Source organism: Mycobacteriales bacterium (assembly GCA_030697205.1).
Classification (GTDB): Bacteria; Actinomycetota; Actinomycetes; order Mycobacteriales; family SCTD01; genus JAUYQP01.
In genome coordinates this window covers 54,987-110,033 of sequence record JAUYQP010000059.1, presented here as the reverse complement: position 1 = coordinate 110,033, position 55,047 = coordinate 54,987, and the positions used below count along the sequence as shown (strand labels likewise).

Here is a 55,047-nt window from a genome sequence, read left to right as displayed (position 1 = left end):
GACCCGCTCAACTACGCCGTGCAGCGGCTGTGGAAGCAGGGCATCGTCGTCGTCGTCGCGGCCGGCAACTCCGGCCCCAACGCTGGGACGATCATGAAGCCGGGCGACGACCCGATGGTGCTCACCGTCGGCGCCTACGACGACAAGGGCACCCTCTCGGCAGACGACGACACCCTGGCCGCCTGGTCCTCCCGCGGCCCGACCGCGCAGGGGGTCGTCAAGCCCGACGTCGTGGCGCCCGGACGCTCGCTCGTCCTGCCGCGCTCCTACGGCTCCTACGTCGAGCAGAACAACCCCAAGGCCCTGGTGCCTCCGAGCTACATCCGCGGGTCGGGCACCTCGCAGGCCGCGGCGGTCACCTCCGGCCTCGCGGCGCTGCTCATCGCGGCCCGCCCGGAGCTCACCCCCGACCAGGTCAAGGCGCTGCTCATGGGCACCGCGGTGCCGCTCGGGACCAGGGCGGTCAACGACCAGGGTTCCGGCCGGGTCGACCTCGCCGCGGCCCTCTCGGCGCCCGCGGGTGCGGCTCAGTGGCAGACCGGCTCCGGTTCAGGGCTCGGCTCGATCGAGGCCAGCCGTGGCGGTCGTCACGTGGAGACGCCCTGTGGCGTCATCGTGGGCGAGATCGACGTCCGGTGCGAGGCCTGGAACGGCTCCTCGTGGACCGGTAGCTCGTGGACCGGATCGTCCTGGACCGGCTCCTCGTGGACCGGGTCGTCCTGGACCGGCTCCTCGTGGACGGGCAGCTCCTGGACCGGCTCGTCGTGGACCGGGTCGTCGTGGACCGGCGGCACCTGGACCGGCTCCTCGTGGACGGGCAGCTCGTGGACCGGCAGCTCGTGGACCGGGTCCTCGTGGACCGGCAGCTCGTGGACGGGCAGCTCCTGGACCGGGTCGTCGTGGACGGGCAGTTCGTGGACGGGCAGCTCGTGGACTACGGCCGAGTACGACGAGTTCCTCACCGCCTTCTGGGGTCAGCGCCCGCCGCGCTGGAAGACGCTCCCCGGTGAGGTCAGCGACTCCGCCTCGACCCTGCTCGTCTGATCACCGATGACCCACGCCAGCCTCGTCGCGCCCGACCCCTCGCGGGTCGGGCCGGCGAGGGCTGCCGTGGGTCGGGTCGCTTCGTGGCTCTCCGCCCACCGGCTGCTCGCCTACGTCCGGCTCGTCTGCGTGCTCGGTCTCGTGGTCGTCGGCTGGCGCGCTGTGGAGGGGCTGGGCACGGCCACGACAGGTGCGCACCTCGCGATCGTGGCGCTGCTGTGCCTCGGCGCGGACCGCTCGCTGCTCGTGATCCGGTTCGGGCACAACCACGAGTCCTTCACCTGGGCCGAGATGTGCGTCGTGATCGGGCTGTGGCTGCTCCCGGTGCCGGTGCTCGTGCCGCTGGCGGGTGCCTGTGTCCTGCTCTACCACCTGATTCTGCGCACCGAGCTGCTCAAGGCCGCGTTCAACGCGGCGTCCTTCGCGATCGGCATCTCTGTCGCCGGGGCAGTCGCGGCCGTCGTGTCGGGCCATCCCACAGGGGCTGACATCGGGGTGCGCGAGGGCGCCGCACTGGCCCTGGGGGCACTGGTGTTCTCGCTGTGGAACGGCGCGGCCATCACGCAGGCCGTGGCCCTGTCCGAGGGCCTCGCCTTCCGCGAGGTCTACGGCAAGGGCCTGCTGCTGCGGTGGGCGGTGGCCGTCGGCAACACGGCCGCGGGTGTGCTGGTCGTCGCGATGGCCCAGTGGAACCGCCCGTCGGTGCTGGTCCTGCCGCCCCTGCTGCTGCTCATGTATGCGGCCTACCGCGGCTACCTGCAGGCCATGCAGGAGCGCGACACCTGGCGCCAGCTCGAGACGGCGTCTCGCGAGCTCAGCGCGCTCGACGAGCGGCACGTCGCCGCGGCGGCGCTGCGACACGCTCGCGCGATGTTCCGCGCCGAGACCGTGGAGCTGCTCGTCGCCCACGAGGACGGCAGCGCCCGGACCTTCTGCTTCGACGCCGAGGGCGCGCTGCAGGTCCAGGCCACGGCCCACCTGCCCGCGGACACCGAGCTGACGGTCGTCCAGCTGGACCCGGCGCACACCGCGCGGGCGGTCACCTGCATCGTCGTACCCCTCGAGGGGCCGCAGGGGCGCTTCGGTGTGCTGCGCCTGGTCTTCGGCGGTCCGGTCCGGTTGACCCAGCGCGAGCGGCAGGTCCTGTCGACCTTCGCCCGCACCGTCGCCACGACGCTGCTCAACGCCACCTTGCACAGCGACGTGCTCGGACAGGCGGCCGAGCACGCCTACGAGGCCAGCCACGACGCTCTGACGGGCCTCGCCAACCGGACGCTGCTCGCCGAGCGGGCCGCGGCGGCGCTATCCGAGGACCGCGGCTGCACGGCGATGCTGCTCCTGGACCTCGACCACTTCAAGGAGATCAACGACACCCTCGGCCATGCGGCGGGCGACCGGCTGCTGGAAGAGGTGGCACGTCGGCTGAACGCCGTCGTCCGCGACGCCGACACCGTGGCACGCCTCGGCGGGGACGAGTTCGCCGTGCTGCTCACCGGGCTGGGGTCGCCCGAGGAGGCCTCCCCCTTCGCCGAGGAGCTGCTGCGGCTGCTCTCCGAGCCGGTCGAGTTCGAGGGACTGCGGCTGTCGATCGAAGGCAGCCTCGGTGTGGCCTGCCACCCGCAGGACGCGGGTTCGCCGGCGGAGCTGCTGCGCCGCGCGGACGTCGCGATGTACCAGGCGAAGACCGAGCGCGGCTCCTGGGTGCGCTACTCCAGCAGCCGTGACGAGTCCAGCGTCCACCGCCTCGCCCTCGTCGCCGAGCTGCGGCGGGCCCTCGAGCAGGACGAGCTCGTCGTGCACTACCAGCCGCAGCTCGACCTCGCGACCGGCCTCATCGTCGGCGCCGAGGCGCTGTGCCGCTGGCAGCACCCCGTGCGGGGGCTGCTCGCTCCCGTGGAGTTCGTCGGTGTCGCCGAGCAGTCCGGGCTCGTGCGGCCCTTCACCATGCGGGTCCTCGACCAGGCAGTAGGGGAGTGCGCGCGCTGGCAGCACGAGGGCCGGCCGATCTCGGTCGCGGTCAACCTCGCGGCGCGCTCGCTGCTCGACCGGGAGCTCCCCGACGACGTCGCCGCCGTGCTCGCGCGGCACGGCCTGCCGCCGGACCGCCTCGTCCTCGAGATCACCGAGACCAACGCCGCCAGCGAGCTCGAGGTGGTCGAGGACGTCCTGTCGCGGTTGCGCCGCCTCGGCGTCGAGATCAGCGTCGACGACTTCGGGACCGGCTACTCCTCGCTGGCCTTCCTCCAGCGCACAGCCGTCAACGAGCTCAAGGTCGACCGCTCCTTCGTCACCCACATGCTCGAGAGCGACAACGACGTGGCGCTCGTGCGCGCGACCATCTCCCTGGCCCACTCGCTCGGCGCCCGCGCCGTCGCCGAGGGCGTGGAGACCGAGGAGATCGCCGAGGCCCTGCGGGCGCTCGACTGCGACCAGGCGCAGGGGTACTGGCTGTCGCGGCCCGTCCCGGCGGCCGACCTGCGGGCGATGCTGGGCCTCCGCGACGCCGAGCCCCGTCCGGCGCCGGCCCCCGTCGTGCCCTTCCCGCGCGACGAGGCACCCGTCCGCCACCTCAGGGCGGTCGGCCAGGACTAGCCGCTTGACCCCAGGCGTTACTGTGGTCGTGTCTCACAGAAGGGGATGACAGGTCTCGACTCCGGATGTCGAGGCAGGGGAAGCGGGCCGAGGAAGCCGACGATCATCTCGTTAACGACCCGTCGGAAAACACACAAGCGCCGACTCCAGTCCGCGCGCGTACGACCTCGCTGCCTAGCAGCTAGTTCGTCGCTGTCAGCCTGAGGACGCCCTCGACTCAGGACCTGGCATCGCTAGAGGGACCACCACCCGCTTTGGCCGCGGGGGCGGGTGGTGAGCTACCGCGGCTGAGCTCGTTCCCGGCCTGCTGGCAGGACCGGGAGAGCCGAGAAACTCAACGCCAGCTGCGCCCGGAGAAGCCCTGTCTATGCACCGGAGGACGCGGGTTCGATTCCCGCCATCTCCACGAGAGCACGCACGAAGGAGCCCGGCCCTGACACTCAGGCGCCGGGCTCCTTCATGTGCGAATCGCGATGGTGAAGCCGTCGTGGCCTTTGGAGCCGACTGTCTGCATGGCGGTGGCGTCGGCTCGCGGGTCGTCCCGCAGTAGGTCGTGCAGCTCGCGAACCCCGCGGACCGCGTCGTCGACGGGGCCGAGTGCCACGGCGCCCCCGCGCACCGTGTTGTCGACGACGAGCAGCCCGCCGGGGCGGAGCAGGCGCAGGGCGTGGTCGGCGTAGACCGGGTTGCTGGGCTTGTCGGCGTCGACGAAGACGAGGTCGACCTCGTCGCCCACCGCGGACAAGGCGTCCGCGGCGGGCCCGACGACGACCGTGACGCGTTCGGCCACGCCGGCGCGGGAGAGGTTGGCCCGCGCGACGGAGGCGTGGTGCTCCGACACCTCGAGGGTGGTGACGTGACCGCCGGCCGGCAGGCCGCGCGCGAGCCACACCGTGGAGTAGCCGCCGAGCGTGCCCACCTCGATGACCCTTCGGGCTCCGGTGGCCCGGACGAGCAGGTGCAGCAGCTTGCCCTGCAGCGGACTGACGTCGATCGCGGGGAGTCCGGCGGCGGCGTTGGCGGCGAGCAGCTCGTCGAGCGCAGGGTCGGGCTTGAGCAGGGCTCCGACCAGGTGGGCGTCGACAGCGGCATGGATGTCAGCACGGTCGGTCACGCGACCTAGTCTGCGCGCATGGGCAAGGTCTACGAGGGCGGCGTCGACGACCTGCTCGCGGAGTGGATCTCCGAGCAGCCGGTCTTCTTCGTCGCGACCGCGCCGCTGGCCGCGGACGGCCGGGTCAACCTCTCGCCGCGCGGTCACGACTGCCTGTCGGTGCTCGACCCGTGGCGGCTCGCCTGGGTCGACTACACCGGCAGCGGCGTCGAGACGATCGCGCACCTCCGCGAGAACGGCCGGATCACCCTCATGTGGTGCGCCTTCTCCGGACCGCCGAAGATCCTGCGCGTCCACGGTCGTGGCCGGGTCTGCCTCCCGGGCACGCCGGAGTACGCCGAGGTCGTCGCCCGTCACCCGGAGCACCCGTCGACGCGGGCCGTCGTCGTGGTCGACGTCGAGCTCGTCAGCGACTCGTGCGGCTACGGCGTGCCGCTGATGGACCTCGTGGGCGAGCGCGACCTGCTCCGGCGCGGGGCGGAGCGGCGCGGCCCGGCAGGCCTCGCGGCCTACCGGGCCGAGCGCAACGCGGAGTCGCTCGACGGGCTGCCGGGACTGGACCCGTCTAGAGCCTGACGCCGGCCTTGCGGGCAGCCTTCTCCGTGAGGTTCACGACCTTCGAGCCGGTCGTGAGGTTGCCTGGCGGCTCGTCCGGCGCCTTCGGCTGTGGCGTCGTCGGGGCTGCCGGCTTGGCCTCGAGCAGCTTGTCACCGAGCTCGCGCAAGGCCTTGCGACCCATGGCCTCGCGGACGAGCGGGAACATCTCCGACTCCTCCTCCTCGACGTGGTGGCGGACGCTCTCGATGAGGACCGTCACCTTGGCGTCGAAGCGCTCGTGGTCGGCGGGCAGGTCGACCAGCTCCGAGAGCGTCCACTTCACGATGTGGTGCTCCTCGAGGCCCTCGAGCACGGTGTCGTCGAGGTCCTCGCAGCGGTCGCGCACGCTGGGGTAGAAGTGCTGCTCCTCGATGGCGGCGTGGACCGAGAGCTCCTCGATGATCTCGTCGACGACCGTGCGCTTGCGCGACGGTGCCGCGTCGTCCTTGACGAGCTTCTCGAACTGCTTGAAGAGGCGCTCCACGGTCTTGTGGTCGTCCTTGAGGAGCACGATCGCGTCGGGCACGGGGGCCTCCGGGGGCGTGTCGCGCGGGGTCGGCGCGCGGGGCGGGGCTGCCGGTCGGCAGTGGAGCGTGGCCTACCCCGCCGCGCGTCGGCCACGCCCGAGCAGGGCACGATGGAGGGGTGTTCGACCTGACCGGCGCGAAGGTGCTCCTCGATGCGGGGCTGCTGCGCCCCACCCGACCCGACCGCCTGCTCGGCATGGGTCTCGCGCTCGCGCGGTGGGGGGTCTCGCCGGCGACCGGCTACGCCGCGCAGGCCGCTCGCCAGCCGCCCGCCGTGGCGCTCGTCGACGACGACGGCCCGCTGACGTTCCGCGAGGTCGACGCCGCGACCCACCGCGCGGCCGCGGCGCTCAGCGAGCGCGGGGTGATGAGCGGTGACCCGGTCGGCCTGCTCGCCCGCAACGGCCGCGGCTTCGTCATCAGCACCGTCGCTCTCGCGAAGCTCGGCGCCGACGTCTACTACCTCAACACCGGCGCCGCCCCCGAGCAGATGGGCGCGGTGCTCGCGCGCGAGGGCGCGCGCCTCGTCGTCCACGACGCCGACCTCGTGCCGCCGCCTGGAGTCACGGCGGTCACGACCGACGACCTGCTGACCGCGCAGCCCACCGCTCGCGGACCGCTGCGGGCAACCCGGTCGTCGCGGCAGGTGATCCTCACCAGCGGTACGACGGGAGCTCCCCGCGGTGCCGCCCGGTCGGGCGCGGGCGTCGAGGAGCTGGTCTCCGCCCTGTCGCGGATCCCGCTGCGGGCGGGGGAGACCACGGTGGTCGCCGCACCGGTCTTCCACGCCTGGGGCCTCGGCCACCTCACCCTCGCGATGGTGCTCGGCTCGACCGTCGTCCTGCCCCGCCGCTTCGACGCCGAGCAGGTCCTGCGCCTGCTCGAGCAGCACCGGGCGAGCACGCTGGTCGTCGTACCCGTGATGCTCGACAAGCTCCTGGCCGCCGACCCGTCGCGCTTCGACCTCTCCAGCCTGCGGGTCATCGCGAGCTCCGGCTCGGCCCTGCCCGGCGACCTCGCGACCCGTGTGGAGGCAGCCTTCGGGCCGGTCCTGTACAGCCTCTACGGCTCCACCGAGGTCGCCTACGCCGCGGTCGCGACCCCCGAGGACCTGCGCGCCGACCCGCACACGGCCGGCCGTGCACCCCACGGCGTGACGCTGCGGGTCGTCGACGGCGAGGGTCGCGACTGCCCGCCCGGCGCCGAGGGGCGCATCTTCGTGGGCAGCGGGCTGACCTTCGGCGGCTACACCGACGGCTCCGACAAGGACCGCCTCGACGGTCTCGTCGCCACGGGTGACCTGGGGGTCCTCGACGGCAGCGGACGGCTCACCGTCCTCGGCCGCACCGACGACATGGTCGTGGTCGGGGGCGAGAACGTGCACCTGGGGCAGGTCGAGGAGGCGCTGCTCGCGCACCCGCACGTCACCGAGGTGAGCGTCTCGGGACGGCCCGACCCGTCGTACGGCGTGGTGCTCGTCGCCCACGTCGTCCTCTCGGCCGAGGTGCCGACCGAGGAGCTGCAGGAGCAGGTGCGCGGGCGGCTCGCGCGCTTCGCCGTGCCACGGGAGGTGCGCGTCGTCGACGCGCTGCCACGCAACGCGACCGGCAAGGTCGTCAAGAGCGAGCTCGCGTGACGGCCCCCGCCGAGCTCGACCTGCCCGACCTCGACGAGACCGTCGACACCCCGTGGGTCACGATTGTCTGGAACGACCCGGTCAACCTCATGAGCTACGTGACCTTCTGCCTGATGGAGCTGTTCGGCTACAGCAAGGAGAAGGCCACCACGCTCATGCTCGACGTGCACCACCGCGGCAAGGCCGTCGTCTCGACCGGGACGCGCGAGCAGATGGAGGTCGACGTGGCGAAGTGCCACGGCAAGGGCCTGTGGGCCACGCTCCAGCAGTCATGAGGTTCAAGAAGACGCGCAAGGGCGTCGAGGCGCGCTTCGAGCCGGTCGAGGCCGAGGTGCTGGCGCAGTGCACGAGTGAGCTGCTCGAGCTGCTCGGACCCGGGCCGGACGCCCACGCCGACCCGCTCGCCGCGATGGTCGGCCTGTCCGACGCGACCCGCCCCGACGACCCCGCGGTGCTGCGGCTGTTCCCCGACGCCTACGCCCCCGATCACCCCGACGACGCCGCGGCGGGCGACTTCCGGCGCTACACCGAGTCCGACCTGCGGTCGGGCAAGCGCGCGGCCGCCGCGGCTGTGCTCGCCGCCGTCCCGGAGGGCGGGGGAGCGGTGCTGCTCGACCGCGACGACTGCGACCGCTGGCTGGGCTGCCTCAACGACCTGCGGCTCGTGCTCGGCACCCGGCTCGAGGTCGCCGAGGACACCGAGATCGACGACGTCGCCGAGGACGACCAGCGGCTCTACGCCGTCTACGGCTGGCTGGGCTGGGCGCAGGAGTCGCTGCTGTCGTGCCTCACCCCGCGCTCACTAGGCTGAGCAGGTGCTCACCCTGTCCCGCGAGATGCTCGACCGGGTCCTCGCCCACGCCCGCCGCGACCACCCCGACGAGGCGTGCGGCGTCATCGCGGGCCGCGACGGCGTCGCCACCCGGGTCTTCGAGATGGCCAACGCCGACCGCTCCCCGACCGGCTTCACCTTCGACAGCGCCGAGTGGCTCGCGGTCTACCGCGACGTCGACGACGCCGACGAGGAACTGCTCGCCGTCTACCACTCCCACACCATGACGGAGGCCTACCCGAGCCGCACCGACGTGCTGTGGTCGCGCACCACGGAGTTCGCCCACTGGCTGCTCGTGTCGACCCGCACCGACGACGACGAGGTGTGCAGCTACGTCATCACCGACGGCGAGGTCGTGGAGGAGCCGGTCGTCGTCGTCTGACGTGGCATCCGCCACACCCGGAGCCTGAGGGCACCCGGAACAAGCCCGTCGTACCCCCCTGTTGGACGATGAAGGCACCACCCCGAGCGGAAGGCACCACCCACGATGTCTGTCGAGGTCCGGATCCCCACGATCCTGCGCACGTACACCGGCGGCGAGAAGGCGGTCACCGGCTCCGGTGCCACCCTCGCGGCCCTGCTCGAGGACCTCGACAGCCGCCACAGCGGCCTGCGCGGGCGCCTCGTCACCGATGAGGGCGCGCTGCACCGTTTCGTCAACGTCTACGTCAACGACGAGGACGTGCGCTTCCTGGGCGGGCTCGAGACCACGATCGCCGACGGCGACAGCGTCACGGTGCTCCCCGCGGTCGCTGGAGGCTGACATCCGGTTCGACTCGCTCGTCGAGTCCGTCGGGCGCACGCCGCTCGTCGGGCTCCCGACGCTGTCCCCGTCGCCGGACGTGCGGCTGTGGGCCAAGCTCGAGACGAACAACCCGACCGGGTCGGTGAAGGACCGGGCGGCGCTCTACATGGTCGCGGAGGCTGAGAAGGAAGGCCTGCTGCGGCCGGGCGTCACCGTGCTCGAGCCGACCAGCGGCAACACCGGCATCTCGCTGGCGATGGTGTGCCGGATGCGTGGCTACCGGCTGGTCTGCGTCATGCCGGAGAACACCTCGATCGAGCGGCGTCAGCTGCTCACGATGTACGGCGCGGAGATCGTCACCTCGCCAGCCGCCGGCGGGTCGAACCAGGCCGTCGCGGTCGCCAAGCAGCTGGCCGCGGAGAACCCCGACTGGGTGATGCTCTACCAGTACGGCAACCCGGCCAACGCGCTCGCGCACTACGAGACGACCGGCCCGGAGATCCTCGAGGACCTGCCGACGATCACCCACTTCATCGCGGGCCTCGGCACCACGGGCACCCTCATGGGCACCGGCCGCTACCTGCGCGAGCACGTCCCGGGAGTGCGGATCATCGCCGCCGAGCCGCGCTACGGCGAGCTGGTCTACGGCCTGCGCAACATCGACGAGGGCTTCGTCCCGGAGCTGTACGACGCCTCCGTGCTGACGTCGCGCTTCTCGGTCGGCCCGCGCGAGGCCCTGCGCCGGACCCGCCAGCTGGTCGAGGAGGAGGGCGTCTTCGCGGGCATCTCCACGGGCGCGATCCTGCACGCCGCGCTCGGCGAGGCGATGAAGTGCGTCAAGGCCGGGCAGTCCGCCGACATCGCCTTCGTGGTCTGTGACGGCGGCTGGAAGTACCTCTCGACCGGCGCCTACGCCGGCACCCTCGAGGAGGCCGAGGCGGCCCTCGAGGGCCAGCTCTGGGCCTGACAGGTCACCCGCGCGCCAACCGCCACCCAGCCAGGCGCTACTCCGGGAAGTGGCGATCACGCCCGCGGGGGCGCGCTCCCGTGATCGCCACATCCGGTACGACGCCACAGGGCTGCCGGGCGGCCTTCCCGGGAAGTGGCGATCACGCCCGCCGGGGCACGCTCCCGTGATCGCCACATCCGGTACGGGTCCTGGGACCCCCGGAAGGCGGGACGGCTGTCCACAGCTGCGCGGGCCGTCCACAGCTTCGCCGCGAGGGGTGTGGCGGACGCCCGGAAGGGCTCAGCGTGTTCAGCCATGGGCGCACGAGCACTGGACCCGGACGCGGCGGCGAGCGATCTCGGGTACCTCGAGCCTGACGACCGGCTCGCGGCGGCTGTCGGGGTGCTCTCCGCTCGGCGGGCGGGCGCGGACGCGCGGACGCGGCGTGCCGTCCGGGCCGGCCTGTGGCGGCGGTACGGCGCGGTCGTCGTCATGCACAACGGACCACTTACACAGGAGCAGGTCCTGTGGGTGGCCCTACTGCGCAGCCCGCGCGGGGTGGTCCTGAGCGGGACCAGCGCCGCGATCGCCCGCGGTCTGCGGCGCGATGCACCGGTGCGCCCGCAACTGCTGGTGCCCGCAGCCGGTCCGTTGCCGCACCTGGCCGACGTCGACGTGACGAGGACCAGGCTGCTGGACGCGAAGGACGTGCACCCCACGGCGCAGCCACCGCAGCTGAGGCTTTCCCGCGCTGTCGTCGACGCGGCATCGCGGGTCCGGGATGCCGACGACGTCCGCGCGCTGCTCTGCGCGCCTGTACAGCAGCGCCTGCTGCGGCCAGACCACCTGCGGGAGGTGGTCGTGCGACTGGGGCCCGTGCGTCACCGCGCGCTCATGCTCAGCACCCTCGCCGACCTCGCTGGCGGTGCCCACAGTGTGCGTGAGCTGGCGTTCACCCGCCTGTTGCGCCGCGGGAAGGTGCCGCAACCCGACCGACAGGGCGTCCGTCAGCGTCCGTCGGGCCGCTACTTCCTCGACGCGGAGTGGGAGAAGTACGCCCTGCGTGCCGAGGTCGACGGGCTCGGTCACCTCGGGGTCGTCCAGTGGGGGCAGGACTGCGACCGCGACAACGAGCTCGAGCTCGACAAGGTCCAGCAGCGGCGCCTCCGCATCCCCGGCTTCTGGCTCGACGAGCGGCCGGATCACGTCCTCGACCAGGTCCGCCGCGGCCTCCGCCGAGGTGGGTGGCAGGACGGACGGTGACGGGCATGCCGGATGTGGCGATCACGCGAGCGTGGCCCAGCGTGCGTGATCGCCACATCCCACGGTGTGCATGTGATCGGATTCCCGAGCGGAGCGGATGTGGCGATCAAAGCGGCGAGCCGAGCGTGCGTGATCGCCACATCCTTCGGCCGGGCTGACGGCTCGGCATGGGGCGCCGCGGAGGTGGCGATCACCGGAGCGTGGCCGAGCGTGTGTGATCGCCACATCCCGCACGGGGGGCTGCCCGCACTCCCCGTGACAGGTAACCGCGGGGTGTCGGCGAGGTGACACACGATCGGCGCCGCGGCCCTAGGCTGACGGCGTGGGCAGGTCCGGTGTCGATGACGCGCCGATCGGTGTCTTCGACTCCGGTGCCGGTGGGCTGACGGTCGCCCGCGCGCTGATCGATCAGCTCCCGCACGAGCCGCTTCTCTACGTCGGCGACACCGCCCACGGCCCCTACGGCCCGCTCCCGCTCGCCGAGGTCCGCCGCCACGCCCTCGCGGGCATGGACGCGCTGGTCGCCCGCGGGGTGAAGGCCCTCGTCATCGCCTGCAACAGCGCGAGCAGCGCCTGCCTGCGCGACGCGCGCGAGCGCTACGACGTCCCCGTCGTCGAGGTCATCCAGCCCGCGGTCCGCCGCGCGGTCACGGCCACCCGCTCCGGCAAGGTGGGCCTGCTCGCCACGGCGGTGACCGTGAGCAGCCGGGCCTACGACGACGCCTTCGCGGCCGCACCGCAGGTCGCGCTCACCAGCGCGGCCTGCCCGCGCTTCGTCGACTTCGTCGAGCGAGGCGTCACCACGGGTCGCCAGCTGCTGCAGCTCGCCACCCACTACCTCGACCCGCTGCTGCGCGCCGATGTCGACACGGTGGTGCTCGGGTGCACCCACTACCCCCTGCTGACCGGCATGATCTCGCTCGTGGTCGGTGACGGCGTGACCCTGGTGAGCAGCGCGGAGGAGACGGCCAAGGACGTCTACCGCCTGCTCGCGCAGGAGGGCCTCGACCGCGACGCGGAGCGGCCCGCGCCGGTCCACCGCTTCCTGGCCACGGGCGACCCCGAGGCCTTCGCCCGGCTGGGTCGGCGGTTCCTCGGCCCCGAGGTCGGGCAGGTAGGCCGTGTGGACGAGACAGGGGTGGCGGCGTGCAGCTGACGGTGCTGGGCTGCGCCGGGACCTTCCCCGGCCCTGACTCGCCCTGCTCGGGCTACCTCGTGGAGCACGACGGCTTCCGGCTCGTCCTCGACCTCGGCGCGGGCGCGCTCGGCCAGTTGCAGCGCCACTGCGGCCTGCTCGACGTCGACGCGGTCTACATCACCCACCTGCACGCCGACCACTGCATCGACCTCGTCGCCTACTCCTACGCCCGCCGCTACCACCCCGACGGCGTCCCCCCGGTGCTCCCCGTCTACGGCCCGATGGGCACCCGGGCCCGCATCTCCGGCAGCTTCGAGGCCCCCCCGGTCGACGGCCTGCTCGACGTCTTCGACTTCCGCACCGTGACGGCCGGCACCGTGGCGATCGGGCCGTTCGAGGTGACGACCGCGATCATGAACCACCCCGTCGAGTGCCACGGCCTGCGCATCAGCGCCGGTGGCCGCACCCTGGCCTACTCCGCCGACACCGGCGAGACCGATGCGCTCGTCGAGATCGCCCGTGACGCCGACCTGCTGCTGTGCGAGGCGTCGTGGCTGTCGGACCGCGAGCACCCCCCGGGCGTCCACCTCACCGGTCGCGAGGCCGGCGAGCACGCCCACCGTGCCGCCGCCCGTCGCCTCGTCCTCACCCACGTCGTCGCCTTCGTCGACGGGGAGATGGTGATGGCGGAGGCCAAGGAGGCCTTCGACGGCCCGATCGAGCTGGCCCGGATGGGCAGCGTCTACGAGGTCTGAGGCCGCTCGCGAGGCAGGAACCCCCCGTCGTACGACGAAAGCCTGTGCGTGCGCCGTCTTTTGCTCGCTGCCCTCGTCGTCTGCTCCGCCTTCGTGGTGCCCGGCTCCAGCTCTGGTTCGAGCCCTGGATCGAGCTCAGCGGTCTACCCGACGCCGGGGTTCGCGAGCGCCAACGTCGAGTGGATGGGCAACCTGCCGATCCACGCCGACAGCGCCGGCGCCAGGTTGCTCGGCGACCACCTCTACATCACGAGCAGCCACGAGCTGTCGATCTACGACGTGAAGACCGACCCCCTGCTGCCGCGCCTGCTGTCGACGCTGCCGATCCCCAACACGCCCTACTTCGCGGAGGAGGACGTCGACACCAACGGCAAGGTGCTGCTCGTCGGCACAGCGACCGCCCTGGTCGTCGTCGACGTGCGCAACAAGGCGCTGCCGGTGGTGAGCGCGGTCCTGCAGGGCGCGGACGAGCACACGATCAGCTGCGTGCTCGACTGCACCTGGGCTTACGGCTCGGAGGGCGTCATCGTCGACCTGCGCGACCCGGCGGCCCCGAAGATCGCCGGAGACTGGACGAAGGCGCTGCCCGCCGGCGTCGGGCAGACCCACGACGTCACCGAGGTCTCGCCCGGCCTGGTCGTCACGAGCACGAAGACGCTGTGGATGCTCGACGCCCGCAAGGACCCGTCGAAGCCCAAGGTCGTCGCGAGCGGCGCCAGCCCCGACGGCCGCTTCATCCACGCCAACCTGTGGCCGCGGGGCGGCAAGGACACGATGCTGCTCGTCGGCGGCGAGACCTCCGGGGCCGGCTGCTCCGACCCCGAGGGCGGCGCCTTCATGACGTGGGACGCCACCCAGGTGTCAGGGCGGACGGCGAAGACCAAGCGCTTCCGGTTGCTCGACTCCTACCGCGTGCCCGAGGCGACGCTCCAGCAGGGCGGCGCGGCCGTCACCGAGACCTACTGCTCGCACTGGTTCACCACGCGGCCGGGGTGGAAGGACGGCGGCGACGTCGCGATCGGCTGGTACGAGAACGGCACCCGCTTCGTCGACGTGTCCCCGAAGGGCAAGATCACCCAGACCGGCTACTTCACGCCCGCCGGCACGAGCGCGTCCGCGGCGTACTGGGTGAGCAAGGACCTCCTCTACGTCCTCGACTACCAGCGCGGCCTCGACATCCTGCGCTTCAGCGACACCCCCGTGACCCGCTCCGTGCGACCCGGTGCGCCCGGCCTCAAGCCGTGGGAGGCGCCGGCGACGCCGCGGGTCTTCTTGCCCGGCCTGCTCAACGGCACCGCCTGGACCTGCGCCGCACCCGTGCCCGCTGTTGCCTGACTAGCCTTGCTCACGTGACCCGCCATGACGGCCGCTCGGCCGATGCCCTCCGTCCCGTCGTCCTCACCAGGGGGTGGCTCGACCACGCCGAGGGCTCCTGCCTCGTCGAGTTCGGCCGCACCCGGGTCCTCGTCGCGGCCTCGGCGAGCGAGGGCGTCCCGCGGTGGCGCAAGGGCAGCGGCCTGGGCTGGGTGACGGCGGAGTACTCCATGCTGCCGCGCGCCACCCACACCCGCTCCGACCGCGAGTCGGTCAAGGGCCGCATCGGCGGCCGCACCCACGAGATCAGCCGGCTCATCGGCCGCTCGCTGCGGGCCTCGATCGACCTGTCGAAGCTCGGCGAGTCCTCGATCTCGATCGACTGCGACGTCCTGCAGGCCGACGGCGGCACCCGCACCGCGGCCATCACCGGCGCCTACGTCGCGCTCGTCGACGCCTGCCGCCACCTCGGCCGCGAGGCGGCCCTTGTGCGGTCTGTCGCGGCGATCTCGGTCGGCGTCGTCGACGGCACCCCGGTGCTCGACCTCGACTACCCCGAGGACGTCTCGGCCGGCACCGACATGAACGTCGTCGGCACCGGTGACGGCGCGCTCGTCGAGGTGCAGGGCACCGCTGAGGGGGAGCCCTTCTCGCGGGCCGAGCTGACCGCGCTGCTCGACCTCGCGCAGGGCGGCATCGCCGACCTCACCCGGCTGCAGGCCGAGGCGCTCGACCAGCCGCTGCGCCGGCGCCACGAGGGCGTCCCGACCTCGCTGTGAGCGCACCCCAGGTGGTGCTCGCCACCCGCAACGCCGGCAAGGTCGCCGAGCTCTCGCGCATCCTCGCGCCCTACGGCGTCGCGCTCGTCGCGCTGCCCGACGACGTCGAGCCGGGGCCGGAGACCGGCGCGACCTTCGAGGCCAACGCGCTCGCCAAGGCCGTCGAGGCCTGCGCCGCCACCGGCCTGCCCGCGGTCGCCGACGACAGCGGGCTGGTCGTCGACGCGCTCAACGGCATGCCCGGGGTGCTGTCGGCCCGCTGGGCGGGCGCGCACGGCGACGACGCCGCCAACCTCGCGCTGGTGCTCGGCCAGGTCGGCGACGTGCCCGACGAGCGGCGCGGCGCGGGCTTCGTCTGCGCGGCGGCCTACGCCCTGCCCGACGGTCGCACCGGCGTCGTCGAGGGCGTGCTGCGGGGCAGGCTGGTCCACGAGCCGCGGGGCACCGGGGGGTTCGGCTACGACCCGGCCTTCGTGCCCGATGGGCACGACCGCACCACCGCCGAGATGGCGCCCGCGGACAAGGACGCGATCAGCCACCGCGGCCAGGCCTTCCGCGCCCTCGCTCCGCAGCTCGCCGCCGCCCTGGGGGAGCCGGCGTGACGCGGGTGACGGGTGACAGCGGGCTGCAGAGCGAGGTCCTCGAGGACCTCGTCGAGGCCCGCAACTACCGCCGCTGGCTGGTCGACCTCATCGGGCCGCACCTCGGCGACGACCCGCTCGAGGTCGGAGGCGGGCTCGGTCACTACGCCGCCGACTGGGTCGCGGTCCGCGCCGCGCAGGGGCTGACCCGCTTCACCACGTCCGAAGCCGACCCGTCGCGGCTCGCGGCGCTGCGGGAGCGCTTCGCAGCGGACCCGACCGTGACGGTCCGCGAGCTGGCGGTGCCGATCGAGGAGGTCGCGGCGTACTCCTCCGTCGTCGCCTGCAACGTGCTCGAGCACATCCCCGACGACGTCGCCGCGCTGCGGGCCTTCGCCGGGCTGGTGCGTGACGAGGGAGCGGTCGTCGTGGTCGTGCCGGCCTTCCCGTCGGCGATGTCGCGCTTCGACCGGGCGATCGGCCACGAGCGCCGCTACCGGCGGGCGTCGCTGCGGCGTGCCGCCGAGGCCGCGGGTCTCACCGTCGAGGTCCTCCACCACGTCAACCTGCCGGGCCTGCTCGCGTGGCTCGTCACGGTGAAGCTGCTGCGCACGCGGCCGAGGGCGGGGCTGCTGCTCACCGTCTACGACCGCGGGGTAGTGCCGTGGCTGCGCCGCCTCGAGGGTCGCCGGCCACCGCCGTTCGGGCAGTCGCTGCTGCTCGTCGCGCGGGTCCCTCAGCGCGACGCGCGGTAGACCCCGAGGCAGCGCATCGGGTTGCGGTAGGTCGTCGGCTGGACGGCCTGCGGCCCGGCGACCGGGTCGAAGAGGAACGCCTGCGAGCCCGGTGCCTGGATGGTGCGTGCGATCGACGACACCGTCTGGATGCGGGCGATGAGGTCGGCGGTGCTGCCCAGCCGCCCGGTGTCGACGAGCTCGTGGCTGAAGACGACCCAGACCCGCTCGGTCGCGAAGCGGCCGGTGCGCAGTGCGATGCGGTCGTCGCAGCCCTGCGCGGGGGTGTCGATGAGCAGGATCACGCCGTCGCGCCGGATCGGGACGAAGCGCTCGTAGTAGTCGTAGCCGCCACGGGCCGCGATGTGGACCAGGACATGGTCACCGGGCTGGCGCTCCGCGGCGACCTGGCGCAGCACCGGCTCGAGCTCCTCGACGTACTGCGCCTCGATCAGCCGCGGTGGGGTCTCGCGCAGCGCGGGCACGAGGGTGAGGGACAGCGCGACGGTGACGGCGAGCAGCCAGGCCGCCCGCGGCAGGTCCATCCGGTCGGGGACGAGGGCGCCGATCGCGAGGGCGGCGAGGGGCACCAGCCACAGCGACAGCCGACCGGCAAAGGGGTACGCCGACAGCGAGGCCGCGAGGGTCGCCATCGCGACGATCGCGAGCGCGGCCGCCCCGCGGGCCCGGGCGACCCACAGCAGCCGGGCAGCGCCGAGGGCCAGCAGCGCGAGCGCGAGCTCGGGCAGCCGCAGACCCAGCGGAGTCTCGGTGAGGTCGAGCCAGCGGCGGCCGATCCACCGGGCCAGCCCGTCGTCGGTGGGGAAGGTGTAGGCCCAGTAGTCCTCGAGGACCCGGTTGTCGCGCAGGTCGTCGAGCACGAGCACGAAGGCCACGCCGAGCGAGACGAGCCAGCCCGACAGCACCCCAGCGGTCAGGACTGCCTCGCGCCAGCGGCGACCGACGGCGTGCCGGAGGACCAGCACCAGGCTGATGCCGGCGAGGGCCAGGACGGCGGCGTGCGACAGCCAGAGCAGGACGGCGCCGGCGGCGGCGAGCACCGCGACGTCGCGCGTGCCACGCATCGCGCGCAGAGCGAGCAGCACGAGGACGAGCACGACGGCGACGTCGCTGGAGTACTGCTTGACCTCGTTGGCGTAGTAGGTCAGCGACGGGCTGAGCGCGACGATCGCGACGGGCACCGGCACGACGACGGCAGGCAGCAGCCGACGGGCCAGCGCCCAGGTGAGGCCGAGCACGGCGAAGCCGGCGAGCATCGGCACGATGCGCAGCACTCGCTCGTCGGTGCCGAACAGGTCGATCGCGAGCCGCTCGGCCCACAGCCACAGGACCGGGGCTGCCTGGTTGTGGAGCAGTGGCTCGGTGACCAGCGCGGTGTAACCGCGCGACACCAGTGACTCGCCGATGAGCGCCTCGTCGAGCCACAGCGACCGGCCGACCGCCCACTGCCGGATGCGGACCGCGGCGCCGAGCAGGACGAGCAGCAGCGGCACGCCCACGGTCCAGAGCCGCACGGCGAGGGCGGAGGACTCCTCGGGGGCGGCGTGTCGGGCGGCAGGTCGGGCGGCAGGTCGGGCGGCATGTCGGGCGGTGCTGCGGGCGGTGCTGCGGGCGGTGCTGCGGGGGGTGGTGCGGGCCGGTCGTGGCGGCAGCGACCCCGACGGCGGCAGGTCGCCCTCGTGCACGACCACGGCCGGGACGCCGACCGGGTGGGTCTCGTGGAGCGGGTCGAGGGGGAGCGGCGGGCCGGCCGCCGGGTCGCTCGTCAGCGCAGTGCGCGCCGGCGGCTCTGGCCTGCGCGGACGCGCTCGCGCGACAGGATCCAGAGCGCCTCGACGCCGTCCTTCCAGGTGAGCTTCTTGCCCTCCTCGCGGCTGCGGGCCTTGTAGGTGATCGGCACCTCGAAGGGACGCAGGCCGCGCGCCAGCAGCTTGGCGGTCACCTCGGCCTCCATGCCGAAGCCGGCCGCCTCGACGGCGAGCTCGCGGTAGAGGTCGAGCGGCAGCAGCTTGAAGCAGGTCTCGAGGTCGCTGATCCAGCAGTCGAACAGCACGTTGGCGGCCATCGTCACGCTCTTGTTGCCGAGGACGTACCAGAAGCTGTACGCCGTGTGGCTGCCGAACGTGCGGGTGCCGTAGACGACCACGGCCTCGCCGGCGAGCACGGGCGCGAGCAGGGTCGGGATCTCCTCGGGGGCGTACTCCAGGTCGGCGTCGCAGATGATCATGTAGTCGCCGGTGGCGTGCTTCGCCGCCGTGCGGATCGCCGCGCCCTTGCCCTGGTTGACAGCGTGGTGGTGGACCGACAGCCGGGGGTCCTCGACCTGCGCGAGGACCCCGCGCGTGCCGTCGGTGGAGCCGTCGTCGACGACGACGACCTCGAGCTCGCACGGGTAGTCGACGTCGAGGATGCGCTTGAGCGCGGCCTGGGCGGTGCCAGCCTCGTTGAACACGGGCACCAGGACCGAGAGCTTCACCCGCTCAGGCTAGCGGTCGGAGGGCCTCCAGCCCGGCAGGTCCGCGGCTAGGGTCTGTCGGCATGACACGCGTGGTGGTGACCGGCGGGGCCGGCTTCCTCGGGTCGCACCTGTGCACCCGGCTGCTCGACGACGGCGCGGAGGTGGTCGCGCTCGACAACTTCGTCACCGGCACCCCGGAGAACGTCGCGCACCTCACCGAGCGCGACGGCTTCCGGCTCGTCAAAGCCGACATCACCGACTACGTCCATGTGCCCGGACCGGTCGACCAGATCCTGCACTTCGCCTCGCCCGCCTCGCCGATCGACTACCTGCAGCTGCCCATCGAGACCCTCAAGGTCGGCTCGATCGGGACCCTGCACGCCCTCGGCCTGGCCAAGGAGAAGGGCGCGCGCTTCATCCTCGCCTCGACCTCGGAGACCTACGGCGACCCGCAGGTCCACCCGCAGCCCGAGACCTACTGGGGCCACGTCAACCCGGTCGGCCCGCGCGGGGTCTACGACGAGGCCAAGCGCTACGCCGAGGCCCTGACGATGGCCTACCGCCGCACCCACGGCGTCGACACCGGCATCCTGCGCATCTTCAACACCCATGGTCCGCGGATGCGACCCAACGACGGTCGGGCGATCCCGGCCTTCACGTCGCAGGCGCTCACCGGCAAGCCGATCACGGTCGCCGGCGACGGCTCGCAGACCCGCTCGATCATCTACGTCGACGACCTCGTCGAGGGCATCATGCGGCTGCTGCGCTCCGACCTCGCCGGGCCCGTCAACGTCGGCAACCCGCACGAGGTGTCGGTGCTCTACCTCGCCGAGACCATCAAGCGGCTGGTCGGCTCGGACTCGCCGATCACCTTCATCGAGCGGCCCGTCGACGACCCGTCGATCCGCCAGCCCGACATCACCCTCGCCCGCCGCGAGCTCGGCTGGGAGCCCAAGGTCGACTTCGAGGACGGCCTGTCGCGCACCATCGAGTGGTTCCGCACCCACCCCGAGCTCATCCAGGTCTGACCCGTGGTGAGGTGACCTCGTCAGGACGGTCATGCAGGGCCTCATGGTCGCTGGCCGCGGACGTGAGGCCGGCGGCGCCCTCGCGTCGCCTCAGGCGCCCAGACCGTGCTCCCTGCCGATGGCGACGGCGTGGACACGGTCCCTGGCCCGCAGCTTCACCAGGATCGACGAGACCTGGTTGCGGACGGTCTTGAGACTGACGACGAAGTGGTCGGCGATCTCCGCCGTGCTCCGCCCCTCCACCATGAGGGACAGCACCTCCCTCTCCCGCGGCGTCAGCTGCGGGAGGACGCTCGACGCGCTCGCCCGACCACCGCTCGCGAAGTGCCGGGTGATGCGCTCCATGACCTGCGAGCCGAACAGCCCGTCTCCGGCGGCCACGGCGAGCACCGCCCGCGTGAGCTCCTCCGGCCCGGTCGACTTGTGGAGGTAGCCGTGCGCCCCGGCTCGCAGCGCGGCGTAGACCGACGCGTCGTCGTCGTGGCTGGTCAGGACGAGCACCGAGACCCCCTGGCCGACGAGGTCGCGGATCGCGTCCAGCCCGCTCCCGCCGGGCATCTCCAGGTCGAGCAGGACGAGGTCGGCATCGCCCGCCGCCGCGAGCGCCGCGGCGGCGGAGTCGACAGCGCCGGTCACCTGCACCCCGGGCACGGTGGCGAGGAGCGCGCACAGGCCGTCGCGGTACAGCGGGTGGTCCTCCGCCACCAGGACTCGGGTCATCGGTCGGCGCCCCCGCTCACCGGCAGCACGGCCTCGAGCCGGGTGCCTCCGCCGTCCTCGAGCGGGGTGAGGGCGAGGTGTCCGCCCAGCTCGCGCACGCGGCTCCGGCAGCCCCGGATCCCGTTGCCCTCCTGGTCGGGGGCGGGCGGTCCGCAGCCGTCGTCCGCCACCTCCACGCTGAGCCGGGTCTCGTCCTGGCGGACCCGGACCTGCACGGCGCCGGCGCCGCTGTGGCGAAGCGCGTTGGCCACGCCCTCGACGGCCACGCGGTAGGCGACGACCTCCACGTCCGGCGGCACGGCGGGCACCCCCTCCACGACGAGCGTGACGCGGCACTGACCGGCGTGCGACAGCTCGTCGACGCGCCGCTCGAGGGCCGCGACCAGTCCCAGCTCGGCCAGCCCCGGCGGCGCGAGACCGGCGAGCACGCGCCGGACGACGCCGGTCGTCGCTCGGGACTCGTCAGCCACGCGGGCCAGCAGCTGCTCGGCGCCGTCCGGGTCGTCGTGGACCCGGGCACGGGCCGCGCCGACGGACAGGGCAATGCCCGCGAGCGAGGGGCTGAGCTCGTCGTGGAGGTCGCGACGGAGACGGGCCCGCTCCTCCTCTCGGCTGGCCACGAGCCGCTCGCGCGAGGCGGCGAGGTCGTCGGCGAGCCGTCCGGCGTAGAGCGCGACCGCGGCCTGCCGCGCGAGGTCGTGCAGCAGCGCCGTGTCGTGGGCCGACAGCGCCTGCTCCCCGACCCGTGGCGCTACCCGCAGCACGCCGAGCCGGTGCCCGGCGTGCTCGAGGACGAAGTCCCCCGGCCGCCCCAGGTCGTCGGTCAGCAGCTCGACGGAGGGGCTTCGGATCGCCGCGCGCACCGCGTCCACCACGCGGTCGGCGACCTCCTCGGGGGCCACGGCGCCGGCCAGCTGCTGACCAAGGCGCTGCAGCGCGCGCCCCGGCTCGTCGCGGTCGCCGTAGAGCGCCCGGTCGACGAGGCGCTGCGCCGCCTGGCGGACGGTCCCGAAGGCCAGGGCGGTCGCGACCGCGAGCACTGCCGACACTGCCGGGCGGCCGGGTGACGCTCCCGTGGCGCCCGCCGCGGCCGCGAGGGTCACGTACGCCAGGAGCAGGACCACCGACGTCGTGCTCAGCACGAGCGCCCGGTTCACCACGATGTCGAGCTCGTACAGCCGTCCGCGCACGATCGCGAGACCCAGGGAGGCCGGGAGCACCCCGAGGACGTACGCCGTGGCCGGACCGTCCAGGGCGGTGATGTCCAGCGCGCTGAGGACGGCACCCGTCGCGTACAGCGGGAGGAGGCTGGCCGCTCCGACCACGAACCAGGTGTAGGGCGTGCGCTCCTCCCCGCTGGCCCGCCGCCACGTCCGCACCAGTTCGCCGATGCGGACGACCCCGGCGAGGACGACGACGACGACAGCACCGCGGGCCGCGGCCGAGGCGACCCCGTCGCGTCCTGCGACGACCACCAGCAGCGCTGCAGCCGACAGCAGCGCGACCTGGCCCCGCTGCACTGCGCGCCACCGTCCGCGCGCCCGGTCCGGGAAGGCCACGACGAGGAGGGCGAGCACCGGCAGGGTCCCGACGAAGAGCACGTCGCCGAGGCGATCGGAGACCCAGCTCGAGCGCTGCCAGTCCTGGCTCAGCACCCTCGCCGTGACGCTCAGGAGCTGAGCGCTCGCGAGCACGGCGAGGCACCGCCCGACCGTCGTCCCAGGACGGCGGTCGGCCAGCAGCGCAGCCACGAGCGAGGCCGGCACGGCGCCCGCCAGCAGCCACCAGGAGTCCGACCCGCCCGTCCGGTTGTGACCACCCAGGGCCAGGACCAGGAGCGCGACGCACAGGAGCACGGTGTGGAGCAGCAGGAGCGCCAGGGCGCGGCGCCGCGGCAGCCCCATGTCACCCACCCCCTCAGGCCCCGACGGCTGAGCGGCCCCCCCGCTGCCGCGCGACCAGCAACGTACCGCCGACGGTCAGCAGCAGCAGGACGATCTGCGCCGCCCAGAAGCCTGCTGTGAGTGAGTGGTCGGAGCCTGTCGAGTCGTCCTCGAACAGGCGCACCCCGACGGTGAGGTACAGGGTGACGAGCGCCCACACCGCGAGGCCGGCGACGAGCCCAGGGCGGGCGCGCCGGGTGGTGAAGGCGACGACCGCGCCGACGATGACCGCGAGAACTGCCACAGCTGACTCCCTTGCACAGTGCCGGCCGAGTTGCCGACGGACCGAGGCTGCCGCCGGCAGAGGTCCCGCGTCATGAGGCAGCCGACCTCGCCCCGCGGGACGTCGAGCCGGGCACCCGTCCGGGCAGGAGCCAGATGCTCCGGAGGAGAGCCTCCACAGCTGCGGGGGAACCTCTTGCAGTCAAGGACCAGACGCTCGCGGTGTCCTCGTGGTGGGGCCGACGGGAGTCGAACCCGCACTGGAACGGACCTAAACCGTTTGCCTCCTGCCGTTGGGCTACGGCCCCGCGCGCAGCCTACGAGGGCGACGGGTCGACAGCACATGGGCACGCGTCAGGACGACCTCTGAGCGGGAGCCCCCGACACGGTGTGCTGGTGATCTTTGGGGTCTCGCGTCAGGCCAGGCCGAGGTCGCGGGTGAGCTTGGCGACGTGGCCGGTGGCCTTGACGGCGTAGCCCGCGTGGGTCAGGACGCCCTTCTCGTCGATGACGAAGGTCGAGCGGATGACGCCGGTCACCGTCTTGCCGTAGAGCTGCTTCTCGCCGTAGGCGCCGTAGGCCGTCAGGACCTCCTTCGACGGGTCGGACAGCAGCGGGAAGGACAGGCCCTCGGCGTCGCGGAAGCGCGCGAGCTTCTCCGGCGCGTCCGGCGACAGGCCGATCACGTCGTACCCCTGGCTCTGCAGGAAGGACAGCGAGTCGCGGAAGTCGCAGGCCTGCTTGGTGCAGCCCGGGGTGGAGGCGGCGGGGTAGGCGTAGAGGACGACCTTGCGACCGAGGTACGACGACAGCGTCACCGGCACGCCGTCGGCGTCCGGCAGGGTGAAGTCGGGGGCCGTGTCGCCAGGGGCGAGGCGGGGGGTGACGGGCATCGAGCGGCCTCTCGGGTCAGGGTCGGCGCGAGGCTAGCGGACCGCGACGGGCGCGACGGCGGGCTCGTGGGCGTGGTCGTCGAGGCCGGCGGCGCGGCGCAGGCCTCGGCGTCCGGTGACGAGCAGGACGACGGTGAAGGCGAGCGCCTCGACGAGGACGATCGTGGTGCCCGAGGGGATCTCGAGGTGGTAGCTGGCGTACATCCCGATCGCGCCGCCGAGGGCCCCGAGGGTGCTCGACAACCACAGCATCCGGGAAAAGGAGTCGGTCAGCATCCGGGCGACGACGGCCGGGATGACGAGGGTGGCCGCGACGAGCGTCACGCCGATGATCTGCAGCGTCGCGAGGATCGACATCGACAGCACGACCATGAGCAGCGCGTCCATGCGCTTGACGCTGACACCGCTCACGTCGGCGACCTCGGGGTCGAAGGTGGTGAAGAGGAACGACCGGTAGAGCAGCGTGAACGTCGCGGCGGTGAGGACGAGCGTCGCCAGCAGCAGCCACAGGTCGCCGTTGTCGACCCCGAGGATGCTGCCGAACAGCAGCGCGTCGAAGGCCGGGCCCTTGGTGCCGAAGCGGGTGAGCAGGGCGACGCCAAGGGCGAAGGACGCGGTCGTCACGACGCCGATCGCCGCGTCGGCGCCGATCTTGCGACTGCGCGCCACGGCGTTGATGAGCAGCGCGGAGCCGAGCCCCCAGGCCCCGGCGCCGAGGATGATCGGGACGCCGAGCAATGGAGCCGCGGCGTAGCCACCGAAGATGGCGTGCGACAGGCCGTGGCCGATGTAGCTCATGCCGCGCAGCGTGATGAAGACGCCGATCAAGCCGCACAGCGCGCCGGCGAGGACCGCGGCGTAGAGGCCGCGGACGAGGAAGTCGAACTGCAGCGGCTCGAGCAGGTAGTCGATCACCCGGCCGCTCCGAGGACGGAGCCGTCGACGACGACGGGGATGCCGAGGTGCTGCAGGACGTCCATGCGGGCTCCGAAGGTGCGCTCCAGGACGTCGGGAACGATCACCTCCGACGGCGGGCCGGAGGCGAGGACGCGACCGTTGAGCGCGACGAGATGGGGCAGGTGCGCGGCCATGCCGTTGAGGTCGTGAGTGGTGAGCAGGATTGACAGGCCGTCGCGGTTGAGGTCGTCAAGCAGGTGCAGCACCTCGTGGCGGGTGGCGATGTCGACGCCGGACGTCGGCTCGTCCATGAGCAGCAGCTGCGGTCGGCGCAGCAGCGCCCGGGCGATGAACATCCGCTGCTGCTGGCCGCCGGAGAGCTCGCGGATGTGCCGGCGCGAGAGGTCGCCGATGCCGAGCTGCTCCAGCACCCGGGCGACGTCGGCCTTCTCGGCGGCGGTCGCCCAGGGCAGCTGGCGTCGCGACTGGCGGGCCATGAGGACGCACTCGCCGACCGTGACCGGGAAGTTCCAGTCGACGGTGTCGAGCTGTGGGACGTAGCTGACGGCGGTGCCCTTGGCGCGGGTCACGGTGCCGTGCGTCGGGGAGACGGTCCCCAGAAGCAGCCGCAGCAACGAGGTCTTGCCCGAGCCCGACGGGCCGACGACCCCGGTGAAGTCACCGGGCATGACGCGGTAGTCGACGTCGCGCAGCACCGGCGTACCGCCGTAGCCGAAGGTGACGTGGTCGAGGGCGATCAGCGGCGTCACTGCGGGTAGTCCGCCGTGTCCGGGGCGACGTCCGCGACGTCGAGGGCGTCGAGGGCGGTCGACGTGCCGCCGAGGCCGGTGATCATCGTGCGGTAGTCGTAGCGCATCAGCCCGAGCCATGAGTGCTCGCTCTCGCCGGGCTTCCCGGGCAGGTCGTCGTCGAGCAGCGACGCCTCGTAGCGCGCGCCGGTCTCCTTGCCGATCTGCTCGAGCACCTTCGACGGGAAGACCTCGGAGCCGAAGATGACCGGGACCTTGCGCTCCCGGATCTGCCTGATGATGCGGGCGACCTCCTTGGGCTGCGGGTCCTCGAAGTTCGACGGCTGGACGGCACCGATGACGTTCCAGCCGTAGGTCTTGGCGAAGTAGGCGTAGGCGTCGTGGTAGGTCAGCAGCTCCTTCTTGCCGCCCGGGATCGTCGCCTGGTCCTTCTTCAGCGCGGTGGAGAGCGCGGTGGCCTTGCCGACGAAGGCGGTGTGGTTGGCGCGGTAGTAGTCGGCGTTGGCCGGGTCCTTCTCGACGAGGGTGTCCTTGATGACGTCGGCGTACTTCGCGGCCCAGGTCGGGTCGGTCCACAGGTGCGGGTTGGGCTTGCCGTCCTTCTTGGGGAAGGAGAAGTCGTAGATGTAGTCCGACTCGGGCAGGACCTCGTCGCCGAGCTTGACGATCGTGGCGGCGTCGGGGGTGTTGGCCTCGGCGAGGTCGAAGGTCGGCTCCTCGAGCTGCAGCCCGTTGACGAAGACGACGTCGGCCTTCTCCATGACCGCGGCGGCTTGGGGAGGAGGCTCGAAGGTGTGGCTGTTGGTGCCCTCCGGCACGATGCCGGTGATCTGCACGCGGTCGCCGCCGATGTTGGCGGCGATCGAGGTGAGGGGGGCCACCGTCGTGACGACGCGCAGCCGCCCGGAGTCGCTCGTCGGGGCGTCAGAGGGGTCTGGGGTGCCCGTCGCGCAGGCGGAGAGCAGGAGCGGGAGGGTCGCGCAGAGCAGGGCGCGACGGTGCAGGGTCACGTCCTGCACGTTAGTCGCTGTTGCGAATGGTTCGCAACAGGAGTCGCGCCTCTCGGGGTGGGCATGATCAGTCGGTGACCCGTGCCCCGGAACCCGGCCTGCTCATCGAGGACTACGCGGTCGTGGGCGACACCCACACGATGGCACTGATCGGCCGCAACGGCTCGGTGGACTGGTTGTGCCTGCCGGCCTTCGACAGCGCGGCCGCCTTCGCGTCGCTGCTCGGTGACGAGCAGAACGGCCGCTGGCAGGTCTGCCCGGCCGGCCTCGCTGACGGAGCGGTCCTCGAGACGACCCGTCGCTACCGCGGCGACTCGCTCGTGCTGGAGACCGAGTGGCGCACCGCGACGGGGCTCGTGCGGCTCACCGACGCGATGCCACCGAGGGACGCCTCCGCCGACCTCATACGTCGGGTCGAGTGCCTCGAGGGCGAGGTGCAGATGGCGATGCGCTGGGTCATCCGCTTCGCCTACGGCGGGGCGACCCCCTGGGTGCGACGGATCACCGACGCCCATGGGCGGCCGGCGCTGTGGGCCGTGGCCGGCCCGGACGCCGTCCTGCTCCGCGGCGACGTGCTGCCCGAGGCGGACCACCGTGGCGTCGACCGCGCGCACCACGCGCGCTTCACGGTGGCCGAGGGCGACGTCCTCGACTGGTCACTCGTGTGGGCACCGTCGCACGAGCCGCTGCCGGCGCCCCCCGATGTCGGAGCGGGTCTCCAGCAGACCGAGCGGTTCTGGTCGGAGTGGTCCGCGCGCACGTCGTACGACGGTCCGCGGGCCGACCTCGTGCGCCGCTCGCTCGTCACGCTGAAGGCGATGACCTACCACCCGACGGGCGGCATCGTGGCCGCGCCGACGACCTCGCTGCCTGAGCTGATGGGCGGCAGTCGCAACTGGGACTACCGCTACTGCTGGCTGCGCGACGCCACCCTCGTCGTCGACGCGCTGCTCTCGTGCGGCCACACCGAGGAGGCCCAGCAGTGGCAGGCCTGGCTGCTGCGCGCGGTGGCCGGCTCGCCCGACGAGCTGCAGATCGTCTACGGCCTCAAGGGCGAGCGCATGCTGCCCGAGCTCGAGCTCGAGCACCTCGCGGGTTACGAGGGCAGCCGGCCGGTGCGGATCGGCAACGCCGCGGCCGAGCAGTTCCAGCTCGACGTTTACGGCGAGGTGATGGCGGCGCTGGCGACAGCGCGTGACGCCGGGATCGACGGCGACGCCTTCGCATGGGCGGTGCAGCGCTCGGGACTCAGGCGGCTCGAGCAGGTCATGGACGAGCCGGACTTCGGGATCTGGGAGGTGCGCGGCGAGAAGCGGCACTTCACGCACTCCAAGCTCATGGTCTGGGTCGCCTTCGACCGGGCGGTGCGGGCCGTCGAGGAGCACGGTCTCGAGGGGCCGGTCGAGCACTGGCGGGCCCTGCGCGACCGGGTGCACGCGGAGGTCTGCGACAAGGGCTGGAGCGAGACCTGCCAGGCCTTCACCCAGTCCTACGGCAGCGACGCCCTCGACGCGAGCCTGCTCGTCATGCCGCTCGTCGGCTTCCTGCCCGGCGACGACCCTCGGGTGCTGTCGACGATCGACGCCATCTGCTCGACGCTGCGGACAGGCCCGCTCGTCGCGCGCTACGAGACCATCGAGGAGCTCGACGGGCTGCCGCCGGGGGAGGGCTCGTTCCTCGCCTGCTCGTTCTGGCTGGTGAGCGCCCTCGCGCTCGCCGGCCGGGTCGGCGAGGCGACGTCGCTGTTCGAGGAGCTGTGCGACCTCGCCAACGACGTCGGGCTGCTCGCCGAGGAGCACGACGGGACCCGCATGACGGGCAACTTCCCGCAGGCCTTCAGCCACCTGGCGCTGGTGTCGGCCGCGACGACCCTGGCCACGGTCGCGGGTGGTTCCTCCGCCGCAGGGCAGGGCAGGGCAGGATCATGAGCGCAGCACCCGAGTCATGGAGGAGAGCCGCGTGAGCAGCGACAGCCAGGGGACACCGCCGGTACGACGGGCCCGCACCGCCGCGGAGGCCCGCGAGGCCGCGCCGACGCCGGAGTCGCTCGCCGCGGAGATCGCCGAGACCCGGGAGGAGCTGGCCGCCACCGTCGACGCGATCGCCGACAAGGTCAGCCCGAAGCGGGTCGCCAAGCGCACGACGAAGAAGGCCGGCGACGCGGTCAAGGACGGCGCGTCCGCGGCCAAGGACAAGGTCACCGACGCCGCGGACAGCGTATCGGAGACCGTGACCGAGGCGGCCAAGGACGCCGGCAGCGCGGTCAAGGCCGTCAAGGCGGCGGCGAAGCGGGCGCCGAGGAAGGCCACTCCGAAGCCCGCCTCGGTCGCACCCGCCGCGGAACCGGTCACTGAGCCAGCGGCAGCGTCCGCCCCCCAGGCTGCGGTCGTCCCCGACGCCGTCACCCACCCGCAGGTCACGCCGTCGACCCTCCTGCGCTCACCGGTCGCGCCCCCGCCCGCCCCGCCGCAGGTCCCCGGCATGAACAAGCGGGCCGTCGGCGTCGGGGGCGGCGCGGTCATCGCCCTGCTGCTCTGGCGCTGGTGGCGCCGGCGCCACTAGCGCGCACACGCCGACGGCCGGCCCCGTGGGGGACCGGCCTTCGTCGTACCTGGGGTCAGGCGGTGCTGCTGGAGGTCGTTGCAGGAGTCTCGGCGGGGGCCTCCTGCATGTGGTGACCGCGCGCGGGGCGGACCTTGTCGACGGACTCGGTGATGCGGGCGGTCAGGGTCGCCTTGCGCTCGTCGGCCTGCGCCTGCGTGATCTTGCCGTCGGTGACGGCCTGGGCGAGCTTGGCCTCGGCGGCCTTGACGAGCGCGGCGATGAGGTCCGCCTTGCTGACGTCGTTGGCCTCGGCCACCTGGGCGAGGGCCTTGCCGGCAGCGAGCTGGGCCTTGAGCTCGGCCTCGGTGATGCCGATCGCGGTGGCGGCGGCGTCGAGGCCGGCGCCGAAGCCGCGCCCGCCAGGGCCGTGCCCGCGCCCGTCCGGGCCGTGCCCGCGCCCGCGCCCGCCGGGGCCACCGGGCGGGAGGCTCTCGGCGAGGGTGGTGGCGACCTTGTCGGCCTGCGCCTGGGTGAGGGTCTTGTCGGTGACGAGGCCCTTGAGGGCGTCCTTGATCCTGGTGACGCGGTCGCCCACGGCGGTGGCCGTGGAGGTCTCGCTGGTGGCCGCGGTCGCCATCGCCGGGGCCAGTACGACGCCGGTCGCGAGACCGCCGAGCCCGAGGGACGTGGCCAGGACCAGGGTGCCTGCCTTCTTGCGCATGACGTGCTCCTCATCGAGGGGTGGACGGGTGGTTCCCGTCCTGGTGCTCACCAGGGTCGGCCGCCCACCTGCAACCGCCCTGTCACCAACCTGGCAGGTGACTGGCAGCCGCACCAGGGGTGCGGCGCGACTCCCAGGACACTCCCAGGAAGGGCGAGAGGCGGTACGCCGAAGGGCCGGACCGATGGCGCGGTCCGGCCCTGACCGAGCGGTCGGGCTACAGCAGGCGCGGTGACCAGACGAGGGTCGCCGCGCAGGCCCCGAGGGCGGCCACGAGGGCGAGGCCGGCGAGGCGGGCGCTGACGTCACGCCGCTCCTGCGTGGTGCCGACCTGCGCACCGATGTCGGCGTAGACGCCCGAGAGCTCCTCGCCGCTCTCCGCGGAGTAGGCCTGGCCACCAGTCCCCTCGGCGAGCCCGGCGAGGGCAGGGCCGTCGACCGGGACGGGGATGAGCCGGCCCTGGACCGTGACGACGCCGTCCGGCGTGCCGTAGGCGATGGTGCTCACCGGGACTCCCGCAGCCGTGGCCTGCTCGACCGCGGTCGACAGCGGTCGGCCCGCGGTGTTGGCGCCGTCGGACAGCAGCACGATGCGGGCGGGTGCCGGCACGCCGCTGTCGGCATTGGCTGTGGCGACGGCCTGCAGCGAGGCGAGCACCGCCTCGCCGATGGCGGTCGACGGGCCGAGCTGCAGCGCGGCGATGGCGGTCTTGACCGACTCGTGGTCGGTCGTCGGCGGCACCACGATCGAGGCGCTGCCGGAGAAGCTGACCAGCCCGACGTCGAAGGTGTCGGGCAGCCGCTCGACGAAGGCCTGCGCGGACTCCTTCGCGGCGCTGATGCGGTCGGGGCTGACGTCGGTCGCCATCATCGACGCGGAGACGTCGAGGGTGACGATGACGGTGGCCCGCTCGCGTGGCACGGAGACCTCGGCGGTCGGCTCGGCCCAGGCTGCCGTGGTGCCGGTGAGGGCGAGCAGCAGCAGGGCTGCTGGCAGGTGCCGCAACCACCGGGAGCGCTTCGGCACGACCGACAGCAGCAGCTCGAGCTCGGGGAAGCGCACGGCGTAGCGGCTGCGCCGGCGCTGCCGCCAGAGGTGCACAGCGGCGAGGACCGGGACGAGCAGGAGCAGCCAGAGCCGGCCAGGAGCGGCGAAGTCGATGCCTCCCACGGTCATCTCCTCCTGGCGCGCGAGGCGGTGCCGCGGGTGCGCGTGCGGTGCTGCAGGAACGACGCGAAGTCCACCAGCCAGTCGGAGTCCGTGCGCAGCACGACGTGGGACGCACCGGCGGTCCGCACGGCTGCGGCGTTGCCTGCGCGGCGCGCGGCCGCGGCCGCGGCGTAGCGCTCTCGCACGGCCCTGGTCGTCGCGACGTCGACCTCGCGGCCGCTCTCGGGCTCCACCAGGCGCAGCGTGCCGACGTCGGGCAGGGTCAGCTCGCGGGGGTCGAGCACCTCGACGACCATCGTGTCGTGGCGCTGCCCGACCAGGGCCAGCGGGCGCTGCCACGTCTCGGCCGGCTCGAGCAGGTCGCTGATGACGACGACGAGCCCGCGGCGGCGGGGTGGCACGAGCAGTCCCTGCAGTGCCAGCGACAGTGGTGGGCCGGCCCCGTCGGCGCGGGGTTCCTGGAGCACCGTGTGCAACGTCGCGAGGACCGCGTCGCGGCCGGCCCTCGGTGCGATCCGCTTGGTGCCGGCCGGGGTGAGCAGCACGGCGCCGGTGCGGTCACCGGCGCCCCGGGCCAGGTGCAGCAGGGCCGCGCACACCGAGATGGCGAGGTCGCGCTTCTCCGTCGTCCGCGTCCCGAAGGCCATCGACCCGGTGAGGTCGAGCAGGATCGTCGTCTCGAGCTCGCGCTCCGACACCGTGGTGCGCACGTGCGTCTCGCCGGTGCGGGCCGTCACCGACCAGTCGATGCGGCGTACGTCGTCACCGAGGCCGTAGGGACGCGCCTCCGCGGGCTCGCTGCCCGGACCGGGCAGGAAGCCCAGGTGCTCGCCCTGCAGGAGGCCGTCGAGCCGGCGCGCGACCTGCAGCGACAGCCGGCGTACGACGGACTCCGACGGCAGCGGTGGTGGTGGCAGTGACGTCACCCTGCGCATGTCAGGCCACCCCGGACTGCGGCGGAGCGGGGAGGTAGTGGCCGGCGTCCTGCGACGGCGCGACGTGAGGGGGCGTGACGACGGCGAGGACCTGCGCGACGACGTCGGCGCCGGTCTTCTCCTCGGCCAGCGCCTCGTAGGTGAGCACGATGCGGTGGGCGAGCACGTCGACGGCGAGGTCGCGGATGTCGTCGGGCATGACGTAGTCGCGACCGCGCATGAGGGCCAGGGCGCGGGCCGCCTGGACCAGGCCGATCGACCCGCGCGGCGACGCGCCGTGCGCGATCCAGCGGGCGCCGTCGGCGACCTTCCAGGCCTCGGGGTCGCGGGTGGCCATGACGAGGCGGACGGCGTACTCCGCGACGGCGTGGTGCACGAACACCTCGTCGGCCGCGGTCTGCAGGGCCACCAGGTCCTCGAGGGAGAGCACCTGGGTGGCGTGCGGCCGCGAGGCCGACATCCGCCGCACGATCTCCATCTCCTCGTTCATCGTCGGGTGACCGACGACGACCTTCATGAGGAAGCGGTCGCGCTGCGCCTCGGGCAGCGGGTAGACGCCCTCGCTCTCGATGGGGTTCTGCGTCGCGAGCACCAGGAACGGGTTGGGCAGCTTGTGGGTGACGCCACCGAGCGAGACCTGCCGCTCGGCCATCACCTCGAGCAGGGCGGACTGCACCTTGGCGGGTGCACGGTTGACCTCGTCGGCGAGCACCAGGTTGGCGAAGACCGGGCCGAGCTCGACGCTGAAGGTCTCGCTCGACGCGCGGTAGATCCGGGTGCCGACGATGTCGCTGGGCACGAGGTCGGGAGTGAACTGCAGGCGGACCGAGCTGCCGCCCACGACGGTGGCCAGCGTCTCGACGGCCAGCGACTTCGCGACGCCGGGCACGCCCTCGAGCAGGCAGTGGCCGCGGGCGAGCAGCGCCACGACGATGCGCTCGACCATGCGGTCCTGTCCCACGATGACCTTCTTGACCTCCATCAGGGCCTGCTCGAGCTGGTCCTGCGGGGCTCGGCGGGAGGAGCGGGACGTGGTCATGGGGAGGTCCTTCACAGGAGTCGGCTGCTGAAGAGCAGGGAGGGCACGGCGGTGAGCACGAGCAGGAGTCCGGCGACGCCGGCGAAGCGGGAGGCGAGGTCCTCTGTGACGCGCTCCTGGACGACGTCGGTGCCGATGTCGGCGTAGACCTCGGTGAGCTGGTCGCCGGTGGCGGCCTGGTAGGCCTTGCCGCCGGTGGCGTCGGCGATCTGCTGGAGCACGACGGGGTCGACGGGCACGGCCACCTGACGGCCCTGTGACTCCACGACGCCGTCGGCGGTGCCGTAGGCGATCGTCGTCACAGGGACGCCGGCGTCCACCGCGGCCTGGATGCCGATCTCGACCGGTGAGCCCTCGGTCGAGCCCCCGTCGGCGATCAGCACGATGCGGGCGGCGTTGGCGTCCTCGTTGCCCGTGCGGGACATCGCGGCGAGCGAGGTGAGGATCGCGTCGCCGAGGGCTGTGCCACCGAAGAGGTTGAGGTCGTCGAGCTCGGCGGCGACGGAGGCGTGGTCGTCCGTGGGAGCGGCGACGAGCCGGGTGCCCTTGTTGAAGATGACCAAGCCGACCTCGATGTCCTCGGGCAGCGCCTCGATGAACTCCTTGGCTGCGGCCGTCGCGACGCTGAAGCGGTCGGGGCTGACGTCGGTCGCGAGCATGGAGGACGACGTGTCGAGAGCGATCACGATCGTCGCCCGCTCGCGCTCCTCGGTGGCATCCCGCTGCGGCTGCGCCCAGGCCACGGACAGCGAGGTCGTCGCGAGCAGCAGCGCGGCGGGGACGAGCAGCCGCAGCCGACCCGCTCGCCGGGGGGCGACGCTGGGGAGCAGCGCCGCGTCGGCGAAGGGCTCCCTGCCGCGTCGCAGGCCGCGCACCACGAGCACACCCGCGAGGGCTGCCACGACGACGAGCACCCACAGCCGGCCCGGGTGGGCCAGGGTGATGCCGGTGTCGATCTCGGTCACGGGCCCTGCCTCTCGTCGGGTGGTGCCCAGACCGTCGCGCTCGGGTCTGTGCGCCGCCTTGCCTGCTGCTGCGTGCCTGTTGTGAGCCTCCGCGACGCGGTGTGAAGGGCGGGTGAGGCCTCGCGGACGCGCCTTCTCAGGGCAACGTCTCCGGGAGGGTCCTGCGTGCCCGCGAGGGGGTCTCGCGTCCTACGTCGTGGCAGGTGCCGTGGCACCGCTGGTCGCGGGGAGCATCAGCTGCGCGGCCGGTCGATGAGCCGAGAGAGCACGATGGTGCTCTCGGTGTGGTCGACGTTGGGTTCGGCGCGGACCCGTTCGATCGCTCGCTCGAGCTGCTGCATGTCAGCGGCCAGCATGTGGACCAGGGCGTCGGCCTTGCCGGAGACCGTGCAGGCCCCGACGACCTCGGGGACCTTCTCGAGTGCCCGGCGCAGGTCGGGCGGTGCGACGGTGCCCTTGCAGTAGACGTGGACGTAGGCCTCGGTCGACCAGCCCAGGGCCGCGGGGTCGACGACGGCGGTGAAGCCGCGCAGCGCGCCGGACGCGAGCAGCTTGTCGACCCGGCGCTTGACGGCGGGCGCGGACAGGCCGACCTCCGCGCCGATCTCGGCGAAGGTCGCCCGGCCGTCCCGGAGCAGGCAGCTGATCACCTGGGCGTCGAGCGCGTCCACGCTGCCTCCGCAACAGATCGTCGAATGTGGCTGAGAGACGCAACAGAACCACATCTGATGCGCAACGGACAGCGATTGCTTGCGTAGACTGCCTCTCCTACGGTCATCACATGACCCTGCTGGACACCCGCCCCGCCGCCGACACCACCCGCATTGCGCGCCCGCGCCGCTACCTGATGTGCGCCCCCGAGCACTTCGAGGTCAGCTACGCGATCAACCCGTGGATGGACCCGACGGCCACCGTCGACCGGGCGCTCGCGCTGTCGCAGTGGGACGCGCTGCGCCGCACCTACCTCGGGATCGGCCACGACGTCGAGACGATCGCGCCGGTGCCTGGGCTGCCGGACATGGTCTTCGCGGCCAACGGCGGCCTCGTCGTCGAGGGTCGGGCCCTGGGCGCCCGCTTCACCTTCCCCGAGCGCGCGGCCGAGGGTCCGGCGTACCTCTCCTGGCTCGCTGCCGCCGGGCTCGACGCGGCCGTCGAGCCGGTCCACGTCAACGAGGGCGAGGGCGACTTCCTCGTCGTCGGCGAGCTCGTCCTCGCCGGCACGGGCTTTCGCACCCACCCGGGTGCGCACGCCGAGGTGCAGGAGCACTTCGGGGTGCCGGTCGTGTCGCTTCAGCTGGTCGACCCGCGCTACTACCACCTCGACACGGCCCTCGCGGTGCTCGACGACACCACCGTCGCCTACTACCCCGGTGCCTTCAGCGCGGGCAGCCTCTCGGTGCTGCGGCGGCTCTTCCCGGACGCGATCCTCGCGAGCGCCGAGGACGCCGCGGTGCTCGGTCTCAACGCCGTGTCCGACGGTCGCCACGTCGTGCTGCCGACGGTCGCGACCCGGCTCGCCGCGCAGCTGGCCGACCGCGGCTTCGTGCCCGTCGGGGTCGATCTGTCGGAGCTGCTCAAGGCCGGCGGCGGCGCGAAGTGCTGCACCCTGGAGCTGCGCGGGTAGAACACGTTACGGTCGGCACATGCCGATCGAGGGTGAGTACGAGCCGTCCGCCTGGGAGCCCGTCGCCGAGCAGGTCCGCCTCTACGAGGAGACCGGCGGCGTCGAGGGGCGCGAGTGGAGGGGCGGGATCTGCATCGTCCTGACCACGCTCGGTGCGAAGAGCGGGAAGGTCCGCAAGACGCCACTCATGCGGGTCGAGCACGAGGGCAGCTACGCCGTCGTCGCCTCGCTCGGCGGCGCCCCGCAGCACCCGGTCTGGTACCACAACGTCGTCGCCCACCCGCTCGTCGAGCTCCAGGACGAGGCGGTCAAGCGCGACTACGTCGCCCGCGAGGCGACCGGTGAGGAGAAGGCGACCTGGTGGGTGCGGGCCGTCGAGGCCTGGCCCGACTACGACACGTACCAGGCCTCGACCGAGCGGGTCATCCCGCTGTTCGTCCTCGACCCGGTGACCTCCTGATGGGCGTCAACCAGCGCGCCGCCATCACGATGGACGACGCCGAGGTCGCGGGGTTCCTGGAGGAGCAGCGCGTCGCGACGCTGGCCACCGTCGGTCCCGAGGGGCTGCCCCACCTCGTCGCCATGTGGTACGCCGTGATCGACGGCCAGCTGTGGTTCGAGACCAAGGCCAAGTCGCAGAAGGCCGCCAACCTGCGTCGCGACCCGCGCTGCACGGTGATGGTCGAGGCCGGCCACACCTACGACGCGCTGCGCGGCGTCGCGCTCGAGGGCCGGGCCGTCGTCGTCGACGACCCCGACGCGCTGTGGGCCGTCGGCGTCTCGGTGTGGGAGCGCTACACCGGCCCCTACACCGAGGAGATGCGGCCCTTCGTCGAGGTGATGCTCGCCAAGCGCGTGGCCGTGCGCCTCGACGTCGACCGGACCCGCACCTGGGACCACCGCAAGCTCGGCATGGCCCCGATGGACCTCGGCGGCACCACCGCCCCCTCCATCACGGCGTCGTAGCCGTGGGTGAGGCGTCCCAGGTCGTCGGCGACCTCTTCGCCCGGCTCGCGGCACGCGACCTGGAGGGCGCGCGCGGGCTGTGGGCCGACGGCGCGGTCTACCACGTCACCGGCAGCCACGCCGGAGCGGGGGACCGCGGCCCCGACGACTACCTGGCCTTGCTCGCCGAGTGGTTCCACCACTACCCCGACTACGCCGTCGACGGGTTCCGGATGACGGCGTACGACGACGAGGTCGTCGTGGCGCACCTGGTCACCCGGGGAGGCCCGGCCCCGGGAAAGGCCTCCGGGTTGATGGTCTTCCGGGTCGAGCGCGGGCTGGTGACCGAGGGCTGGGGGATCCCCACCTTCGCCGGCGGCGCGCTGCCGTTCTGAGACGTCGGGCGGGTCAGAGGTCGCCGGCGTCGCGGCGGAGGTCGGTGAGGACGTCGACCAGCTCACGGGTGCGGTCGGGGGACAGGCCGGGGCGGGCGAAGACCTCGGCGTTGAGGGCCTCGGTGGCCTTCAGGGCCGTACGACGGCCCTCGTCGGTGAGCGAGACCAGGGTCGCGCGCCCGTCGGTGGGGTGCGGCAGCCGCTCGACGAGGCCGGCGGCCTCGAGGCGGTCGACCGCGTTGGTGACCGACGTGGGATGGACCTGCAGCCGCTCGCTGGCCTTCTTCAGCGGCATCGAGCCGCGGCCGCTGAAAGACAGCAGCGTGAGCAGTTCGTAGCGGGCGAAGGTCAGCCCGAGCGGCCGCAGCACCTCGTCGACGCGGGCCTGCAGCAGCTGTTGCGCGCGCATGACCGACGTGACGGCAGCCATGCCGTCGGCGGCGTCGGCCCAGCCCTGCGCCACCCACTGGCGGCGGGCCTCGGCGATCAGGTCCACGACTGGACCGGACTAGACATTGCGGCGGTACTGCCCGCCTACCTCGAAGAAGGCCTCGCTGACCTGGCCGAGCGAGCAGTGCCGCACGGCCTCCATGAGTGCCGCGAAGACGTTGTCACCGGTGGTGGCAGCCTGCTGCAACGCGGCCAGGGCGGCCGGGGCCTCCGCGGCGTGGCGGCGCTGGAAGTCGGCGAGGCGGACCAGCTGCGACTCCTTCTCCGACTCCGTCGCGCGGGCGAGCTCGACCGTCGCGGGCGCCTCATCGCGCTGCGGCGCGAGGAAGGTGTTGACGCCGACGATGGGCAGCGACCCGTCGTGCTTCTTGTGCTCGTAGAGCATCGACTCGTCCTGGATGCGGCCGCGCTGGTAGCCGGTCTCCATCGCGCCGAGGACGCCGCCGCGCTCGGCGATCCGGTCGAACTCCGCGAGCACGGCCTCCTCGACGAGATCGGTGAGCTCGTCGACGACGAAGGAGCCCTGCAGCGGGTTCTCGTTGGCCGACAGGCCCCACTCCTTGTCGATGACCATCTGGATCGCCAGCGCCCGGCGCACCGACTCCTCGGTCGGGGTGGTCACGGCTTCGTCGTAGGCGTTGGTGTGCAGGGAGTTGGCGTTGTCGTAGAGCGCGCACAGGGCCTGCAGGGTCGTGCGGATGTCGTTGAACGCCATCTCCTGCGCGTGCAGTGACCGGCCTGAGGTCTGCACGTGGTACTTCAGCTTCTGCGAGCGCTCCGACGCGCCGTAGCGCTCCTTCATCGCGACCGCCCAGATCCTTCGGGCGACGCGACCGATCACGGTGTACTCGGCGTCCATGCCGTTGCTGAAGAAGAACGACAGGTTGGGGGCGAAGTCGTCGATCGACATGCCGCGCTCGAGGTAGGCCTCGACGTAGGTGAAGCCGTTGGCGAGGGTGAAGGCAAGCTGGCTGATGGGGTTCGCCCCGGCCTCGGCGATGTGGTAGCCGGAGATGCTCACGGAGTAGAAGTTGCGGACCTCGTGCGCGACGAACCACTCGGCGATGTCGGCCATGCACCGCAGCGCGAACTCCGTGGAGAAGATGCAGGTGTTCTGGCCCTGGTCCTCCTTGAGGATGTCGGCCTGCACGGTGCCGCGGACGTTCTGCAGCACCCATGCACGCAGTTCGTCGAGCTCGGCGGAGTCGGGCTCGCGGCCCTCCTCGTCGCGGAAGCGGTCGAGCCGCTGGTCGATCGCGGTGTTGAGGAACATCGCGAGGATCGTCGGCGCCGGGCCGTTGATGGTCATCGACACCGACGTCGTCGGCGAGCACAGGTCGAAGCCGGCGTAGAGCTCCTTCATGTCGTCGAGGGTCGCGATCGAGACGCCCGACGTGCCGACCTTGCCGTAGACGTCGGGGCGCAGCTCGGGGTCGCGGCCGTAGAGCGTCACCGAGTCGAAGGCCGTCGACAGCCGGGTCGCGGGCTGGCCCTTCGACAGCACCTGGAAGCGGCGGTTGGTGCGGAAGGCGTCGCCTTCGCCGGCGAACATCCGCGCGGGCGCCTCGCCCTCGCGCTTGAACGGGAAGACCCCTGCGGTGTAGGGGAAGTGACCGGGGAGGTTCTCGCGGCGCAGGAACGACAGCAGCTCCGCGTCGTCCGTCGTCGTGGGCAACGAGACCCGTCGGACCTTGTTGCCGGACAGGGTGGTGCGGGTCAGCGCGGTGCGGATCTCCTGGCCGCGCACGGTGTAGACGAGCTCGTCACCGCGGTGCTCCTCGAGGGTCGCCGGCCAGCTGTCCAGCAGCGCCTGCGCGTCGGTCGCGACCGTGGTCGCGGCGAGCAGGCCGTTGAGCTCGGTGGGGTCCGTCACCAGGTCGCGGGCGGTGGTGAGGTGCTGGCGTCGACGGGCGAGCGCGGCCTGGCGCATGGTCTCGGCGTGGTAGCCGCGCACGACCGCGCTGATCTCGGCGAGGTAGCGCTCGCGGGCCGCGGGCAGCACCGACGTGAGGCCGGTCGAGGTCTTCGTCGCGACTCGTGGCAGCACGCCGGCGCCGGCTTCCAGGCCCTTGTCCACCAGCAGGTCGCGCACGTGGTGGTAGAGCGCGGTGACGCCGTCGTCGTGGAAGCGCGCCGCCGAGGTCCCGAAGACCGGCATGTCCTCCCATGACTGCCCGAAGGCCTCGCGGTTGCGCACCATCTGGCGAGCCACGTCGCGCCGCGCGTCCTCCGCGCCGCGGCGCTCGTACTTGTTGATGGCCACCACGTCGGCGTGGTCGAGCATGTCGATCTTCTCGAGCTGGGACGCCGCGCCGTACTCCGGGGTCATGACGTAGAGCGAGGCGTCGCAGAAGTCGGTGATCGTCGCGTCGCCCTGGCCCACGCCGGGGGTCTCGACGACGACGAGGTCGAAGCCCGCGGCCCGGCAGGTGGCGATGACATCGGCGAGGTGCTCGGGCACGGGCGAGCCGCTGGTGCGGGTGGCGAGCGAGCGGAAGAAGACGCTCGCCCCGGTCAGGCTGTTCATCCGGATCCGGTCGCCGAGCAGCGCCCCGCCGCCCTTGCGCCGGGTCGGGTCGATCGCGAGGACCGCGATCCGCAGCTTGTCCTCCTGGTCGAGCCGGAAGCGGCGCAGCAGCTCGTCGGTGAGGCTCGACTTGCCCGAGCCGCCGGTGCCGGTGATGCCGAGGACCGGCGTCGCGCCGGCCCGCTCGCGCAGGGCCGCCGCGAGCTCGGGGGAGCGGCCCTGCTCGACGACGGTGATCGCCCGGGCGAGGGCGGCGACGTCGCCGGACAGCACGGCGTCGAGGGTCGGCGGGGTCCCGGCGAGGTCGACGTCGCAGTCGCGGACCAGGGTGTTGATCATGCCGGCGAGGCCGAGCCGCTGGCCGTCCTCCGGGGCGAAGATGGTGACGCCACGGCTCCTCAGCAGCGCGATCTCCTCCGGGACGATGACGCCGCCGCCGCCGCCGAAGACCTGCACGTGACCGGCGCCGGCCTCGGCGAGGCGCTCCTTGAGGTAGCTGAAGTACTCGACGTGGCCGCCCTGGTAGGAGCTGACCGCGACGCCCTGCACGTCCTCCTGCAGCGCTGCGGTGACGACGGCCTCGACGCTGCGGTCGTGGCCCAGGTGGACCACCTCGGCGCCCTGCGATTGCAGCACCCGCCGCATGATGTTGATCGCGGCGTCGTGGCCGTCGAACAGGCTCGCCGCGGTGACGAAGCGGACCGGGTGGGCGGGCACGTGCAGGTCGACAGTGGCCATCCGCCGAGAATACGTGGATGTCCTAGTAGTTGTCACGCCCCTCGCTCAGAGGTCCCCCGGCAGGGCGCTCGGCGAGCTGTGGTGGGCATCGGGGACGACGATGCGCAGCAGCGGGCGCGGTGCCCTGCGCCGCGGTCGCGGCGGGTCGCTGCGGCGCACCGGGGGAGCGAACTCCAGCTCTGCGGGTGTCGTCGTGCGCGCCGCCACCAGCTTGGGGTCGCGCCGGTCGATGCGGTTCTGCACGAGCACGAAGACCACGACCGCCAGCAGGACGCCGAGCGGGAGCTGCGGGTCGCGGGCCGCGACGGAGAGCGACTCGCCGACCTGGGCGAAGGTCCGCCGGGCGGTCGAGTCGTCCTCGCGGCCGGCAGGGGTGGGTGGGGTGACGGACGCGTTCGGGCCGGCGGGCGTCGGGGTGGCCGAGGTCGTCAGGCGTACGACGGGAGCCGGTCGGAGGGCGGGCCTCGTCGTGGCTGCTGTCCTGGCTGCTCTGGTCGCGGGTCTGGTCGCGGCTGTGGTGGCGGCGGCCCGGGTCGGCGCGGCCGAGGCGGCCGTCGTGGGCGCCGTCATCGGTGCGGTCGTGGAGCTCGCCGTGGGCTGTGCGGTGGCGGCGGGGGTCGGCTTGCCGCCGCCCTTCCCAGGCGGGCTGGGCTTGGGCGAGGGCGAGGGTGACTTCGGCGCGGCCTGCGCGCCGGCGGGGGCGGGCGCTGCGGCGGCTGCCGGGCTGCTGACGAGGGTGGTGGCGGTCAGCAGGAGCGGGAGCGCGACGAGGCTCACCGCTGCGGCCCGGCGCGAGCGGCGCGGGGGCTGGGACCGGCGCACGTCTCCGACGTCGGCATGTCACAGGTCGGCCAGCAGGGCCAAACGGGTGACAGAGCGGACGAACCGGACAGGGTCAGCCGTCGTAGCTGACCTTCACGGTGTCGCTCACAGGGCGGGACTGGCAGGCGAGGCGCCAGCCCTCGTCGAGGTCCTGCTGCTCGAGCACGGAGTTGCTGTCCATCGCGACCTCGCCGTCGAGCAGCTTGAGCCCGCAGGCGGAGCAGGCGCCCTCGCGGCAGGAGTAGGGGGCGTCGAGGCCCTCGTCGAGCAGGAAGTCCAGCAGCTTCTGGCTGACCGGCCAGGCGAGCTCGTGGGTCGTGCCGTCGAGCTCGACGACGAGGTCGACGGTGGCCTCGCCGGCGGTGCGCGCGGCCGGTGCCTCCTCCGTCCACGGGTCGCCGAGCAGGCTGGTGAAGCGCTCCACGTGGATGCGGTCCCGGCTGACGCCGAGCTCCCGGAGCGCCTCGGCGGCGCAGTCCATGAAGGGCGCGGGCCCGCAGACGAAGGCCTCGGCGTGGGCCCAGGGGCGCACGATCTCCTGCAGCGGGGCCTTGCTCGGCAGGCCCTGCACGGTCTCGAGCCAGTGCAGGACGACGAGCCGGTCGGGGTGCGCGGCGACGAGCCCGCGCAGCTCGCGGTGGAAGATGACCGAGGCCTCGTCGCGGTTGGCGTAGACGAGCAGCATCCGGCCCGACCCGTGGGCGAGCGAGCTCTTCACGATGCTCATCACGGGGGTGATGCCCGAGCCGCCGGCGAGCAGCAGCAGGTCGGTGTCGAGGCTCTTCGGCGTGAAGGTGCCGCTGGGGGCGAGGACGTCGAGCTCGTGCCCGGCGAGCACCTCGTCGCAGACCCAGTTGCTGCCGCGCCCGTCCCGCACCCGCTTGACGGTGACCTGCAGGTGCTCGTCGACGTCGGGCGCGCTCGACAGGGAGTAGCAGCGGGCCACGACGCCGTCGGCGTGGGGGAGCCGCAGGGTGAGGAACTGGCCCGGGCGGTAGGTCAGCCCGGCGGGGCGCTCGAAGACGATGGAGTGCGCGTCGCCCGTCTCGTGGACGACCTCGAGGACCTTCAGCCGCAGCTTCTCAGAGCTCATCCGTGGTCACCTCCAGCCGCCCGTCGAGCACGGCGTCTCGGATCGAGTCGGACAGGTGCGGGCAGGTGTCGCCGACCGCGAGCCGGGCCCGCTCGGGGCAGACCGCGCTGTCGACCTCCCACTGGATCGAGGTCTGCGCGGCGCTGACCTTCGAGACCAGCACGGTCGTGCCGCAGCGGGCGCAGTCGACGGGCTGCATCAGGCAGGCGACGGCTCGACGGCCTGAGCGGCGGCCTGCGCAGCGGCGGCCTTCTCGACGAGCTCCTTCTGCCAGAAGTCGACCGCCTTGGTGGTGTCGATCTCGAACTCGAAGCGCTGCGTCATCTCCGGCGTGACGTCGGCGATGTCGACGTAGAACTGCTCGTACCACCGGCGCAGCTGGTAGACGGGCCCGTCCTCCTCGCACAGCAGAGGGTTGTCGATGCGGGTCTTGCTCTTCCAGATCTTGACGTCCTCGAGGAAGCCCTCACCGATCATCGCGAGCATCTTGCCGGCGATCATCTCGTTGGTGGCGTCGTCGAACTCCGGCTTCTTCTTCATGACCATGCCGTAGTTGAGGACGAAGCTGCTCGACGTCACGGGGTAGTGGCAGGTGATGAGCACGGTCTCGAAGACCATGTCGCCATACTTCGTCCAGAGCTTGTCGACGAGGTAGCTCGGCCCCCAGTAGGTGGCGTCGCTGACGGTCTGCTGGTCCTCGTAGACCCCGATGTCGATCGGCAGGCCCTGGGCCGCGATCTCGTGGGTCGTGCCGGAGTAGTACTGCGTGCAGACGTGACCCTCGAAGACGTTCTTGAAGTAGGTCGGCAGGCCCTTGTGGATGTAGTAGAAGTGGGCCATGTCGACCATGTTGTCGATGATCTCGCGGCAGTGGGAGTCGACGGTCGTGGAGTCCCAGACCCAGGAGGTCCACTCGCCGTCGGCGTAGCCGGGGATGGCGGGGATGACGACGTCCTCAGGGGGCGGGTTGCCTTCCGGGTCGTGCCAGACGAAGAGCTGGTCGTCGACGACCGACGTGGTCCAGGCTCGGGTGCGGGCGCGCGGAGGCACCCGCCGGGCGTAGGGGATCTCCTGGCACTTGCCGTCACCGCCCCACCGCCAGGAGTGGAACGGGCAGGCGACGACGTCGCCCTCGACGGTGCCCTGCGACAGGTCACCGCCCATGTGGCGGCAGTAGGCGTCGAGGACCTTGAACTCGCCGCCGCCCGTCTGCCAGACGACGAGCTTGGTGCCGAAGGCCTCGATGCCGTGCGGCGTGCCGTCGGCGAGGTCGCGGGTGAGGCCCAGCAGGTGCCAGCCGCGGGCGAAGCGCTCCGGTGGGGTGCCCGCCTCGATGGTCCGGACGGCCGTGTCGGGGCTGGTCATGCGCTCCTCCTGGCGGTGCCGGGGCGTCCCTCGGCGGTGGTGTGGAACCGGGTGACGAGCTCCGCGACGACGTCGACCATCTCGCGCCGGCGGTCGTCGTCGACGTCGGCGAGGGACTGCGCGAGGCGCTCGACGTGGTAGCGGTGGACCTTGGCCAGGGCGCGCTTGCCGGCAGCCGTCGCGACGTAGTGGGACAGCCGGCCGTCGCTCGGGCTGGCGTGGCGCACCACCAGGCCGTCGGCCTCGAGGGTCTGCAGGACCCGGCTCGCGGTGGGCTGGCTGACGTCGGCACTGGCGGCCAGGTCGGTGGCGGAGATGCGCGGGGAGTCGGCCACCAGGCTGAGGAACCGCAGCCCCGTCTGGGTCACCGCCACCCCCGTGACCCGGACGGTGTCAGCGTGCACGCGCGCCGAGCCCGACAACCGGTAGAGGTCGTTGAGCAGTCGCACCAGGTCGTCGAGAGCCACGGGTCAGCCTGACACGGATGCATTCGCTACGCAAGTAGTTGTAGGGTGCGCACCTCGACCGACAGGGGGTGGCCCGTGCGCCACGGCGTCGTGCTCTTCACGTCCGACCGCGGGATCCGCCCTGCCGACGCGGCGGTCGCCGCGGAGCGCCTCGGCTTCGACACCTTCTACGTGCCCGAGCACACCCACATCCCCGTCCGGCGCGAGGCGGTGCACCCCGGCACCGGGACGGCCGAGCTCCCCGACGACCGCTACGCCCGCACCCTCGACCCGTGGGTGTCGCTCGCGACCGCGGCGGCCGTGACGACGCGCATCCGCCTCGCGACGGCGGTCGCGCTGCCGGTCGAGTCCGACCCGATCACCCTCGCGAAGACGATCGCCTCGCTCGACCACCTCAGCGACGGCAGGGTCACCCTGGGGGTCGGCTTCGGCTGGAACACCGACGAGCTCGCCGACCACGGCGTCCCCGCAGGCCTGCGACGGACCGTCCTCGCGGAGACCCTCGCTGCGATGCGGGCGCTGTGGGAGCAGGACGAGGCGTCGTACGACGGGGAGCACGTGCGCTTCGGTCCCAGCTGGGCGTGGCCAAAGCCGGTGCAGCCCCGGGTCCCCGTGCTCGTCGGCGCGGGCGGCACGGAGAAGACCTTCGCCTGGGTCTGCGCCCACGCCGACGGCTGGATCACCACGCCGCGGGAGACCGATCCGACCGAGCAGGTCGCCCTGCTCCGCCGGATGTGGGCCGATGCCGGCCGCGACGGCGAGCCGGCGGTCGTGGCGCTGGGTGGCAAGCCCGACCCGGCGCGGCTCGCGCACCTGGCCGAGATCGGCGTGACCGAGTGCGCCTTCGGGATGCCCGACAAAGAACCGGCCGAGGTCGTCGCCCACCTCGAGCGGCTACTCGACCGCCTGACCTGACCGGGCAGCCGCGTGCCGGCCGGCCCGGCGCCCGAAGTAGGAGCCCTCGCCGAGCTGGGTCCCGCTGCTGTAGCCCTTGCCGTCCTGCGCGATGTTGGCCGCGCACGCACCGGCCGCGTAGAGCCCGTCGACGACGCTGCCGTCGGGTCGCTGCACCGCGCCGTCCACCGTGCACCGCAGGCCGCCGAGGGTGAAGCCGGCGTACATCGCCGTGCCGAGGGTCAGGTCGAACGCCCCCCACGGCCCCACGTCCTGGGGCTCGAGCCAGTCAGGGTGCTTGTGGAAGGCCGGGTCCTCCTTGCGCGCGGCATGCTCGTTGTACGACGAGAGCGTGGCGGTGAGGCGCCCTACCGGGATGCCGAGGGCCTGCTCCATCTCCGCCACCGTCTCCCACCCGTCGATGAAGGGCGCGAGCGGGAAGACCGGGTGCTCGACGTGCTCGCTGTCGACGACGAGGAAGGCGGCGTGACCGGGCTGGTCCATGACGAAGCCCGACGTGCGGGAGTGGTAGCTGTCCTCCGCGACGAAGCGGTCGCCCTCGCGGTTGACGATGATCCCGGTGAGCAGCCGCGACGGCGGGTAGACCGGCGCGGTGATGAAGGCCTGGTCCATGTGGAGGGCCTCGGCGCCGACGCTCAGGCCGAGCCGGATGCCGAGCCCGTCGTCGTAGGTGCTGCCCAGCACGAAGGGCTTCTCGCCCAGCTGCGGCACGTGCTCCGCGACCATGGCGGGGTTCATGACGAAGCCACCTGCAGCGAGTACGACGCTGCGCGCCCGTACCGCACCGGTCTTCTCGAAGGACCGCCACCGGACGCCGGCCACTCGGTCGCCGTCGACGACGAGCTGCGTCGCGCCGGTCTCGTAGCGGACCTCGACCCCGAGCTCTGCGGCCCGCTCGACGAGCAGCCCGGTGACGAGCGACGCACCCTGGGTGTCGCCGGGCACCGGCACCTTGTGGCCGCGAGGTGCCGGGCGGGCCAGCTCGCGGAAGGGCCACACCTTCTCGTTGCCGGTCCACATCAGACCCTCGGTGCCGGGCTGGATGACCGCCTTCTCCGGGTAGTAGCTGCGCTCGAAGGCGAAGCCGAGCGCCTCGAGCCAGTCGAAGTGCTCGACGCTGTCGTCGCAGTAGGCCCGGATCTTGTCCGGCTCGGGGTGGGGCGTGACCGCCATGAGGTAGGCGAACATCTCGTCGGCGCTGTCGTCGTGCCCGGTGGCCTGCTGCACCGCCGTGCCGCCACCGAGGTAGAAGTGGCCGCCGGCCATGGCGCTCGTACCGCCCGCGACCGCGGCCCGTTCGAGCACCAGCACCCGGGCACCTGCCCGGGCCGCCTCGACGGCCGCGCACCCGCCCGCGATCCCGAAGCCGACGACGACCACGTCGTAGTCGCCGTCGAAACCGGTCTTCGTGGCGGCCACGGTTGTGGGCAGCTCGGTCGTGTGGCCGGACGTCATGCGTGCAGGGTGCCGCGAGGGCCAAGGGCCTGTCACGAACCTCCCGGACAACGGGACGAGTCGCTCCTGCCGCGCCAAGCAGGGACTAGCGAGGAGTGGCCTTCGCGACGAGGGTCAGCTCGTCGACGGGCACGCCGAGGAAGACGTCGATGGCGACGGAGACGCGCCGACAGTGGCTGCCCTTGACGGAGATGAACTCCGGGTTGTCGGTGCCCAACTCGTTGACCCCGTTGACGACGAGGTCGTAGTCGCTGATGGGGTTGGTCCAGGACAGCTCGAACTCGAGCGTGCTGGTCGAGGAGTTCGGCCGGCCACCGAGGTCGACGTAGAAGTCGCCCACGGGCTCCTCGAAGCCGCCGAGGACACCGATCGGGGTCGTCGGGGTCTGCGTGAGCGGGGTGCCCGGCTTCACCACGAAGGCACCGGCAGGGGCCTTGCACGGGGCGTGCTTCGGGACCGGCTTGGCGGCGAGGGCGGGAGCAGCGCAGAGTAGGGACACGGCGGCGGCGGCGGCGAGGAGTCGTCTCATGGCCATGGTGTTCGACAGCGGAGGGGTGGCTCCTGCTGGTTGGCTCGATGCTTTGCGTCACGCCCTGCTGTCGCGGTAGCGGGTGGTGAAGGTGGCGCCCCCGTCGGTGCTGGCCAGTATGCCGCGCTCGGCGACGGCGACGTAGACCGTCGTGGTCCCGTCGCGGGGGTCGACCGCGAGCGCCTCCGGGCTGCCGCCCGCGCTGCCCGCCGCCGTCCAGGTCCGGGCGGCGTCGGTGGAGCGGTGCACCGTCCCGTCAATGTCGATGCCGTAGAGGCCGGCGCTGTCGTCCCAGGCCAGCACCACGAGCGCCGGTGCGCCGGCGACGGGCGCGAAGGTGCGGCCGCCGTCCTCGCTGCGCAGCAGGCCCTGCCGGCTCGTGGCGACCACCCGGTCGCGTGCGGCGGGGTCCACGGCCAGGTCGCGCAGGGGGAGCTGGGCGCGCCGGTCCCAGCTGCGCAGGTCGCTCGAGACCATGAACGTGCCGGAGGTGGAGTCGTAGCCGTAGACCTGGCCGTGTGCGGCGACGAGCGAGTGGAAGTCGGCGGTGCCGTGCAGGCTCAGCCGCTCCCAGGTCTGGCCCGCATCGGTGGACCGGATGAGGCCGAGCAGCGGCGGTCGTACGTCGTCCTCCCGGGGGTCGGGGTGGCCGGAGCCGATGAAGGTCCCCGGGCCCGCGACGGAGAAGCCCATGGTGTCCTGCGCGCGGTTGGCCACCCGGGTGGCGCGACCCGAGGCCGGGATGCGGAACAGGCCCGAGTGGGTGGCCGCGTAGAGGACGCCGTCCGCAGGGTCGACGCCGAGACCGTGGACGTGGACGACGCCCGTCTCGACGTCGACGGGCGGCAGCGGCGTGGTTGGCCGGGTGGTGCCACCGGGGACGGCAGGGGCGGCGACGGGAGGGGGCGAGGCCGTCGTGGTGCCGGCTGCGCTCCCGGGCGTCTCACCACACGCACTGAGCAGGGGCAGCAGCAGGGCCAGACCCGCGACCGTGGTGCGCCGTGAGGGGGTGGTCACGTTGACGATCCTAAGGAGCCGCCGCCGGGTGCGCTCAGGTGTGGTTGTAGAGCTCGAGCTGCCAGCGCCACTCGCTGCGGTCCTCGGCGTGCCACCAGCTGATGAGGATCCCGGACTCCCCGCCGGGCAGCACGACCACCCGCCCGAGGTCGCTGTCGTCGGGCCAGCGGTCGACGAGCTCGACGGTGTCGCCGCGGCGGACCAGCGCGCACATCGGCCCGCTCGCCGACCGCTCCAGCCCGTCGCCGCGGGCGTTCACCCGACCGTCCTCGTCGCGAACCGTCACGTCGAGGACCGGGGGCGCGGCGTGCACCAGCACCCGGTCACCCGCAGCGGTCGCGTCCACCCGGGTCCGGGCGAACGGCAACCCGGTGGCCCCGGCCTGCGGGAACCACAGGTCCCAGGTCTCGGTCATCTCGGCTCCTCCTGGTGCGTGATCGACTCGGGTGGTCTTCCCGGGCAGAGCCGCTCCGAACGTCGCAGGCGCGGGATCTCGGGACCTTCGGCCCTGACGCGTCCGCGTCGTGACGCCTACCGTCGGGGTGAGCCCGAGGGCGTCCGGTCCCCCTCCCGCCGGTAGGTGCGACCGCCCGCGGGAGGACCGCGGGCGCAGAGCACGACGATGCCGACCCTGGAGGTCGCTGTGAAGCACACCCGCCCCGCCCTCATCGCCCTCGCGATGGCCGCTCCTCTGGTCGCGATCCTCGCGGCCACCGCGCCGGCCGTCGCCGCGCCGCCCGACCCGTCCTTCGGTGGGCACGTCGCGACCTGCGCCCAGGTGATGGGCTTCGACGGTCAGCACAACCCGAGCCACCACCACGGCCCGTCCGGCTGGGACGCCGCGATGACGTGCTGACCGCGACAGGCCGCACCGCTCCGGGACGCTCGGCGCACGTGCTGACCGTCTACGAGCGGGCGGCGGCGCGCTACGACCTCGTCTGGCGGCGGCTTTGGCTGAGGGTCGCGGGTGGCGTCGCGGAGCAGGCGATGCTCGACGCGGTGGTCGAGGTCGCGTCGTCGCTTCACAGCCCCCGCGTCCTCGACGCCGGTGCCGGCACCGGGGCGCTGTCCCGCCGTCTGGCGGCCGCTCTGCCGGGCCTGCACCCTGTGCTGGTCGACCTCTCGCCGGCCATGCTCGCGGCAGCCGCTGACCTCGGCGACCCCCGAGCAGTTGCCTCCGTCGACAGGCTCCCCTTCGCCGACGAGGCGTTCGACGTCGTGGTGTCGGCCTGGGTCATCGAGACCGTCGACGACCCGGTAGCGGCGGTCTCCGAGATGCTGCGGGTCCTACGCCCCGGCGGGCTGCTCGCGTACTCCTTCTGCTCCCGGCCGGTCCGCCGCCGCGACCGCTGGCGGACGGCACCGACCCGGGCAGTGGTCCACGCGCTGTTCGCGGGTCACTTCCTCCGGGAGGAGCAGACGCCGTTCCACGACTGCGCGGTGTCCAGGCGCCGTTCCTTCAGCGGCGGTGCCGCGACGGTGGTCCAGCTCGGACGGTGCTGCAGCGTCGGCCCAGCCGATCTGCCGTGCGCGCTGCCCGGGTCCTGACCCGTCCCGACGACCGGGTCGGTGCGTCCTCCCCGTGCGGGGGCGTCAGGCCGCGGCGTCGTCGGCCGAGCGCAAGGGGGCGAGGGCCTCGGTCCAGGACACGACCTGGTCGAGCAGGGCGGCAAGGACGGGTGCGTGGTGGTCGCCCGGGCGGAATGTCGAGTAGCTCTCGAAGTCGGTCGCCAGCGACAGCGTGACCTGCGCGCGCACGTCGGCCATCTTGAGCTCGCCGGCGATCGCCCGCAGGTGTTCGGCGGCGCGGGTTCCGCCTGCGGAGCCGTAGGAGACGAACCCGACGGCCTTGTCGTTCCACTCGGTGTAGAGGTAGTCGAGGGCGTTCTTGAGCACCGCGGGGATCGAGTGGTTGTACTCCGGCGTGACGATGACGAAGCCGTCGAAGGAGGCGACCGTCTCGGACCAGCGCCTGGTGTGGTCGTGCTGGTAGCGGCCCATGGCCGGCGGGAACGGCTCGTCGAGCAGCGGTAGCGCGACCTCGGCGAGGTCCACGAGCTCGAAGGATGCGTCGGTGCGCGTCTTGGCCTGGTCAACAACCCAGCGGGCGACCTGCTCGCCGTTGCGGCCGGGCCGGGTGCTGCCAAGGATGATGCCGATGCGGGTCATGGTCGACTCCTGTCGAGAAGCGGGGGTACTTCGTAAGTGAAGCAAGTCTGCAGGCAGATGCTTCCTTCGTCAAGCAAGTGCTTTCGGAGTACGCTGGCTGCATGGCCAGAGCAGGCAAGGCCGTTTCGCCGCGTCCCCTGACGGGTGAGGAGGAGGCCTTCCTGCGTGCCTTCGCCCGGGCGCTGATGGTGGTGCCACGTGCGCTCGACGCCGACCTCCTGTGCGAGCAGCGGCTTCCCCAGAGCGAGTACTTCGTGCTCATGCACCTGTCCGAGGCACCGGACCGGAGGTTGCGGATGAGCGAGCTGGCGGCGGCTGCGGCGCTGTCGCTGAGCGGCATGACCCGCATCGTCAGCAAGCTCGAGTCCGAGGGGCTCGTCCGGCGCGAGCGCTGCATCGCCGACAGTCGCGGGTGGCACGCCGTGCTCACCGACGCCGGGCTGGTCCGGCTGCGGGAGGCCTGGCCCACCCACCTGGCGAGCGTCCGCAGGCACGTCTTCGGGCCGCTCGAGGGCGTCGACCTCGCCGACCTCACCGCTGCTCTACAGCGGATGGGGGACCCGCCCAGCGGGGGAGGATCGCCCGGCTGCACCCCTGATTAGGAAGGGCCGACCTTCGCGCCGAGCTGCTCGAACAGCTCCCAGTGGTCGGTCTCGTGCCAGTGCTGGCAGACCTTCCCGTCCTCGTCGAACTCGAAGACGTCCAGGCCGCTGCTGCGCACGGGGCGCCCGGTGGCCGGCAGGAAGCTGAAGTCACCCCGGTGCGTCCCGGTGTAGACCACCCGCGTGACGACGGCCTCGGGCGTGCACCAGACCCGCACGACCTCTGCCGTGAAGTCCGGGAACCTCTCTCGCCAGCTCAGCAGGTGCACCCCGAAAGCCGCCGGGGTCAGCTCCTCGTCGTTCTCCCGGAAGCTCGCCGCGTAGAACTGGTCCAGCACCTCGACGCGGCCGCGTGACCACGCCTCGGACCAGTACTGCAGGACCCGCTGCTGTCGCTCGTCGTCGCCCACGGCAGCAGTGTGCGCCGACCTCGTGGCGCGCGTGAAGGGCCGACCCCCTGAGACGACTCTGCGGCCCTGCTCCGGAGAGCAAAGCCGCAGGTCAACACGGGTGCGCCGCCAGGGACTCGAACCCCGAACCCGCGGATTAAGAGTCCGCTGCTCTGCCAGTTGAGCTAGCGGCGCGTGGTGGTGCAGCGCGAAACGATAGCAAAGCGCCGACCCGGCGCGCCGCCGGGTTGCAGGAACCTCCGCCACCTGCCGATGCACCGTGGGAGAGTCGTCCGACTTCGGGGGAAAAGGAGCACGCCGGTGCGCACGGCGCCAGTGCTGATGTACCACGCGTGCGGCTCCCGCACGAACGACGAGGACCCGCACGGGCTCTTCGTGCCCGAGGCCGCGCTGCGCTGGCAGATGGAGCACGTGCGCTCCGTCGGGCTCGCGCCGCTGACGCTCGACGACTGGCTCGAGGGCCGCCGCGGCGTGCTGCTCACCGTCGACGACGCCTGGGGCAGCACGACCACCATCGCGCGGGTCTTCGCCGACTACGACGCGCCCTGGGTCCTCTACGTCCCCCCGGCACTCGTCGGGGGTCGCAGCGACGACTTCCTCCCCGACACCCTGCCGCCGGAGCCGATGCTCACCGCCGGCCAGCTCACCGAGCTGTCGTCGTACGGCATGGAGCTCGGCGTCCACGGCTGGGACCACGCGGACATGCACGGGATGGGCCAGGACGAGCTGCGGCTGCACACCGCGCAGGCGCGTGACGAGCTCGAGCGGTTGACGGGCGTGCGCGCGCGGACCTTCGCCTACCCGCGCGGGGTCCATGACCGCGAGGCCCGCTCGGCAGTCGAGCGCGCCGGCTTCGACCTCGCCTTCGCTGTGGGTGAGGACGACGGGCGCTTCGCGATGCCGCGCATCGATGTCAACGCCACCGAGGTCCAGCGCAGCTTCGCCCTGAAGCTCAAGCCCTACTGGCCCATCGTCAAGAGAGTGCTGGAGGCCACCCCACGAGTACGTCGGGCCGGTCACCGCCTCGTGGGGTCGGCCCGCTCGCTCGGCTAGCGCCCGATCTTGCGAAGCACGCGCACGGCGAACGCCTTGGTGCTGTCGCGGGCGACTGACTGACCCGGTCGCGCGCCGACCCGGCCGCGTGCCCGCAGCCGGGCGTTGAGCCCGTGGACGCGGGCGGCCCGGACGGTCTCGCGCGTGCCCCACGTGACCGACAGCGAGATCGACGCGGCGAGCCCGTTGCGCACCACGTGCGGGGCGTGGACGGGGACGTAGACGCCGTCGCCGGGTGCGAGGTCGAACTCGACGAGGTCCACTGCGGCGTCCGCGAGGTTGCGGTGCTCGCCGCTGTGCAGCCGCTCGGCCTGGACGGCCAGCGCCTCGTCGTCAGCGAAGCGGCCGACGACCATCGTCTTGGTGCCGCGGACCTGCAGCAGCACGTTGTGCTCCGGGTCGATGTGGGTGGGGGTGACCGACCCGGGCGCGGACAGGAAGACGAAGCCCTCCCGCACGACCGAGCGGCCCTCCGACGCGGTGACGGCGGGCTCGACCTCGTCGAGGCAGGCGTCGAGCAGCCCGGCGTAGTCCGGGTCCTGCTCGATGTTCTTGAGCACCATCCAGCAGCCGTTGGTCTCGATGGTCTCGACGATCTCGCGGGGCGTGAGGGCTGCCTGCGGGGCCACGCCGCCCGGCAGGACCAGCGGCACGGCTCCGAGGTTGTGCTCGACGGAGGAGGCGGGCAGGAAGGCGGCGAGCTCGGCCAGGCGCGGCAGGTCGAGCAGGCCGGTCGCGTCGAGGTGGTGACGCGCGCGTGCCGGCGCGCGGTCGGGGGCGCCGGGCCGGCGAGGCGGCACGTCGGTGAACGTGCCCGGATCGATCTCGATCAGGCTCATGGGACCTCCATCGGCCGGCCCGTCAGCCGACTCCAGCCCGCGGCGAGCGCGGGTGTCGCACGCGCCACGGCGCGGCCGGGGGCGGTGAGCCCGACGAGCAGTGTCACGACCGGCAGCCGGTCGGGGAAGAGCCGCTCCGCGAGCGGGTTGCCCGGCGCGGCGCACGAGTCGAGCACGTCGACCGACAGGTCGTCGTGGAACCGCTCGAGCACGTCGAGCTCGAGCAGCAGGCCGGGCGAGTGCCGGCGCAGCTGCTCGTCGTAGGCGGTCTTCACGCACGACGACGTGCCGCCGCCGACGAGCTGCAGCTGGGCCGCGACCACGCGCTCGCCGGCTCGCAGCTCCGCCACGTGAGCCGCACCCGACCCCACCAGCCGGCGAGCGAGCTCGGCCGCCCCGGGGACCGTCCGCAGCGCGGACGCCTCCTTCCAGCCGGCGGCCTTGAGGCGGAGCAGGGGCTCCACGTCGTACGACGTGACGGTCGTGACGGGGGCGCCCAGCTCGCGCTCGAGCACCCGTCGCTGCCGCCGGAAGCCCTTGCGGTGCACGCCGCTGACGAGGCCGTCGAGGTAGGTCGGCTCGGGTCGCCGGCGCGCGACGGGTCGCTCGTGGGCGCCGAGGGGGACCGCCTGCAGCCCGGTCGCGGTCAGGGCGGCCAGCAGGCCCGCGAAGACCGGGCCGTGGGCGGCCAGGCGCGGCAGGTGCAGCCAGGGCGCGGGACGGTGCTCGCGCAGCCAGGCCAGCGCGGTCGTCCACGCCTGCTGCTCGCGGCCGGCGCGGACAACGGGATCGCCGAGGTAGCAGTAGTCGTGGGTCCAGGTCGACAGGGCGGGCACCCGCACCTTGCGCATCCCCGCAACGCGGTGGACGGGCAGCACGAGATCGGGGCCGTCGACGACGAGCAGGCTGACCTCCCACGCACCGTCGAGGTCGCGGGAGGCGAGCACCGCGTCGGGGCCGTGGAAGGCGTTGCCGCCCAGTGCCCGCCAGCCCGCGACGAGGTCGTCGTCGACCTCGGCGAGCGGGACGAGCCGGGCAACCATCCGCAGATCATCCTGTCTCGCCCTGCGAATGACACGAAAGGGCTACTCGGGTCGCGGCGCGGCGTGCCGATGCACGGTGTACGAATCCATCAGTGGCACCCAGGGACGGGACAAGGCGATGACGACGACCGTGGCAGAGACCACCCACCCGACCTTCACCGCGCACGAGCGCTGCGACCGCTGCGGTGCCCAGGCCTTCGTCCGCGCCGTCCTCGTCTCCGGCGACCTGCTCTTCTGCGCCCACCACGGCCGGGAGTTCGGCAAGGCCCTCGACGGGGTGGCGCTGCTGATCGAGGACGGCACAGCGGCGATCAACCACAAGCCCTCGCCCTCCGCCTACTAGCGGCGGCCTACTGGCGCAGGCCCTCGGCCTTTCGGGCCTGGGCGAGCAGCTGGTCGAACTCCTCCTGGTGCAGCTCGACGAGCTGCTGCGCGGCGGCCCGCTGGGCGCGTCGCTCGCGGACCTCGAAGTCGCCGCTGCCCACCGCACCGAGCAGGGGCGCGCGCGGGCCGGGCTCGGGAGCCGGGGCCCGGGGAGTCGTCTTGCGCACCACCGGCGCGGAGGTCGTCCGGACCTTCGGGGCCGGAGCGGTGAGGCAGGCCACGCAGGTGGCCGCGTCGCCCTCGAAGGCGTCGGCGGCGAGGACCTTCC

The 55,047-nt window shown here is 72.8% G+C and carries 62 protein-coding genes, 2 tRNA genes and 1 other RNA gene (2 of these 65 running past the window's edge); 30 read left to right on the top strand and 35 right to left on the bottom strand.

Annotated elements, in window-relative coordinates; all coding sequences use genetic code 11:
* The 3 genes from Q8R60_19995 to ssrA form a co-directional block, all read left to right on the top strand.
* A protein-coding gene (locus Q8R60_19995; GenBank protein ID MDP3714753.1) for a S8 family serine peptidase crosses the window boundary here: on the top strand, window positions 1-1,044 show its 3' portion. 849 nt of this gene lie to the left of the window's left edge; only the last 1,044 of its 1,893 coding nucleotides appear in the window; the start codon falls outside the window, past its left edge; it ends in the stop codon at window positions 1,042-1,044.
* A 6-nt stretch (window positions 1,045-1,050) separates the two neighbouring features.
* On the top strand, window positions 1,051-3,636 hold the full coding sequence (locus Q8R60_19990) for a bifunctional diguanylate cyclase/phosphodiesterase (GenBank protein MDP3714752.1): 2,586 nt from the start codon (window positions 1,051-1,053) through the stop codon (window positions 3,634-3,636).
* A gap of 41 nt (window positions 3,637-3,677) precedes the next feature.
* Window positions 3,678-4,045: a transfer-messenger RNA gene (gene ssrA / locus Q8R60_19985) on the top strand.
* Between the two features lie 48 nt (window positions 4,046-4,093).
* On the opposite strand, the gene Q8R60_19980 is transcribed toward ssrA, so the two are convergent.
* Complete coding sequence (locus Q8R60_19980) at window positions 4,094-4,750, bottom strand: O-methyltransferase (GenBank protein ID MDP3714751.1); 657 nt, start codon at window positions 4,748-4,750, stop codon at window positions 4,094-4,096.
* An 18-nt stretch (window positions 4,751-4,768) separates the two neighbouring features.
* Between Q8R60_19980 and Q8R60_19975 the strand changes: the two genes are divergently transcribed.
* Complete coding sequence (locus Q8R60_19975; GenBank protein MDP3714750.1) at window positions 4,769-5,326, top strand: pyridoxamine 5'-phosphate oxidase family protein; 558 nt, start codon at window positions 4,769-4,771, stop codon at window positions 5,324-5,326.
* On the opposite strand, the gene Q8R60_19970 is transcribed toward Q8R60_19975, so the two are convergent.
* Complete coding sequence (locus Q8R60_19970) at window positions 5,316-5,873, bottom strand: hemerythrin domain-containing protein (GenBank protein ID MDP3714749.1); 558 nt, start codon at window positions 5,871-5,873, stop codon at window positions 5,316-5,318. The two genes, Q8R60_19975 and Q8R60_19970, sit on opposite strands and share 11 nt — an antisense overlap.
* Window positions 5,874-5,992: 119 nt before the next feature.
* Here Q8R60_19970 and Q8R60_19965 point away from each other — a divergent pair, with 119 nt between their 5' ends.
* The 13 genes from Q8R60_19965 to Q8R60_19905 all read left to right on the top strand — a co-directional run bounded on the left by Q8R60_19965 (window position 5,993) and on the right by Q8R60_19905 (window position 16,621).
* Window positions 5,993-7,510: an AMP-binding protein gene (locus Q8R60_19965; GenBank protein ID MDP3714748.1), complete on the top strand. Its 1,518-nt coding sequence runs from the start codon at window positions 5,993-5,995 to the stop codon at window positions 7,508-7,510.
* Window positions 7,507-7,785: an ATP-dependent Clp protease adapter ClpS gene (clpS, locus tag Q8R60_19960; GenBank protein MDP3714747.1), complete on the top strand. Its 279-nt coding sequence runs from the start codon at window positions 7,507-7,509 to the stop codon at window positions 7,783-7,785. The genes Q8R60_19965 and clpS overlap by 4 nt, the downstream gene beginning before the upstream one ends.
* Window positions 7,782-8,321 (top strand): DUF2017 domain-containing protein, encoded by a 540-nt coding sequence (locus Q8R60_19955; protein MDP3714746.1) that lies wholly within the window; start codon window positions 7,782-7,784, stop codon window positions 8,319-8,321. Before clpS ends, Q8R60_19955 begins: the two co-directional genes overlap by 4 nt.
* Window positions 8,322-8,325: 4 nt before the next feature.
* Window positions 8,326-8,724, top strand: a complete 399-nt coding sequence (locus tag Q8R60_19950) for a M67 family metallopeptidase (protein ID MDP3714745.1) — start codon at window positions 8,326-8,328, stop codon at window positions 8,722-8,724.
* A 105-nt stretch (window positions 8,725-8,829) separates the two neighbouring features.
* Complete coding sequence (locus tag Q8R60_19945) at window positions 8,830-9,105, top strand: MoaD/ThiS family protein (GenBank protein MDP3714744.1); 276 nt, start codon at window positions 8,830-8,832, stop codon at window positions 9,103-9,105.
* Between the two features lies 1 nt (window position 9,106).
* A complete protein-coding gene (locus tag Q8R60_19940) occupies window positions 9,107-10,054 on the top strand; it encodes a cysteine synthase (protein ID MDP3714743.1) in 948 nt (315 codons plus the stop codon).
* Window positions 10,055-10,351: 297 nt separating this feature from the next.
* Window positions 10,352-11,299 (top strand): hypothetical protein, encoded by a 948-nt coding sequence (locus tag Q8R60_19935; GenBank protein ID MDP3714742.1) that lies wholly within the window; start codon window positions 10,352-10,354, stop codon window positions 11,297-11,299.
* A gap of 322 nt (window positions 11,300-11,621) precedes the next feature.
* Window positions 11,622-12,455, top strand: coding sequence for a glutamate racemase (gene murI, locus Q8R60_19930; GenBank protein MDP3714741.1), 834 nt, complete (start codon window positions 11,622-11,624; stop codon window positions 12,453-12,455).
* A complete protein-coding gene (locus Q8R60_19925; GenBank protein MDP3714740.1) occupies window positions 12,446-13,192 on the top strand; it encodes an MBL fold metallo-hydrolase in 747 nt (248 codons plus the stop codon). Before murI ends, Q8R60_19925 begins: the two co-directional genes overlap by 10 nt.
* Before the next feature lie 48 nt (window positions 13,193-13,240).
* Window positions 13,241-14,527: a hypothetical protein gene (locus Q8R60_19920; GenBank protein MDP3714739.1), complete on the top strand. Its 1,287-nt coding sequence runs from the start codon at window positions 13,241-13,243 to the stop codon at window positions 14,525-14,527.
* A 14-nt stretch (window positions 14,528-14,541) separates the two neighbouring features.
* Window positions 14,542-15,285, top strand: coding sequence for a ribonuclease PH (rph, locus tag Q8R60_19915; protein ID MDP3714738.1), 744 nt, complete (start codon window positions 14,542-14,544; stop codon window positions 15,283-15,285).
* Entirely contained in the window at window positions 15,282-15,887 is a 606-nt protein-coding gene (gene rdgB, locus Q8R60_19910) for an RdgB/HAM1 family non-canonical purine NTP pyrophosphatase (GenBank protein MDP3714737.1), read from the top strand. Before rph ends, rdgB begins: the two co-directional genes overlap by 4 nt.
* Window positions 15,884-16,621, top strand: a complete 738-nt coding sequence (locus Q8R60_19905) for a class I SAM-dependent methyltransferase (GenBank protein MDP3714736.1) — start codon at window positions 15,884-15,886, stop codon at window positions 16,619-16,621. The genes rdgB and Q8R60_19905 overlap by 4 nt, the downstream gene beginning before the upstream one ends.
* Here the strand turns inward: Q8R60_19905 and Q8R60_19900 are convergent.
* Together Q8R60_19900 and Q8R60_19895 are read right to left on the bottom strand one after the other, a co-directional pair.
* Window positions 16,603-18,312 (bottom strand): glycosyltransferase family 39 protein, encoded by a 1,710-nt coding sequence (locus Q8R60_19900; protein MDP3714735.1) that lies wholly within the window; start codon window positions 18,310-18,312, stop codon window positions 16,603-16,605. The genes Q8R60_19905 and Q8R60_19900 overlap by 19 nt on opposite strands.
* 74 nt (window positions 18,313-18,386) lie before the next feature.
* Window positions 18,387-19,097, bottom strand: coding sequence for a glycosyltransferase family 2 protein (locus tag Q8R60_19895; GenBank protein ID MDP3714734.1), 711 nt, complete (start codon window positions 19,095-19,097; stop codon window positions 18,387-18,389).
* Window positions 19,098-19,159: 62 nt separating this feature from the next.
* Here Q8R60_19895 and Q8R60_19890 point away from each other — a divergent pair, with 62 nt between their 5' ends.
* The gene (locus Q8R60_19890) at window positions 19,160-20,107 is read left to right on the top strand and encodes an SDR family oxidoreductase (protein ID MDP3714733.1); all 948 of its coding nucleotides are present in this window, start codon (window positions 19,160-19,162) and stop codon (window positions 20,105-20,107) included.
* A gap of 90 nt (window positions 20,108-20,197) precedes the next feature.
* Here Q8R60_19890 and Q8R60_19885 read toward each other — a convergent pair whose 3' ends face one another.
* From Q8R60_19885 to Q8R60_19850, 8 genes are all read right to left on the bottom strand, one after another.
* On the bottom strand, window positions 20,198-20,827 hold the full coding sequence (locus Q8R60_19885; protein ID MDP3714732.1) for a response regulator transcription factor: 630 nt from the start codon (window positions 20,825-20,827) through the stop codon (window positions 20,198-20,200).
* Complete coding sequence (locus tag Q8R60_19880) at window positions 20,824-22,731, bottom strand: histidine kinase (GenBank protein ID MDP3714731.1); 1,908 nt, start codon at window positions 22,729-22,731, stop codon at window positions 20,824-20,826. Before Q8R60_19880 ends, Q8R60_19885 begins: the two co-directional genes overlap by 4 nt.
* A 13-nt stretch (window positions 22,732-22,744) precedes the next feature.
* Window positions 22,745-23,014 carry a hypothetical protein gene (locus tag Q8R60_19875; protein ID MDP3714730.1) on the bottom strand — a complete coding sequence of 90 codons (270 nt, stop codon included), beginning with the start codon at window positions 23,012-23,014 and terminating at the stop codon, window positions 22,745-22,747.
* Window positions 23,015-23,223: 209 nt separating this feature from the next.
* Window positions 23,224-23,300 (bottom strand) — tRNA-Leu (locus Q8R60_19870).
* Between the two features lie 108 nt (window positions 23,301-23,408).
* Window positions 23,409-23,885, bottom strand: a complete 477-nt coding sequence (gene bcp, locus Q8R60_19865; GenBank protein ID MDP3714729.1) for a thioredoxin-dependent thiol peroxidase — start codon at window positions 23,883-23,885, stop codon at window positions 23,409-23,411.
* A 33-nt stretch (window positions 23,886-23,918) separates the two neighbouring features.
* Window positions 23,919-24,800 (bottom strand): metal ABC transporter permease, encoded by an 882-nt coding sequence (locus Q8R60_19860; GenBank protein ID MDP3714728.1) that lies wholly within the window; start codon window positions 24,798-24,800, stop codon window positions 23,919-23,921.
* The gene (locus tag Q8R60_19855; GenBank protein ID MDP3714727.1) at window positions 24,797-25,552 is read right to left on the bottom strand and encodes a metal ABC transporter ATP-binding protein; all 756 of its coding nucleotides are present in this window, start codon (window positions 25,550-25,552) and stop codon (window positions 24,797-24,799) included. The genes Q8R60_19860 and Q8R60_19855 overlap by 4 nt, the downstream gene beginning before the upstream one ends.
* Window positions 25,549-26,562, bottom strand: coding sequence for a metal ABC transporter substrate-binding protein (locus Q8R60_19850; protein ID MDP3714726.1), 1,014 nt, complete (start codon window positions 26,560-26,562; stop codon window positions 25,549-25,551). The genes Q8R60_19855 and Q8R60_19850 overlap by 4 nt, the downstream gene beginning before the upstream one ends.
* Window positions 26,563-26,636: 74 nt before the next feature.
* Here Q8R60_19850 and Q8R60_19845 point away from each other — a divergent pair, with 74 nt between their 5' ends.
* Window positions 26,637-28,490, top strand: a complete 1,854-nt coding sequence (locus tag Q8R60_19845; protein MDP3714725.1) for a glycoside hydrolase family 15 protein — start codon at window positions 26,637-26,639, stop codon at window positions 28,488-28,490.
* 31 nt (window positions 28,491-28,521) lie between these two features.
* Window positions 28,522-29,124 carry a DUF3618 domain-containing protein gene (locus Q8R60_19840; GenBank protein MDP3714724.1) on the top strand — a complete coding sequence of 201 codons (603 nt, stop codon included), beginning with the start codon at window positions 28,522-28,524 and terminating at the stop codon, window positions 29,122-29,124.
* A 55-nt stretch (window positions 29,125-29,179) separates the two neighbouring features.
* Here Q8R60_19840 and Q8R60_19835 read toward each other — a convergent pair whose 3' ends face one another.
* The 6 genes from Q8R60_19835 to Q8R60_19810 all read right to left on the bottom strand — a co-directional run bounded on the left by Q8R60_19835 (window position 29,180) and on the right by Q8R60_19810 (window position 34,662).
* Window positions 29,180-29,827, bottom strand: a complete 648-nt coding sequence (locus Q8R60_19835) for a hypothetical protein (protein ID MDP3714723.1) — start codon at window positions 29,825-29,827, stop codon at window positions 29,180-29,182.
* A gap of 217 nt (window positions 29,828-30,044) precedes the next feature.
* Window positions 30,045-30,998 (bottom strand): VWA domain-containing protein, encoded by a 954-nt coding sequence (locus Q8R60_19830; GenBank protein MDP3714722.1) that lies wholly within the window; start codon window positions 30,996-30,998, stop codon window positions 30,045-30,047.
* Window positions 30,999-31,000: 2 nt separating this feature from the next.
* On the bottom strand, window positions 31,001-31,933 hold the full coding sequence (locus tag Q8R60_19825; protein ID MDP3714721.1) for a DUF58 domain-containing protein: 933 nt from the start codon (window positions 31,931-31,933) through the stop codon (window positions 31,001-31,003).
* Window position 31,934: 1 nt separating this feature from the next.
* Window positions 31,935-32,972, bottom strand: coding sequence for a MoxR family ATPase (locus Q8R60_19820; protein ID MDP3714720.1), 1,038 nt, complete (start codon window positions 32,970-32,972; stop codon window positions 31,935-31,937).
* A gap of 11 nt (window positions 32,973-32,983) precedes the next feature.
* Entirely contained in the window at window positions 32,984-33,937 is a 954-nt protein-coding gene (locus tag Q8R60_19815; protein ID MDP3714719.1) for a VWA domain-containing protein, read from the bottom strand.
* Between the two features lie 233 nt (window positions 33,938-34,170).
* A complete protein-coding gene (locus Q8R60_19810) occupies window positions 34,171-34,662 on the bottom strand; it encodes an Lrp/AsnC family transcriptional regulator (protein ID MDP3714718.1) in 492 nt (163 codons plus the stop codon).
* A gap of 56 nt (window positions 34,663-34,718) precedes the next feature.
* Between Q8R60_19810 and Q8R60_19805 the strand changes: the two genes are divergently transcribed.
* The 4 genes from Q8R60_19805 to Q8R60_19790 are packed head-to-tail and all read left to right on the top strand — an operon-like array spanning window position 34,719 to window position 36,901.
* On the top strand, window positions 34,719-35,561 hold the full coding sequence (locus tag Q8R60_19805; protein MDP3714717.1) for an N-dimethylarginine dimethylaminohydrolase: 843 nt from the start codon (window positions 34,719-34,721) through the stop codon (window positions 35,559-35,561).
* A gap of 19 nt (window positions 35,562-35,580) precedes the next feature.
* On the top strand, window positions 35,581-36,021 hold the full coding sequence (locus Q8R60_19800) for a nitroreductase family deazaflavin-dependent oxidoreductase (protein ID MDP3714716.1): 441 nt from the start codon (window positions 35,581-35,583) through the stop codon (window positions 36,019-36,021).
* Window positions 36,021-36,527 (top strand): PPOX class F420-dependent oxidoreductase, encoded by a 507-nt coding sequence (locus Q8R60_19795; GenBank protein ID MDP3714715.1) that lies wholly within the window; start codon window positions 36,021-36,023, stop codon window positions 36,525-36,527. Before Q8R60_19800 ends, Q8R60_19795 begins: the two co-directional genes overlap by 1 nt.
* A 2-nt stretch (window positions 36,528-36,529) precedes the next feature.
* Entirely contained in the window at window positions 36,530-36,901 is a 372-nt protein-coding gene (locus Q8R60_19790) for a nuclear transport factor 2 family protein (GenBank protein MDP3714714.1), read from the top strand.
* A 13-nt stretch (window positions 36,902-36,914) separates the two neighbouring features.
* Here the strand turns inward: Q8R60_19790 and Q8R60_19785 are convergent, their stop codons facing one another.
* The 7 genes from Q8R60_19785 to Q8R60_19755 form a co-directional block, all read right to left on the bottom strand.
* Window positions 36,915-37,397, bottom strand: a complete 483-nt coding sequence (locus tag Q8R60_19785; protein MDP3714713.1) for a MarR family transcriptional regulator — start codon at window positions 37,395-37,397, stop codon at window positions 36,915-36,917.
* A gap of 12 nt (window positions 37,398-37,409) precedes the next feature.
* Window positions 37,410-40,616 carry a methylmalonyl-CoA mutase family protein gene (locus tag Q8R60_19780; GenBank protein ID MDP3714712.1) on the bottom strand — a complete coding sequence of 1,069 codons (3,207 nt, stop codon included), beginning with the start codon at window positions 40,614-40,616 and terminating at the stop codon, window positions 37,410-37,412.
* A gap of 45 nt (window positions 40,617-40,661) precedes the next feature.
* A complete protein-coding gene (locus tag Q8R60_19775; GenBank protein ID MDP3714711.1) occupies window positions 40,662-41,438 on the bottom strand; it encodes a hypothetical protein in 777 nt (258 codons plus the stop codon).
* Between the two features lie 73 nt (window positions 41,439-41,511).
* Entirely contained in the window at window positions 41,512-42,531 is a 1,020-nt protein-coding gene (locus Q8R60_19770) for a ferredoxin--NADP reductase (GenBank protein MDP3714710.1), read from the bottom strand.
* On the bottom strand, window positions 42,521-42,730 hold the full coding sequence (locus tag Q8R60_19765; protein ID MDP3714709.1) for a hypothetical protein: 210 nt from the start codon (window positions 42,728-42,730) through the stop codon (window positions 42,521-42,523). Before Q8R60_19765 ends, Q8R60_19770 begins: the two co-directional genes overlap by 11 nt.
* A complete protein-coding gene (locus Q8R60_19760) occupies window positions 42,730-43,896 on the bottom strand; it encodes a Rieske 2Fe-2S domain-containing protein (GenBank protein MDP3714708.1) in 1,167 nt (388 codons plus the stop codon). Before Q8R60_19760 ends, Q8R60_19765 begins: the two co-directional genes overlap by 1 nt.
* Window positions 43,893-44,363, bottom strand: a complete 471-nt coding sequence (locus tag Q8R60_19755) for a MarR family transcriptional regulator (GenBank protein MDP3714707.1) — start codon at window positions 44,361-44,363, stop codon at window positions 43,893-43,895. The genes Q8R60_19760 and Q8R60_19755 overlap by 4 nt, the downstream gene beginning before the upstream one ends.
* A 75-nt stretch (window positions 44,364-44,438) precedes the next feature.
* On the opposite strand from Q8R60_19755, the gene Q8R60_19750 reads away from it, so the two are divergent.
* On the top strand, window positions 44,439-45,278 hold the full coding sequence (locus Q8R60_19750) for an LLM class F420-dependent oxidoreductase (protein ID MDP3714706.1): 840 nt from the start codon (window positions 44,439-44,441) through the stop codon (window positions 45,276-45,278).
* Here the strand turns inward: Q8R60_19750 and Q8R60_19745 are convergent.
* The 4 genes from Q8R60_19745 to Q8R60_19730 form a co-directional block, all read right to left on the bottom strand.
* A complete protein-coding gene (locus tag Q8R60_19745; protein ID MDP3714705.1) occupies window positions 45,258-46,733 on the bottom strand; it encodes an FAD-binding protein in 1,476 nt (491 codons plus the stop codon). The genes Q8R60_19750 and Q8R60_19745 overlap by 21 nt on opposite strands.
* A gap of 85 nt (window positions 46,734-46,818) precedes the next feature.
* Entirely contained in the window at window positions 46,819-47,262 is a 444-nt protein-coding gene (locus Q8R60_19740) for a hypothetical protein (protein MDP3714704.1), read from the bottom strand.
* 57 nt (window positions 47,263-47,319) lie between these two features.
* On the bottom strand, window positions 47,320-48,279 hold the full coding sequence (locus Q8R60_19735; protein MDP3714703.1) for an exo-alpha-sialidase: 960 nt from the start codon (window positions 48,277-48,279) through the stop codon (window positions 47,320-47,322).
* Window positions 48,280-48,313: 34 nt separating this feature from the next.
* Window positions 48,314-48,694: a hypothetical protein gene (locus Q8R60_19730; protein ID MDP3714702.1), complete on the bottom strand. Its 381-nt coding sequence runs from the start codon at window positions 48,692-48,694 to the stop codon at window positions 48,314-48,316.
* A 228-nt stretch (window positions 48,695-48,922) separates the two neighbouring features.
* Between Q8R60_19730 and Q8R60_19725 the strand changes: the two genes are divergently transcribed.
* Window positions 48,923-49,135, top strand: a complete 213-nt coding sequence (locus tag Q8R60_19725) for a hypothetical protein (protein MDP3714701.1) — start codon at window positions 48,923-48,925, stop codon at window positions 49,133-49,135.
* Window positions 49,136-49,173: 38 nt separating this feature from the next.
* Window positions 49,174-49,827, top strand: a complete 654-nt coding sequence (locus Q8R60_19720) for a methyltransferase domain-containing protein (GenBank protein MDP3714700.1) — start codon at window positions 49,174-49,176, stop codon at window positions 49,825-49,827.
* Window positions 49,828-49,872: 45 nt separating this feature from the next.
* On the opposite strand, the gene Q8R60_19715 is transcribed toward Q8R60_19720, so the two are convergent.
* Complete coding sequence (locus Q8R60_19715) at window positions 49,873-50,448, bottom strand: NAD(P)H-dependent oxidoreductase (GenBank protein MDP3714699.1); 576 nt, start codon at window positions 50,446-50,448, stop codon at window positions 49,873-49,875.
* Between the two features lie 101 nt (window positions 50,449-50,549).
* On the opposite strand from Q8R60_19715, the gene Q8R60_19710 reads away from it, so the two are divergent.
* Entirely contained in the window at window positions 50,550-51,050 is a 501-nt protein-coding gene (locus Q8R60_19710) for a MarR family winged helix-turn-helix transcriptional regulator (GenBank protein ID MDP3714698.1), read from the top strand.
* Here Q8R60_19710 and Q8R60_19705 read toward each other — a convergent pair.
* Entirely contained in the window at window positions 51,047-51,460 is a 414-nt protein-coding gene (locus Q8R60_19705) for an ester cyclase (protein ID MDP3714697.1), read from the bottom strand. The genes Q8R60_19710 and Q8R60_19705 overlap by 4 nt on opposite strands.
* A 101-nt stretch (window positions 51,461-51,561) precedes the next feature.
* A tRNA-Lys gene (locus tag Q8R60_19700) sits at window positions 51,562-51,634 on the bottom strand.
* 126 nt (window positions 51,635-51,760) lie between these two features.
* Between Q8R60_19700 and Q8R60_19695 the strand changes: the two genes are divergently transcribed.
* On the top strand, window positions 51,761-52,513 hold the full coding sequence (locus Q8R60_19695; protein MDP3714696.1) for a polysaccharide deacetylase family protein: 753 nt from the start codon (window positions 51,761-51,763) through the stop codon (window positions 52,511-52,513).
* Here Q8R60_19695 and Q8R60_19690 read toward each other — a convergent pair.
* Both Q8R60_19690 and Q8R60_19685 read right to left on the bottom strand, forming a co-directional pair.
* Complete coding sequence (locus Q8R60_19690; protein MDP3714695.1) at window positions 52,510-53,352, bottom strand: cupin domain-containing protein; 843 nt, start codon at window positions 53,350-53,352, stop codon at window positions 52,510-52,512. The two genes, Q8R60_19695 and Q8R60_19690, sit on opposite strands and share 4 nt — an antisense overlap.
* Window positions 53,349-54,395, bottom strand: a complete 1,047-nt coding sequence (locus Q8R60_19685) for a GNAT family N-acetyltransferase (GenBank protein MDP3714694.1) — start codon at window positions 54,393-54,395, stop codon at window positions 53,349-53,351. The genes Q8R60_19690 and Q8R60_19685 overlap by 4 nt, the downstream gene beginning before the upstream one ends.
* Window positions 54,396-54,513: 118 nt before the next feature.
* Between Q8R60_19685 and Q8R60_19680 the strand changes: the two genes are divergently transcribed.
* Complete coding sequence (locus Q8R60_19680; protein MDP3714693.1) at window positions 54,514-54,738, top strand: hypothetical protein; 225 nt, start codon at window positions 54,514-54,516, stop codon at window positions 54,736-54,738.
* 7 nt (window positions 54,739-54,745) lie between these two features.
* On the opposite strand, the gene Q8R60_19675 is transcribed toward Q8R60_19680, so the two are convergent.
* Window positions 54,746-55,047 carry the 3' portion of a hypothetical protein gene (locus tag Q8R60_19675; GenBank protein MDP3714692.1) on the bottom strand. The gene runs 31 nt beyond the window's last position, so 302 of the gene's 333 nt are visible here — the last part of the coding sequence; its start codon lies beyond the right edge, outside the window — the gene reads right to left on this strand; it ends in the stop codon at window positions 54,746-54,748.

What these genes read in the sequence shown, in the direction of transcription:
- Q8R60_19685 (MDP3714694.1), bottom strand. Translation starts at nt 54,395, where the DNA reads ATGGTTGCCCGGCTCGTCCCGCTCGCCGAGGTCGACGACGACCTCGTC.
- Q8R60_19825 (MDP3714721.1), bottom strand. Translation starts at nt 31,933, where the DNA reads ATGCGCAGGGTGACGTCACTGCCACCACCACCGCTGCCGTCGGAGTCC.
- Q8R60_19715 (MDP3714699.1), bottom strand. Translation starts at nt 50,448, where the DNA reads ATGACCCGCATCGGCATCATCCTTGGCAGCACCCGGCCCGGCCGCAAC.
- Q8R60_19805 (MDP3714717.1), top strand. Translation starts at nt 34,719, where the DNA reads ATGACCCTGCTGGACACCCGCCCCGCCGCCGACACCACCCGCATTGCG.
- Q8R60_19770 (MDP3714710.1), bottom strand. Translation starts at nt 42,531, where the DNA reads ATGAGCTCTGAGAAGCTGCGGCTGAAGGTCCTCGAGGTCGTCCACGAG.
- Q8R60_19765 (MDP3714709.1), bottom strand. Translation starts at nt 42,730, where the DNA reads ATGCAGCCCGTCGACTGCGCCCGCTGCGGCACGACCGTGCTGGTCTCG.
- Q8R60_19810 (MDP3714718.1), bottom strand. Translation starts at nt 34,662, where the DNA reads ATGTGGTTCTGTTGCGTCTCTCAGCCACATTCGACGATCTGTTGCGGA.
- Q8R60_19800 (MDP3714716.1), top strand. Translation starts at nt 35,581, where the DNA reads ATGCCGATCGAGGGTGAGTACGAGCCGTCCGCCTGGGAGCCCGTCGCC.
- Q8R60_19795 (MDP3714715.1), top strand. Translation starts at nt 36,021, where the DNA reads ATGGGCGTCAACCAGCGCGCCGCCATCACGATGGACGACGCCGAGGTC.
- Q8R60_19780 (MDP3714712.1), bottom strand. Translation starts at nt 40,616, where the DNA reads ATGGCCACTGTCGACCTGCACGTGCCCGCCCACCCGGTCCGCTTCGTC.
- Q8R60_19885 (MDP3714732.1), bottom strand. Translation starts at nt 20,827, where the DNA reads ATGACCCGAGTCCTGGTGGCGGAGGACCACCCGCTGTACCGCGACGGC.
- Q8R60_19990 (MDP3714752.1), top strand. Translation starts at nt 1,051, where the DNA reads ATGACCCACGCCAGCCTCGTCGCGCCCGACCCCTCGCGGGTCGGGCCG.
- Q8R60_19955 (MDP3714746.1), top strand. Translation starts at nt 7,782, where the DNA reads ATGAGGTTCAAGAAGACGCGCAAGGGCGTCGAGGCGCGCTTCGAGCCG.
- bcp (MDP3714729.1), bottom strand. Translation starts at nt 23,885, where the DNA reads ATGCCCGTCACCCCCCGCCTCGCCCCTGGCGACACGGCCCCCGACTTC.
- Q8R60_19890 (MDP3714733.1), top strand. Translation starts at nt 19,160, where the DNA reads ATGACACGCGTGGTGGTGACCGGCGGGGCCGGCTTCCTCGGGTCGCAC.
- Q8R60_19690 (MDP3714695.1), bottom strand. Translation starts at nt 53,352, where the DNA reads ATGAGCCTGATCGAGATCGATCCGGGCACGTTCACCGACGTGCCGCCT.
- Q8R60_19880 (MDP3714731.1), bottom strand. Translation starts at nt 22,731, where the DNA reads ATGGGGCTGCCGCGGCGCCGCGCCCTGGCGCTCCTGCTGCTCCACACC.
- Q8R60_19820 (MDP3714720.1), bottom strand. Translation starts at nt 32,972, where the DNA reads ATGACCACGTCCCGCTCCTCCCGCCGAGCCCCGCAGGACCAGCTCGAG.
- Q8R60_19935 (MDP3714742.1), top strand. Translation starts at nt 10,352, where the DNA reads ATGGGCGCACGAGCACTGGACCCGGACGCGGCGGCGAGCGATCTCGGG.
- Q8R60_19975 (MDP3714750.1), top strand. Translation starts at nt 4,769, where the DNA reads ATGGGCAAGGTCTACGAGGGCGGCGTCGACGACCTGCTCGCGGAGTGG.
- Q8R60_19760 (MDP3714708.1), bottom strand. Translation starts at nt 43,896, where the DNA reads ATGACCAGCCCCGACACGGCCGTCCGGACCATCGAGGCGGGCACCCCA.
- Q8R60_19680 (MDP3714693.1), top strand. Translation starts at nt 54,514, where the DNA reads ATGACGACGACCGTGGCAGAGACCACCCACCCGACCTTCACCGCGCAC.
- Q8R60_19945 (MDP3714744.1), top strand. Translation starts at nt 8,830, where the DNA reads ATGTCTGTCGAGGTCCGGATCCCCACGATCCTGCGCACGTACACCGGC.
- Q8R60_19745 (MDP3714705.1), bottom strand. Translation starts at nt 46,733, where the DNA reads ATGACGTCCGGCCACACGACCGAGCTGCCCACAACCGTGGCCGCCACG.
- Q8R60_19835 (MDP3714723.1), bottom strand. Translation starts at nt 29,827, where the DNA reads ATGCGCAAGAAGGCAGGCACCCTGGTCCTGGCCACGTCCCTCGGGCTC.
- Q8R60_19710 (MDP3714698.1), top strand. Translation starts at nt 50,550, where the DNA reads ATGGCCAGAGCAGGCAAGGCCGTTTCGCCGCGTCCCCTGACGGGTGAG.
- Q8R60_19730 (MDP3714702.1), bottom strand. Translation starts at nt 48,694, where the DNA reads ATGACCGAGACCTGGGACCTGTGGTTCCCGCAGGCCGGGGCCACCGGG.
- Q8R60_19740 (MDP3714704.1), bottom strand. Translation starts at nt 47,262, where the DNA reads ATGAGACGACTCCTCGCCGCCGCCGCCGCCGTGTCCCTACTCTGCGCT.